Raw genomic sequence first — 46790 nt, 5'->3', positions numbered from 1 at the left:
ATGTCATGAGAACCTGAAACAAGTTCAGGCTGACATATAAAGGGAATCACTTTTTAAACAGCTTCTTTTTAGTTTAAGTCGCTATAATTAGTTTTCTAACTTCTTAGAATAACGTTTCCAAAGTGTTGTTTGGTGCGTTTCTAAACTAATAGATCTGCCATCAATAAACGCTTCAGAAATAATATTTGTTCGCATATCTAACGCATCACCTTCCGATATAAATAAGGTCGCGCTTTTTCCGCTTTCAAGCGATCCATAATTAGTATCAATACCTAATATTTTGGCTGTGTTTAAGGTAATTAACTGTAGAGCTTGTTCTTTTGTTAGTCCATATGCAACAGTGGTTCCGGCATAAAACGGTAAATTTCTGGTGTTCATACGTTCCATTGATCCGTTAGTTTCAAGTGCAATGGTTAAACCTGCATCGGTTAAAAGTTTAGCCATTTTATATGGTAAATCGTAATCGTTGTCATCTAAATCAGGTAAAGAATGTGTGCGCATTAAAACTACAGGAATATTGTTGTCTTTTAACAACTTTGTAGTTTTATAAGCTTCGGCACCACCAACAATAACAATGTTTTTAAGATTGAAGGTTTTTGCGAAGTTTACGGCTTCAATAATACCTTTTTCTTCATCGGCATGAATAAATAATTTTTGCGAACCATTAAAAACACCACTTAGAGACTCAAAAGGTAAATGTGTAGGTGTTTTATCGCCACCTAAATAAGCTTTTGCATTTGTAAAATAAGTTGTTATTTGTTCAGTTTGTTTATCATAATCTTTGTTTACGCTTACATTACCACGTCTTCTTCTAAAAGTACGAGGCCAGTTTAAATGTGCGGCATCATTAACTTTTACAGCGGCATCTTCCCAGTTCCAAGCATCAAATTGAACGATAGACGATGTTCCAGATAAAAATCCGCCACGAGGTGTAATTTGACCCAAAAGTACACCGTTAGGTCGCATAGATTCTACAACTTTAGATTCGGCATTGTAAGCAATTAAACTTCTAACGTTTGGATTCCAAAGTCCCATTTCAGCATCGTCGTCTGATGCTCTAACGGCATCAATTTCAACCAAACCTAAAGTGGTATTAGGCGCAATAAACCCAGGGTAAACGTGTTTTCCTTTGGCATTAATAACCTCACCTTTTCTAGCAATTTTGGTTAAGGCGCTTCCAATGTAGGTTATTTTTCCGCCTTCAAACATAATTAAGGCATTTTCTATAACCTCGCCGTTACCAATATGTGCAGTGGCACCTTCAATGGTAATGGCTTTAGTTTGTTCTGGTGCTGGTGTTTGCTGCGCAAAACTTATAAGGCAACACAGCGTATATAATAATGTTATTGTTTTTTTCATTTTGTTTATGTTTTAGGATTAACTTTTAGTGGCTATGTGCTTCAGCTAATTCGTTATCCATAGAATCGCAATGTAATAAGGTTTTTGTTTTCTTTTTTATAGGCTGTGTTTTGTTGCCTTTGCTTTTCGATTGAAGCATTAAATTGATAAGTTCGCTGCGTTCTTTTGTAACTTCAGCTTGTAGTTGCTTATCTTTTTCAATATCAAAATAAGTTTTTCCTTCAATAATGGTTTTTTCCGCTTTAGCGTAAATAGAAAGTGGATGGTTAGACCATAACACTAAATCGGCGTCTTTTCCAACTTTAATACTACCAACGCGATCGTCGATATGTAATAATTTAGCAGGATTAATGGTAACGAATTTCCAAGCTTCCTCTTCGCTCATGCCACCGTATTTTACGGTTTTTCCAGCTTCTTGATTTAAACGTCTAGACATTTCGGCATTGTCACTATTTATAGCAACCGTAACACCGGCATTGTGCATAATGCTTGCGTTGTAAGGAATGGCATCGTTTACCTCGTATTTGTAAGCCCACCAATCGCTAAAAGTAGAACCGCCAACACCGTGTTCTTTCATTTTATCGGCAACTTTGTAGCCTTCTAAAATATGGGTGAAGGTGTTTATGTTAAAATTGAACTTTTCGGCAACCTTCATTAACATGTTAATTTCGCTTTGTACGTACGAGTGACATGAAATAAAGCGTTCTTTATTTAAAATTTCGGCTAAAACATCTAATTCTATATCCTTTTTATAAGGTTTACCGCTTTTCTTTAAGGCATCGTAAGCTTTTGCTCTAGTAAAATAATCGATATAAACTTGTTCTACACCCATTCTGGTTTGAGGAAAACGATTAAAACTACCCCAGTTAGACTGTTTTACGTTTTCACCTAAGGCAAATTTTATAAATTTAGGAGTGTTGGTGTAAACTAAATTATCTGCAGATTCGCCCCATTTTAATTTAATAATAGCAGAGCGACCACCAATTGGATTTGCAGAACCATGTAAAATTTGAATAGAGGTTACACCACCTGCAAGGTTGCGGTAAATGTTTGTGTCGGTTTCATCAATTACATCTTCAATGGTAACTTCGGCAGATGAGTTTTGACCGCCTTCGTTAACAGATGCTGTTGCAATATGCGAGTGTTCATCAATAATTCCTGCGGTTAAATGCTTGCCAGTAGCATCAATAGCTTTGGCTCTTCCGGCAGATAGGTCTTTGCCTATTTTAATAATTTTACCATCTTTTATTAAAACGTCGGTGTTTTCTAGAATGCCTTCAGCTTCACTTGTCCAAACCGTGGCATTTTTAAATAATAGAGTTTCTGTTTCTGGCAAGGTTTTAAAGCCAAAAGCTTTATTTGGGTAACTAACAGGGTAAAGTGTGTTGCTTTTGTTATCGTCTTTGTCTTTGTCTTTGTCTTTTTTCTTTTTATCAGATGTGTCTTCAGAAGGACTTAAACTCGCAACAAAACTGTTTTCGGTGCCATTAGGTGAAATAGATTTTCCGGTTAAACCGTTGGTTCCTGGATTGGCAATAATGCGTATAAATTCATTTTTAATAGAATCTATAGTTGCCATAGAAATACTCACCCAGTTTTTGTTGTAAGTAATCTTAGAATCTAAGGTTTTACCATTGGAGGTGATTTTAGTTTTTGGTTTACTTAGCTCGCCAGAGATAGACATTTTATAATCTTGGTTTGCAATGGAAAACGTATAATCGCCTTTAATATCTTTTTTGTCAAGGACTTCAATAACTGTTTTATCACCTTGAACCCAGTTTTCATATAGCGTCGTTTCTTTATCGAAAATATCGCCTGAACTAATTAAAAAGTTGGCTAAGCTTCCGTTTTTAAGCGAACCTATTTCGCTTTCCTTGTTAATAAGTTTTGCAGGAACGGTTGTTAAAGCGGCAAGGGCTTTTTCTTTGGAAAGTCCAGCTTCAATAGCTTTTAAAATTTTTCCTTTTAATTCTTTAGCCGATTTTAATTTGTGCGTAGTAAAAGCAAATTCAATATTGTTTTCGGCTAAAATTTTTGGGTTGTGTGGTTTTTGGTTCCAAGCGCGCATATCTTCCAGCGATAAAGAAGCTGTAGTAAAAGGATCTTCAACATCAAAGGCATCAGGGAAATCTAAAGGTAAAATTATTTTAGCATTGGTAGCCTTAATCTCGTTAATACGTTCGTATTCGTCGCCACCACCAAACATAATGTATTGTATACCGTAAGCATCACCAACTTTATCGGCTCTTAAAATGTTGGCTCTACTACCAGCATCAAAAATTTGAATTAAACTTTTGTTTTTGTTTAAAGCCTCTAGCGATAAATCTTTGGTGTCAATATTGCCTTTAGCATACCAATCGGCATCAATATATAATTGTCTTAAAAGCGCCATACTTCCCATAATGGAATTAGGATAACTTTGTTTAGTTTTAACACTGCGACTTAATGATAAGTATTGGGCAGAATGTTCTTCCAGAATACGGTGCTCATTACCTTTGCTGTTGTTTAAAGCAATTAGGGTTCCAGTGCCACGAACAATGCCATCGTGAACATGTGTGTTAACAACGCCAAAACCAGCTTCAAGTAAATCGGTAGCAGCGTTTTCGCTGTATGCCAATGCGGAAATAGCTTCTTGCTCGGGCATAATGTGGTCGTTCCAATAATAACCAGTTCTACTTGGTTCATATTCCGTAGATCGTGACCGAGTACCTGAGCTCTGTGGTTGTTTAATACCAAAAGTGGAGTATAAATCGATAAACGAAGGGTAGATACTCTTGCCTTCTAGATCTACAACAACGGCATTTTTTGGAATATTAACCGAAGTTCCAGAATTTACAACTTTACCATCCTTAATAAGTAAGGTGCCGTTTTTAATAATTTCGGTAGGAGTAACATAAATTTTTGCATTCGTAAAAGCAGTATAATTACTGTTTTTTGTGTGTACACCATTGTTTTTTGGGAAATAATCTTGGGCGTTTATTGCTACCGATAGAAGGAGTGCAACAAACCAAAAGGATTTTTTTAGCATGTTTTGAGTTAGTTTTGGGGTTAAATTAGATAATTTAAGATTTTATTGAAAAATTCTTAACAAATTTTAACTTTTTATAGGGATTTTTCATTCAAATAATTAACCAAAAGCGCCACAACATAGCTGTAACTTTCCATGCCTTTACTCTGTTTATTAGCCTTTAAAAAGCCACTGTAAAATTGTTTAAAGTAAGGTTCAGCCGGATTTTGGTGTGCTTCCCAAAATAAGCGCGTTTCTTCGTAGTTTTTTAAAACACCTAAATTAACATCAGCAATTAAATCTTCAAAAAGGCAAATATCGCGTCTGTAAATTTCGTTTAAGCAAAACCGTAAAGCAAAACTATAACCCGTATATTTAAAATAAGCGTCTCTGTGGTTTATGGCCGCTAAACATCCAATAAAATTAGCTTCATTTTCGGCAGCATAACCTAATTGATGCGCCATTTCGTGTGTAGTTGTTGTGGGGAATTTGTAAAGAGGAATTAAGCTATTTACTTGCGCCTCGTTGGTTAACGGGTTTAAATAACCACTAAAACCCATGTAGGTTAAGGGGAAACTAAATAACGATTTTTTTGCACTTTTCGGGTAGTATTCTAAATCTGGAAATGTTTGTTTTAAAGCTTTATAACCGTTTGGAGCAAGCTCTAAAATCTCGTTTTTTGTATATGGCAAATTTACAATTAAAGTGTCGTTTTTAGTAATGTTTAAATGCGCTTTGTTCGATTTTACAATCAATTTTTCCGTTACCAAAACCAATTGTTCGGTAGTATAATCGGCGTCTAAATTCAGGTTTTCATGCAAAGGCAAACGGTAATAATTTAACCCCCAAAACATGTGAAAAGCAAAATATACAACCGAAATCGCAGCAAAAACATCAATTAACCATTGTCTTGTGTCACTAAAAACACGTTTTCGGTTAATAAAAATCCATTGAATAATGTAAACTACAGCCATCGAATACACCAAATCACCAAACGAAAAAGGCAACCATCCTAAAGTAAAACGTAACGCTTTCGAAATGTAAATGTACAAGCCATTACTGTAATATGTTTCTACAAATTCAGGAAATTTCGCCAGTAATTTCACAAGCAAAAATTGCGGAACAATAGCAAGAGCTAAAACAAGTTTTTTATTCTTAGGCATGCATCAAAAGTAATAAAAATAAGAGCCCAATGGTTGTTTAAAATTTGTTAAGGTTTCTTCCTGCTTTCCGCTATATCTTTTTCTCATACTTCAAAAAAGGATGCCGCTGCAATCAGGAGCAGCCGCCAAAGTCGGTTCCTTTTTGTTACCTTTGTTGTCCTAATAAAAAAAATACATGAATCAAGAAATAAGACAACTAGAACCACAAGAACTTTGGAATAAATTTGCCGATTTAAATGCGGTTCCAAGGCCATCAAAAAAAGAAGAACGTGTTATTGCTTTCATGAAAAATTTTGGTGAAAACCTAGGTTTAGACACTGTAATTGATGCCGTTGGAAACGTTATTATTAAAAAACCGGCCACACCAGGAATGGAAAACCGCACAACTGTGGTGATGCAATCGCATTTAGATATGGTTCATCAAAAAAACAACGATACCGTTTTCGATTTCGATACTCAAGGTATAGAAATGTATGTTGATGGCGATTGGGTTCGCGCTAAAGGCACAACCCTTGGAGCCGATAATGGTTTAGGCGTAGCAACTATAATGGCTGTTTTAGAAAGTAAAACCATTGAGCACCCAGCTATCGAAGCTCTTTTTACAATTGATGAAGAAACCGGAATGACAGGGGCAAAGGGTTTAAAAGGAGGATTGCTTACTGGTGGCATTTTACTAAATTTAGATACCGAAGAAGACGACGAAATTGGAGTAGGTTGCGCTGGTGGAATCGACGTTACGGCAACCAGAATTTATAACGAGGAAGAAACTCCTGAGTTTAAAATTGGTTATAAAATTCAAGTAAAAGGTTTACAGGGCGGACATTCAGGAATGCAAATTCACGAAGGTTTAGGTAATGCCAATAAAATAATGAATCGTTTGTTGTTCGATGGATTCGAACATTACGGACTCCGAATTTCAGAAATCGATGGTGGTAGTTTACGTAACGCCATCCCAAGAGAAAGTACCGCTATAGTTGCTATCGATGCGGTTAAGGAAGATCATTTTAAAATGCAAATAGCAGAACTTGGTGTTGCTATTAAAAACGAGTTTAAAACTACAGAGCCAGATTTAGAAATTTTAGTTGAGCCATTTGAAATACCAGAAAAAATAATGGATTTAGGTATTCAAGAAGGCGTAACACGAGCACTTTATGCTGCCCATAACGGTGTTTATCGCATGAGTGCAGATATTCCAGATTTAGTAGAAACCTCAAATAATATTGCTCGGGTAATTATTAAAAATGGAAACATAAAAATTAGTTGTTTAACGCGTTCATCTTTAGAAAGTGGAAAAGACGATTTAGCAAATACATTGCGTGCAACATTCGAGCTTACAGGATGCGAAGTTGCCTTTTCTGGAGATTATCCTGGTTGGGCACCAAATATGGATTCTAAAATATTAAAAGTTTTAGCACCACTTTATGAAGAACTAAATGGAGAAAAACCACATGTAGCAGCGTGTCATGCCGGTTTAGAATGTGGAATTCTTGGACAAAATTACCCAGGTATGGATATGATTAGTTTTGGACCAACAATAAAAGGTGCACATTCGCCAGATGAACGTGCTCAAATTTCGTCGGCACAAAAATATTGGAAGTTTGTTTTAGAAATTTTAAAACATATTCCAAAAGCTTAAACTTTTTATATCTGTCATTCTGAACTCGTTTCAGGATCTAATTTCCAAATAAATAAATAGTTTTTAATAATCTGAAATATTCCTGATAACCGTCGAGAATATTTCAGATTTGTTTGTTTTTATATGCTTCTTCTGTTTATAATCCAAAATGATTAATTGGGCCATTGCCTTTCCCTAATAGTTTATCTTTTCCGTTATAAATGGCTTTGTTTACATATTCGCAGCCTTTGTTAACTGCGGTAACTAAAGCATGGCCTAAACATAAATATGTTGCAATACTTGAAGATAGGCTACAACCAGTACCATGTGTGTTTTTGGTGTTTACTTTTGTGTTTATAAATTCGTGTATGGTTTGGGTTTTCCAATCAAATAAAACGTCCTTCATTTGGTTGCTGTTATTGTTTAAATGACCGCCTTTTAATAAAACGGAAGTTTTGTACTGGTTGGCAAGTTTTTCCGCGGAAGCGTTAAAATTATCTGTAAAAATTTTAGTTTCCATTAGCAGTTCTGCTTCAGGAATATTAGGTGTAATTAAATTTACTTTTGGTAAAAAAGCTTTTAAGGTTTCAATGGCATTATCGGTGATTAATTTATCGCCAGATGTGGCAACCATAACTGGGTCTAAAACAGTGTTTTTAACCTGATACTGTGTTAGTTTTTTTTCAATAATTTGTATGACTTCAGAAGAATGGATCATGCCAATTTTTACAGATCCAAATGAAATATCACTTAAAACAGCATCTAATTGTTGTGCAATATGAGCCACAGGAATGGCATGAATATCGAAAACACCTAGCGTATTTTGCGCCGTTGTAGCAGTAATAACACTAGCGGCAAAAGCACCGCAAGCACTTATGCTTTTTATATCGGCTTGAATGCCAGCGCCGCCACCAGAATCGCTTCCGGCAATGGTTAAAACACTATTGTAATTTGTTAGATTTTCCATTTTTCTTTGTTGTAAGCACTATCCCAAAATAACCATTCTAATTTAGAGGCTTTAATAAAGGCTTTGTTCATTTTTTCTAAAACGTTTGGCGATGCAGATTCGGCATATTTGTTGGTTATTGCAATGGCTTTTTTTACCGATTTCTCGAAATCTTCGCCGCTATATGTGTTTATCCAGTCTTTATACGGATTGTTGCTGTTATTGTCTTGTTTGCTTAAAATATAATCGCCAATTTGTTTGTAAATAGTAAAGCAGGGTAGAACGGCTGCCAAAGCTTCTTCTAACGAACAAGTATGTGTTAATCTAGATAAATAACTAATGTATAATTCGCATGAAGGCGAGGTTTCTTCGGTTAATTTTTCGTTCTTTAAAAATTGTTGATGAAGCGCATTTTCAACATAAATAATGCCTGTAGCCGAGTCTAAGAAAAATTGTGTGTCGTCGTCGTTACTGCATTTTGTACCAACAGCAGCCAGTATTTTTTTGTATTCAGATAAATAAAGTGCATCTTGATTTATGTAGAAAACAAACACATCGTTTGGCAAGGTTCCATTAATTAACTCAGTTATAAAAGCATGTGTTTTTATGCTACTTAAAATATTTTCGGTTTTTTTATTTATAACGCTGTACCAATTTTTCATAGTAATTGTTTTAAATATTTTGCTGCATTCTCGGGGTTTTTAGCTTTAGAAATTGCTGAAACTACCGCAATGCCATTAGCGCCATTTTTTATAATTTCAGATACGTTTTTTTCATCTACACCACCAATACATACAATAGGGTTATTACTAATTTTTCGGATGTTTTTTAAACCAGAAATACCCATAGGTTTATCCAAATCTTTCGTTTTGGTATTAGTGCTAAAAATGGGCGAAATACCGATGTAATTAATATTTAAGCGGTTAGATGCTTCGGCTTGTTGAATGTTGCTAACCGATAATCCTATTATTTTATTTTCACCTAATAATTTTCGAGCTATATTAACTGGCATATCATTTTGTCCTAAATGAACGCCGTCGGCATTAATGGCTAAGGCAATATCAACACGATCGTTAATTATTAAAGGCACATTGTATGTTTCGCATATAGATTTTGCCTGTTGCGCCCGATGATAAAACAATTTTGTGTGTAGTTGCTTTTCTCGTAGTTGAACAATGGTGGTTCCGCCTTTTAATGAGGCTTCTAGAATTTTGAAAAACAATGTGTCGTCCTTAATTCTATCATCTGTTACGAACATTAAACGATAGTCGATAGCATTCATAGGTGTTATTTTAATTGATGTAAAACATCTAAGAAATGGATTTGAAAACTACCAGGGCCTTCCGCAGATTTTTCGGCTAAATTACCTGCTTTTCCCATAATTTGCATGCCAACAGTGGCAGCTACATGGTAGTTAGGTTCAACAGCAATGCAAGCACCAATAATACTTGTTGCTGTGCAACCCATTCCTGTTACTTTTGGCATGAGGGCACTGCCATCGGTAACTTCGTCAATAGTGTTTCCAGTAACAATATAATCGGTAGCACCGCTAATAACGATAGTGTTGTTTAATTCTTTTGATAGTTTTTCAGCTGCAACTACAGCCGTGTCCGAACTTACGGTGCTGTCTACTCCTTTCGTGCTGTTTGTGAGTTGTGCTAATGCCATAATTTCTGAAGCATTTCCTCGAATAATATCTGGTGTGGCTTCGTTTATAATTCGTTGCGCGGTTTCCGATCTATATTTTGAAGCACCCACACCAACCGGATCGAAAACAAAAGGTTTGTTTAAAGTCTTGGCTTTTTTTGCAGCAAGTAGCATGGCATCAATCCATTTTTCACTTAAAGTACCCATATTAATAACTAAGGAAGATGATATGGACACGATATCTTCAACTTCTTCTATAGCATGAGCCATAACGGGTGATGCACCAACAGCAAGTAAGGCGTTGGCTGTATTATTCATGACGACGTAATTGGTAATATTGTGCACCAATGGCGATGTGTTTTTAATGCTGTTTAGTATGTTTTTAAATGCGTTTGTTTTAGACATAATTTTTAGTTTTTGTTAATAAAAAAAGCCACTTTCACAGCAATGAAAGTGGCTTGTATATTGATATACATCAAATGTGTGTTACAATCCTCGTTTCCCTACGCTGTTGTTAAACATATCAGGTTCATAGGGTATAATCTCAGCCAATTTGTGGCACCCCTAACAATTCAGTAATTTATTTTATAAACTATTTGAAACGAATTTAGTTGAAATTAATTACACCGCAAAACGAATATCTATTCATTTTTTAGCGAAGTTAAGGTTTACGACGAGGCCAAAACGAATCATGAAATACAGGATAAAAGTTAGTTTGGTATGAGCTATTTTTATATCTGTTTATTCTTTATAAGAATAAGTATAGTATTATAATGCAAAACTGTAATAAATAAGTTTAATGTGTAAAAATTACACATTAAACTTATTTATTACACACTTTTTATACAGTATGTTTTATTCATTATAAAGGTGTGTTTTGTTTATTGTATTGATATATAGTTGTTTGTGTTTTTTTTGTGTGCTAGTATTTTTTATGGCATGTTTCTTTCTTTACTCAAAGGGTAAACAAATCAATAATATTTAAATTTTAAAAATCATGAAAAAATTAATTTTAACAGTAGCTATTTTAACTAGTGGAATTTCAACTTTTGCAATCTCTAATAATGTATTACCAACAGAATTAATTTCTGTAGTAAATGAAGAGTTTAAAGAAATTGCTTTAGAGAAATTACCAGCTGCTATAACTAGTGCTATTCAAAAAGATTTTTCAACAGCAACAATAGCTAAAGCTTACATGAATGAGAGTGAGCAATATAAATTGGAACTTACAATGGACGATGAAACTTCTATAGTCTATGCAGATAAAGAAGGCAATTGGCTAGAAGAGAGTGCAGTTAAAAAATAAAATTAATTAATCCATAATTTCGATTTATTAAAGGGATGTTTTCATTAGCATCTCTTTTTTTATGTTTTTTTTAAAGGGTAAACCAAAGTTAAGGCCTTATTTTTGTTTTAATTATTTTATTTTATGAAGCATATTTTATTAATTGAAGATGACGTTGCTTTTTCTGAAATGTTAAAGCATTTTCTTGAACGCCATAAGTATAAAGTCGATTTATGTTATAATATAAATAATGCTTCGAAGCTTTTAAATACGAAGAAATATAATTTAATTTTTACAGATTTAAGGTTACCTGATGGGGATGGTATTTCTTTGTTAAAACAAGTGAAACAAACGGATTTTAAAATTCCTGTTGTTTTGATGACTAGCTATGCTGAAGTTTCTACGGCTGTTCAAGCGATGAAGCAAGGTGCTTTCGATTATATATCAAAACCATTTAACCCTTCTGAAGTTTTAGAGGTTATATCAAATGCTTTAGAGGTCAAAGCTATTAATAAAGAAAGTAGTAGTAATGAACATAAATTGAAAGATAAGGCTTCTGCAAAAAGATATATAACAGGTATTAGTTCTGCTTCAAAAACATTAAATGAATATGTAGATTTAGTAGCACCAACAGATATGTCAGTTTTGGTTACAGGAGAGAGTGGTACTGGTAAAGAAGTCGTTGCTAAAAGTATACATTTAAAAAGTGCTAGAAAAAACAATCCTTTTGTTGCAGTAGACTGTGGAGCCATACCTAAAGAAATTGCTTCAAGCGAATTTTTTGGACATAAAAAAGGCTCATTTACAGGAGCTATAAATGATAAAACCGGTCATTTTGAATCAGCTAATAGCGGAACATTGTTTTTAGATGAAGTGGGAAATTTATCTTACGAAAATCAAATACAATTATTAAGAGCTTTGCAGGAAAGAAAAGTAAAGCCTATAGGTAGTAGCGATGAAATTCATGTCGATATTAGATTAATAACTGCAACTAATGAAGATCTGCTTTTGGCTGTAGAAAAAGGTGATTTTCGAGAAGATTTATATCATAGATTAAATGAATTTTCAATAAAAGTACCTAGTTTAAAAGAGAGGAAAGATGATTTAATTCTTTACGCTGATTTCTTTTTAGATAAGGCAAATAACCAGTTAAACAAAACTATTACTGGTTTTTCAAAGGATGTCTTAGATACTTTTCAAAACTATCATTGGCCAGGTAACTTAAGAGAGCTTTCAAATGTTATAAAAAGAGCTACACTATTATCGCAAACCGACCTTATAACAGAACGCGATTTACCAATTGAACTCTTTAAATTACAAAAACAAATAATTGTAGAAAATAAATTTTCAACAAAAGAAAATGAAAAAGACTTAATAATAAGTGCTTTACAAGAAGTTAATAATAACAAAACTCAAGCAGCAAAACTTTTAAATATTACAAGAAAGACTCTTTATAATAAACTTAAGGAATATAATTTAAATTAATTTTTTTAATTCAATTATAAAATTATTTAAAACCTTTTCTAGATTATTAAAAGTATGGTCATTAATTTTTGTAGCAGTTTCAAGATATTCAAGAATAGGAACAACTTCCTTAACGTTTAGCTGCTTCATCATGGTTAACATTTTATGACTTATGTTATTAATTTTTTTTATGTCATTATTGATTTTTGCTGCATTTAATTTTAATCTGCTTTCTTCAGTCTCATAAAGTACTATTTTTAAGGTTTTATTTAAAGCAATAGAATTATTGTTTAAAAAAGATTGTAATGAAGTTAAGCTGAAAGTATTGCATTCATTATTGAAGTTATCGTGTTTTTCTAATTTAATATTAAAATATATTCTAAGGATATTTTGTATTTTATAGATGCTTAACGGTTTAATTATAACTTCAGAAAAACCGATGTCTAAATAGTCTTTAATAGTCAAGTTTGTTCGTCCTGTCATAGCTATTAGTGGTTGGCCACGGTAGGAATGGTGTTTTTTTAAAATTTCTATAAAGCGAACCCCATTCATTTTAGGTAATTGTATATCGGTTAAAACTAGGTCATACGAAATTGTTTCAACGGCAATAAGAGCTTTTTGTGCATTATTAAAAATAAAAACTTCAATACCAAGTTGTTTAAAATAGTCTCTTAATAGTTCTCTTAAAGCAGTATCATCTTCAATAATAATAGCTCTTATTTTTGTGTTCGAGCAATTAGCATCATTAATTTTAACCGATACAGGGATTTTTAAAGTAAAGGTACTGCCTTTGTCTATTATACTATTTAATGTTAAGCTTCCTTTTAAAAGTTCTGCTAACTTTTTAGAAATAGTTAAGCCTAAACCAAAACCATTTTTATGACTTTCGTTTTGATTATTACCTTGTGTAAATGCTTTAAAAATATGTTCCTGTTGTGCTTTACTAATTCCAGAGCCCGTATCTGTTACACTAATTTGTAATGTAAATTTGCCGTTGTTATTTTGTAATTTACTTTCAAGAGTAATTCCCCCTAAATAAGTAAATTTAAAAGCGTTTGTAACTAAATTATTTAGTATTTGTTTTATTCTAAATGGGTCGCTAATAATTGTATACTTTTCGCAGTTATTAAGTTTTACAGAGAAATTTATAAGATTCTTATTATTAGGCTTTGTGTTTTCTATAACTTCATCGACTAGTTGTTTTATATTAAATGGTACAGACTGTATAGTGATATTTTTATGTTCAATTTTTTTAAACTCTAAAAGATCGTCTACCAATTGCCTCATGTAATTCGATGCATTACGGATGTGTTTTATATAATGATTTTCTTTAGTTGAGTAATTTGAATTTTGTAATAATTCACTATAACCAGTAATGGTACTTAGAGGGGTTCGTAAATCATGACTAACCATAGATATTAATTGTTCTCTACTTTTTAACAATGATGATGTTTTTTGATTTGCCAACTCTAATTGTTTACGATACCGTTGACTTTTCCAAAAATCATTTAAAAAAATAATTGAAAATAAAATAATTATAATAAAACTAATTCCTGCGGCATAAACTATTATGTTTTGACTTTGTTGTAATGTTCTTTCTCTTTCTTTTTTTATGCTATTTGTGTAAAAAATAATACCGTTTTCTAGAGTTTTTAATAATTTATTAAGTTTCTGCGAAATTTGTAAGTCGTTTTCAATAAGATCACGTTCTTTTTTTTGTAAAGATTGGCGCTGGTAGTTGCTTTCTTGCTGTGCTTCTTTTAAAACATTTTTAGAAATAGATAAGATTGAATCAATCTGTTTTTGATCGATACTGTTTAAGTCGTCTTGTGGGTTATACTTATTTAAAATCCTCACATATTCTTTTAGATTCTCTTGAGTTTTTTTATCTAGATTATTAGGGTTTTCAACAAAATCTGTTATTGCTATTTTACCCAAAAGTGGGTCTATAGAGCTAAGTTTATCTATTGCCTTATTAATAGATGTGTTGGAGTTGTCATGTAGTTTTAAGTTTTTTAAGTCGGTTATATTGGTTAGTTTTTTTGCGATAATTAATTTTACGCTATCTAAAATAAACCCTTGGCTCTCATTATCTATCATAGTGTTTAATGAGTCAATTTTTAAAAGAAGATTATTGTTTTCTTTTAAATATTCGTCAAACTTTTTATTCGATTTCAATTGAATTGCTGCTCTAGCTAGACTTTCATTTTCGTAAATGGTTGCTATAATATTACCAATCTTTAAAATTTTGGTTTGATCTTCAATATCTTGACCTTGTAATTGGTTAAATGTCTTAATCTCAGATAATACTAAAATCCCGGATATAGAAGCCAAAACGCCAAGTATTAAGTAACCAACTAAGACTTTAAATGTAATTTTTATTTTAGGTAAGAGCATTTAAACAGTATTTGTAAAATATACGTGTTTAAAGATGATTTAGTTGAGAAGAAATTAATATATAATATAAGAGTATACACAATTAGTATATATTTATAAATTAAGTTTTAATTATAATGTTAGACATAAATAGTTAAAATGTTTAATTCATAATCGAACGTATAGTTATATTCTGTAAATACTGTAAAGTCTTGAATTAAAATATTTGGGCAACAGCTATTGGTATCTGTAATGGTTGTTGAATATGAAGTTTCTAATTCCGACAGATTATCAATAGTAATAGATTCGTTGTTTAAAGTATTTAAACTTATGCTTATTGTATTATTATAATCTTCATTAATGGTTGAAACTATGTAGAAATAAATAGCGTCATTCTCAGTATTTTTAATTGTAATATTATTATCTGTTATATTGTTTTCGGTTACATAATTATTTCCTGTTTCAGAATCTATTATTTTTATGTAATACGAAGAAGCTTCGCAAGTTACAGCAGCACAGTCTATATTATCGTCACTACTTTTACAACTTATTGAAATAGTTAACAGAGTAAATAATACTAATAGTTTTTTCATCTTGTTTTTTTACTTAGATGATATTTGCTTAAAAAGGTTGCGTTGAATATTAAAAAATCCCGAAAACAGTTGTTCTCGAGATTTTTTTATGTTGGCCTGAACTTGTTTCAGGTTCTTTTTATTTTGAATTTAGATTCTGAAACGAGTTCAGAATGACAGTATAATGTGTTACTCTTCAACCAAAACCCAATCGCCTTTAGCTAATAAAGGTTCAGCTTGTTTGTACTTAACGGTTTTGCTTTCACCATTCATAACGTGTTTAATAGTAACACGATCGTTACGACCAATTTTTGGTTTATCGCGAACAACAGTTTCAACCACTTGTTGCTGTTGGCTGGCTCCAGCGCCTACAGATCGGCTTTGTGCTGCACGTTCGTCAAGATTAGGAATTTCTTCTTTACGTGTTTGTACTTTTTCAGCTTTTCTAGTTCTAGCTTCTTGAATGTTTTCTTGAGTTTCGCTTGGTAATTCACCTTTAAATAAAAATGAAATAACATCTTTGTTAACCTCATCAATCATGGCTTTAAACAATTCGAAAGCTTCAAATTTGTAAATTAAAAGCGGATCTTTTTGTTCGTGAACAGCTAATTGAACCGATTGTTTAAGCTCGTCCATTTTACGTAAATGCGTTTTCCAGGCATCGTCAATAATGGCAAGTGTAATATTCTTTTCAAAATCGGTAATTAATTGCTTTCCTTTGGTTTGGTAAGCTTTTTCTAAATCGGTAACAACGTTTAAGCTTTTAACACCATCGGTAAATGGTACTACAATACGTTTGTATTTATCTCTTTGATTTTCGTATACATTTTCAATAACTGGGTAAGCAATTTCTGCATTGCGCTCCATTTTCTCACGGTAGTTTTCGAAAGCGGCTTTGTAAATTTTTGATGTAATATCTTGTGCAGAAAGTTTACCAAATTCAGCTTCAGAAATAGGAGAACTCATCGAGAAGTAACGAATTAATTCAAACTCAAAGTTTTTAAAATCGTTAGCGCCTTTGTTTGTTTCGGCAATGTTTTCCGAAGTATCGAAAATCATATTTGCTAAATCTACACGTAAACGTTCACCATTTAAAGCGTTGTAGCGGCGTTTGTAAACCACTTCACGTTGGGCGTTCATTACATCGTCATATTCTAATAAACGTTTACGTACGCCAAAGTTATTTTCTTCAACTTTTTTCTGCGCACGCTCAATAGATTTCGATATCATGGAATGCTGAATAACTTCGCCCTCTTTTAAGCCCATTCTATCCATCATTTTAGCGATACGTTCGCTACCAAATAAACGCATTAAGTTATCTTCTAACGATACGTAAAATTGTGAGCTACCAACATCTCCTTGGCGACCGGCACGACCACGTAATTGTCTGTCTACACGACGCGAATCGTGGCGTTCTGTACCAATAATGGCCAAACCACCAGCGGCTTTAACTTCGTCGCTTAATTTAATATCGGTACCACGACCAGCCATGTTAGTTGCAATAGTTACTTGCCCACTTTTACCAGCTTGATCTACAATTTCGGCTTCTTTTTTATGTTGTTTTGCATTTAATACATTATGCGGAATTTTGCGAATACTAAGCATTTTACCTAGTAATTCCGAAATTTCTACCGATGTTGTACCAATTAACACCGGACGTCCAGCTTGCGATAATTTGGTAACTTCCTCGATTACGGCATTGTATTTTTCGCGTTTGGTTTTGTAAACTAAATCGTCGCGATCGTCTCTAGCAATAGGTTTGTTGGTTGGGATTTCTACCACATCAAGTTTATAAATTTCCCAGAATTCTCCAGCTTCGGTAACTGCTGTACCTGTCATACCAGAAAGTTTGCGGTACATTCTAAAGTAATTTTGAAGTGTTACTGTTGCAAAAGTTTGAGTAGCATCTTCAATTTTTACATTTTCTTTAGCTTCAATAGCTTGGTGTAAACCATCGGAGTAACGACGGCCATCCATAATACGGCCTGTTTGCTCGTCTACAATCATAACTTTATTATCCATAACCACATATTGTGTATCTTTTTCAAATAAAGCATATGCTTTTAAAAGCTGATTTAAAGAATGGATGCGTTCTGATTTTATTCCAAAATCTTTGTAAAGCTCTTCCTTAAGTTCGGCTTCTTCTTCTTTTGGTAGGTTTTTTTCTTCAATTTTAGCAATTTCAATTCCTATTTCTGGAAGAATAAAAAAGTTAGGATCATCTTTACCAGAAATATATTCTACACCTTTATCGGTTAATTCAATTTGATTGTTTTTTTCTTCTATTACATAGTACAACTCTGCATCCACTTTTGGCATTTCGCGGTTGTTGTCTTGCATGTAAAAGTTTTCGGTTTTTTGTAGCAATTGCCTAACACCTTCTTCACTTAAAAATTTAATAAGTGCTTTGTTTTTAGGCATACCGCGATACACACGAAGTAATTGAAAACCGCCTTCTTTGGTGTCTCCAGAAGTAATTAGTTTTTTAGCTTCAGCTAAAACTCCGGTTAAATATTTACGTTGTACGCTTACAATATCGTCTACTTTTGGTTTTAGCTCGGTAAATTCGTGGCGGTCGCCTTGCGGAATTGGACCCGATATAATTAATGGTGTACGCGCATCATCAACTAGAACAGAGTCAACCTCATCGACAATGGCATAGTTATGTGGTCGTTGCACTAAATCTTCTGGTGAGTGCGACATGTTATCGCGGAGGTAATCGAAACCAAATTCGTTATTTGTACCATAAGTAATATCGGCTTGGTAGGCTTTACGGCGAGCAGCAGAATTAGGTTGGTGATAATCGATACAATCTACTGTTAGGCCATGGAACTCAAAAATTGGAGCCATCCACGCGCTATCACGTTTTGCTAAGTAGTCGTTAACCGTTACCAAGTGTACACCTTTACCTGCAAGTGCGTTAAGGTAAACTGGTAACGTGGCTACCAATGTTTTACCTTCACCTGTTTGCATTTCGGCAATTTTACCTTGGTGCATGGCAATACCACCAATAAGTTGAACGTCATAATGAATCATGTCCCAAGTAATTGGCTTTCCAGCGGCATCCCAGGAGTTGGCCCAAGTCGCCGTATCGCCTTCTAGTGTTACATAATCTTTGTCTGCAGAAAGCGTTCTGTCAAACTCATTCGCTGTTACCTTTAAAGCAGTATTATTAGTAAAGCGCTTCGCGGTTTCTTTAACTACAGCAAAGGCTTCTGGAAGAATGTCGTTTAGCACCTCTTCCGATTGTTTGTAGGCCTCATCTTTAAGTTTATCAACCTGCTCGTAAATATCTTCGCGAGCATCAATATCGTCGGTATTTTCGGCTTCGTTTAAAAGGGAGTTAATTTGCTCGTTAGTAGCTTTAGTAGCCTCGGCAATTTTAGCTTTAAACTCGGCAGTTTTTGCGCGAAGTTCGTCGTGCGATAAGGCTTCTAAAGCACTCTCAAAGGTTTTTACCTTTTTTACTATAGGCATAATGGCTTTAACATCTTGTTTCGATTTATCGCCAACAAATACCTTTAATACAGAATCTAAAAAACTCATGTGTATATATTTTAAAGTTTCACCAATTACTTGGGAAACATGGGGTTTTATTTTACTATGTTCTTTGTATCTAGAACAGCATTCAAAGATACAGTATGTTATTATTTTATGTAACTAAAAGCATAAAAAAAAGCCTCAAAACGAGACTTTTTAACTATATTTTAAGCTTTTATTTAATATTCATCTTCATTCCAAAGATAATCTTCATCGGTTGGGTAATCAGACCAGATTTCTTCAATAGAATCATACGAATCGCCTTCGTCTTCAATAGATTGTAAGTTTTCAACTACCTCTAAAGGAGCACCTGTTCTAATAGCGTAATCTATTAATTCGTCTTTAGTCGCTGGCCAAGGCGCATCACTTAAATAAGATGCTAATTCTAATGTCCAATACATGTTGTGTTCGTTTTAATTTTTCTGCAAAAATAAATTTTTAGTTTAAACAGGCAAGAAAAAAGTGAATTATTTTAATTTAAATAAAAAAACGTTCAATTTTACTGACTATCAACAGTTTTAAACTGGTTTAAACCATAAATATTTAATGCATCTCTGGGCATAAAATATAAATTTAAACCAATGTTTCAATAATTTTATGAACGTTTAAAGCTAATTTATTTTTAGCGCTACCCAAAAAGGGTCGGGCTTTACGCTACAAGTTTTGGCTCGATGCGCGCCTCGCCAAAAGCTATTCGCTGCAATCCCTAGCGCAATGGCGTGTTCTAAAAAAGGTTTAAGTTATCGTTTAATGCTTTTCCGGAATCCACTTAACTTCATCAGCTTGCAAGTCGTAAGTCAACTTTCGTGCCAATACAAAAAGGTAGTCAGAAAGGCGGTTTAAGTATTTAAGCACATTGTCTTCAAAAGGCTCAATTTCAAAAAGTGCGGTAGCTAAACGCTCGGCTCTACGGCAAACACAGCGCGCAATATGACAGAATGACACGGTTTGATGTCCGCCTGGTAAAACAAAGTGCGTCATAGCAGGTAAGGTTTTGTTCATGGCATCCATTTCGTGTTCCAAAAGCTCAATATCTTCATTTAATATTTTTTCAATATTTAAACGCGCTTTACCATTTTTTAAAGTTGCCTTTTCTGGATCGGTTGCTAAAATAGCGCCAATGGTAAATAGTTTGTTTTGTATTTTAATAATAACAGCTTGGTAGTGTTTATTTATATTTTGGTCACGCACTAGTCCTAAATGCGAATTAAGCTCATCTACAGTTCCGTAGCTTTCAATACGGATATGGTTTTTTGGTACACGTGAACCCCCAAAAAGTGCCGTTGTTCCATTATCTCCTGTTTTGGTGTAAATTTTCATAATATAAATATAGATTTTTAAAAATCAATTAATAGTTTTGAGTAGCTATTATAAAAACAGAGCGTTATATATGCTCTAAATTCTTTTCAATTTTCAAAAGTAACATTAATGAAATTTATTCAAAAAACTTCCCTCACTCTTTCTTTCTTTTTAATGGTTTTAATAGTAAATGGGCAGTCTTACATCGGTTTTCTGTCCGATAATTACAGTGGTGTAAATAGTGTTATTAGCAACCCCGCTAATATAGCCGATTCACGTTTTGTTGCAGATGTAAATTTATTTGGGTCAAGTACTTTAGTTGGTAATGATTATTACGGAGTAGATCTGTTAAAAGTAACCTCGAGTGGTTACGATATAAGTGTTGATGCCTCAACATCTGCTTCGGTAAATAATAACGCTTTTGTTAATGAAGATATTATGGGGCCGTCTTTTTTAATAAGCTTTAATAAAAATCATGGTATAGCTTTGTTTTCTCGGGTTCGTTCGGTTGTAAACGTAAATGATGTTAATGGAGAAAATATTGAAGCTATAGATAACAATGACTCTGATGATTTTATGATTAATGAGGATGAATTTAGCGTTTTTGGTCAAGCTTGGGCCGAATTTGGACTAAGTTACGGATTGGTTTTAATGAATAAAGCGCAGCATTTTCTTAAAGCAGGAGCATCATTTAAATATTTAAAAGGCCTTGGTAGTGGTTATGTTTATGGAAATAATGTAAGCTTTAATTATGATGCCGACGGAACCGATGTAGGCGGTGGCGAAACTGCTGCAAGTTTTTCGTCTACCGGACAAATTACCTACGGGCGTTTTGCTAATATTGATAATGGAGATGTAGATTATGAAATACCTGACGCTACTGGTTTTGGTGTTGATGTTGGTTTTGTTTACGAATGGCGTCCTGAATATAAAAATTACGATCAGGATAATTTAGAAGATAAAGATTATAATTTTAAAGATAAGAATAAGTATTATTTAAAAATTGGACTTTCAATTACCGATTTAGGCTCAATAAATTACAACGAAGGCTTAGAGGAAACATTCGATATTACAAATTCTAACGTTAGTGAATTAGAATTGGATGAAGCAGATGATATTGGAAGTTTTTTGAATAATTTTTATACCCTAACAGCATCGAGTAACTCGTATACCACACAGTTGCCAATGGCGTTACACTTTAGTGCCGATTTAAATTTACATGAAGGATTGGTTTATTTAAACTTTAATTCGGATTTGGCATTAACCAAAAAAGGAAAAGAAAAAACAAGTTCTGCTGTAAATTTACTTGCTCTTACACCTCGCTATGAAACCAAATGGTTTAGTTGTTTTTTACCTGTAAGTGTTGTGGAATATGAGCAATTTCAAATGGGGCTTGGTTTTAGATATGGTCCTTTGTATTTAGGGTCGGGAAGTATTCTTTCTTCTCTTGCAGCCGCGAATACAAAAACAACTGATTTTTATGCTGGACTAAAAGTGCCGTTTCTTCATAGAAGAACAGAAGATAGCGATAATGATGGTATTAAAGATAAAGATGATAAATGCCCTAATTATGCTGGACCAATTGAAAATGGTGGCTGCCCATGGACCGATAGAGATGTAGATGGTGTTCCAGATCATTTAGATAAATGTCCTAATGAGTCTGGAGCGGTTGATAATCATGGTTGTCCTAAACCTTAAAGCTAACTTTTCTAATCGTTTTTTGTGTTTTGTTTTGCATCATTAAATCTTATTTCTTTATCAATTTCGGTTTTAAAAGCTTTAACCCAGCCGTTTTCAAATATATTTATAATGGTAGGGAATATGCCAGCATTTACATTGCTTAAATCGCCTTCTAGAGGGACTTTAGTAGCAAGTGTTTTTGTGTTTTTATTTTTTAATATAAATTTAAATAAGCCAACAAAACCTTCCCAAATGGTACTTAATATACCGTCGTCTTTACCAATAAGTTTAGAGTCTTTTAACATAGGTTTTATGTAGCCTTTTAGGTAGCTATCGGCAATAGCGATTTCGCCATAAACATCAATGTTACCATATTCAAAATCGATACCGCCATAATGGCGAGTAAAATCGTTAATAGAAGTTACACTTGCGTTGGTAAGTTCAAAATCTATGTCTAAATCGGGAACTGTTTTAATTAGGTTAATAGTACCATTAATATTAAAATTACCATTACCAATACTAACACCAGAACCAGATATAGGCGAAGGTAGTTTGTTGCTGTTTTCCACTACGTTTCTTAAGTTTTCTGCATAAAATTCAACATTATCCATGTATAAATCTAAACTAGGTTCTGTAGTTATTTGAGCAATACCTACTTTGCCCTTATGCACTTCGAAGTGGTTTATTTCTAGTGGCACTAAATCTGTAATAGCTGTTGTCCAGTCGTCAAGTTCGGCTTGTTCACCATTAACTGTCGTTTCTTGATCTTCTAAAATGTAAGTAACCTGCGGATTGTACATTATTATTTCACTAACAATACTTCCTTTAAAAAGCGATTTCCACTCTAAGGAAATGTCACTTTTTGGGAAGTTTAAAAAAGGCACTTGCGTTTTTGCATTTACCTTATTTAGGTATAAATCTTTTATGGTGTAAGCGCCACGGTCTAGGGAAATGTCAATATCATCTACATGGCCATAATATCCTGGTATATTAGCTAAAGTTTTGTTTACATAATTTTTTACTATAAATGGTAAAAGTAAACGTGCTGTGATAAGAATAATTAGTATGGCTAATGGAAGTTTGAATTTTTTCTTTTTGTAAAATTTACGGTTGTTTTTTAAGCTATTCTTTTTCATGCTTAATAATATTACACTTTTTAGTTAATTTTTGAGTTAACAAACTCATAAAAAAGTAAATGTATTATATGCGAATAGTAAAATGTTCTTTCGCTTGTTCTTTTCTAAAAAACACAAATCCCCAGAAAAAAGTATCTATTGTAACCGTGATTTTTGGGTGTTTTTTTACGGTTTCCCAAGCTTCGGTCATTTCTTGGCTCCAATAAATATCGTCAAAAATAAAAACTGAATCGTTATGGGCTGTTTCTAATAAGGTTTCAAAATAATTTAAAGTAGCTTCCTTTTGGTGATTGCCATCAAAATAAACTAAATCGTACGGTATGGATGTTTGCTTATTTATTGTCTCGCTAAAATTTCCAGTAACTATTTTGATGTTTTTATTGTTTAAAAGGCTCGATGTGAAATTAGAAATATTTGGACAGCCTTCTAAGGACGTTATAGTTGCATTTGGGTTACCAAGACTCATGGCATGTGTACTTAAACCTAAAGAAGTGCCTATTTCTAAAATGTTATTAGGTTTAAAATATTTGCAAACTCGAAATAATAATTTAGTTCTTTTGAAGCTTGAGCCGGCATGTTTTGCCATTTTAGATATTTGTCGGTCTTGCTTTTTAAAGGTATGTGAACCTGCTCCAAAATCGGTTACTTTTATAGATTTTTTATTGAATAATAGCGCTTTTCTGTAGTTTTTAATGGTTTTATAATGGCTGTGTTTTGTTTTGCTATAAAAGCATTGTGTTACCAAATTATAGACAAAAGGAGAGTGCACACCATGTTGATTGGTAGACCTTAGTAGAAATTTTATGTATTGTTTTACTTGATGCATTAAAACTTTAACCTTCTAATTTTTCGCTTAATTCAAACCAACGTTCTTCTTTTGCTTCAATAGCATTTATAATATCTTGTAATTCTTCAGAAAGGGCGTTAATTTGATCTTGTGTTAAATCGGGGTTTAAGAATTTATCTTCAAGTTGTTTTTTATCGTAAGCTAACGATTTTAATTTGCTTTCTATATTATTTAATTCCTTTTGCTCGTTATAGCTTAATTTTGAAGCTTCGTTTTGTTTTAACGTTTTATTATCTTTTTTATCGTCTTTTATTGCAGGAATTTCTGGTTGGCTATCTTCGTAAACACGATAATCTGTATAGTTTCCAGGGAAATCTTCAATTTTACCATCACCTTTGAAAACAAAAAGATGATCTATAATTTTATCCATGAAGTAGCGGTCGTGAGATACAACGATAATACAACCTGGAAAATCTAGTAAAAATTCTTCTAAAACATTTAAAGTAACAATATCTAAATCGTTTGTAGGTTCATCGAGAATTAAAAAATTAGGATTTTGAATTAAAACGGTACATAAATATAAGCGTTTACGCTCGCCACCACTTAGTTTTTCAACAAAATCGTATTGTTTTTTTCTACTGAATAAAAAGCGTTCTAAAAGTTGTTGTGCGCTAATTTGTCTGCCTTTTTTTAAAGGAATAAAATCGCCGAATTCTTTTATTACATCAATAACTTTTTGTTCTGGTTTTATAGTAATGCCATTTTGGGTGTAATAGCCAAATTTTACAGTTTCGCCTTTTACTACTTTACCAGAATCGGGTTGCGCTGTTTGGGTTAAAATGTTTAAGAATGTGGTTTTTCCTGTACCATTTTTACCAATTATACCAACACGTTCGCCTTTTTTAAAGGTATATTCAAATTTATCAAGAATGCGTTTATCTTTAAATGCTTTGGAGACATTATGGAATTCTAGAATTTTACTACCTAAACGCTCCATGTTTAATTCTAACTGAATTTGATGATCGTTACGGCGCTGGTGTGCACGATGTTTTATATCGGTAAAATCATCTATTCTAGATTTCGATTTTGTAGTTCGTGCCTTTGGTTGTCTGCGCATCCATTCAAGTTCTTTTTTAAAGAGTTGTTTGGCTTTTCCTGTTTCTACGGCTTCGCGTTCAATGCGTTCGTCTCGTTTTTCTAGATAATACGAATAGTTACCTTTGTAGGTGTATAATTGGCCTTCATCTAGTTCAATAATTTCATTACAAACGCGTTCTAAAAAGTAGCGGTCGTGCGTTACCATAAAAAGCGTAATATTTTCTTTGGCAAAAAAACTTTCAAGCCATTCAATCATTTCTAAATCTAAATGGTTGGTTGGCTCGTCTAGAATAAGTAAGTCTGGTTTATTAATTAAAGCATTGGCTAATGCAAGCCGTTTTTTTTGCCCGCCAGATAGCGTGCTTATTTTTTGTTCTAAATTATCAAGTTTAAGCTTAAAAAGTATTTGTTTGTAAAGCGTTTCGAAATCCCAAGCATGGTGACGTTCCATAGCTTCAAAAGCACTCTGGTAAGCTTCAGTTTCTTCAGGATTTAACAGCGCTTTTTCGTAATTAGCAATAACTTTTAATATGGGGTTATCGCTTACAAAAATGGTTTCTTCAATAGTTAAATTTTTATCAAATTTTGGGTCTTGTGATAAAAAAGAAACCTTAATATCTTTACGGTAAATAACATTTCCTTTATCCGGCATGTCTTCACCGGAAAGAATTTTTAATATGGATGTTTTTCCTGTGCCATTTTTGGCTACAAAAGCAATTTTTTGATCTTTATGTACGCTAAACGAAATATCTTCGAACAAGGTTAACTCGCCATAAGATTTTCCTATGTTTTCTACTGTTAAGTAATTCAAGGTATAAATTTTTTACAAATAACGCATAAAAAACCAAAAAAGCAGTTATATGTTTTATTGTTCATACCTAAAACTTATATTTGTCATAAATCCATCGACTATAATGAATAAATATTTTGTATTTGTTTACTTAATTTTTTGTGTTTTATTTTCATCTTGTATTACTAATAAAGATTTGGTTTATTTACAAGAAAAAGAAGGTTTAACAGCTGAAGATTTGGGGTTGATCGAACAACCTAAGCCATATAGAGTTCAAGTTAATGATATGTTAAGTATAAGGGTTAAAGCACTCGATCAAGAATTGGTTGGTATGTTTAATCCTGTAGGAGAATCTGGTAGTGGTAGTCAAGCAGGTGGTTTGTATTTTAATGGATTTACTGTAGATATGCACGGAAATATTGAGTTTCCTATTTTAGGGAAAATTAACGTTTTAGGTTATACAATTGCAGAAATTAAAGAAAAAGTAGAGACAGAACTATTAAAGCAATATTTTAAAGAAACTGCCGAAATTTTTGTTACTGTTAAATTGGCAGGGTTAAAATATACTACTATTGGCGAAGTGGGAACCGGTGTACATGTATTACTACAAGACAGAGTTAATGTTATTGAAGCTTTAGCAAATGCTGGTGATATTAATGTGACTGGTGATAGAAAAGATGTACTGATTATTAGGCAATATCCAGAAGGGCAACGTATTCATCATATTGATTTAACAGATATAAAAGCTATGCAATCCCCGTATTATTATATACAGCCTAACGATATTATTTTGGTTAAGCAACTTAAAAGAAAAGCTTTGGGTGCTGGACAAACAGCAATGCAAAATTTGGCAACTGTATCTTCAATTGTTTCACTTATTGTCTCGACCTATTTTTTAACAAGAAACCTTTAATTTTAAATTATGGAAGAAGAGTTTGAAGGATTGGAATCGTCTGGAGGTGGGTTGTCGTTCGATATTAAAGCGTTTATTAGTCGTGTTTTAAGCTACTGGAAATTGTTTGTACTATTTATTGGGATTGGTGTTTTTATTGTATATCAACAAAACATTAGAACACAGCAATCCTACCGATTAAGTACTCAAATTTCGGTAGAGGATGAGTCGAACCCTTTATTTACATCAAATACTAGTTTAACCTTTAACTGGGGAGGTGTTTCAGGTAAAGTACAAACCATATTAAATTCGCTAAAATCGAGATCTTTACATGAAAAAGTTGTAGAGAATTTAGAGTTTTATTTATCATATTTAAAACAATCAAGATTTAGAAAAGATGATGTTTATACTTATGCGCCATTTAAGTTCGATTTAACACCAAATACTTATCAGGTTTTAAATATACCCATTCGAATTATATTTTTAGGTGATGATTTACTTGAAGTTTATGTTAATTTTGAAACAAACACAGCCCGAACTCAAAATTATAGTGATAAAACTAAAGAAACCATAAGCGTAAATTTGGGTGAATTTAAGAAACAATTTCGTTTAAATGATGTAATTGATTTGCCTTTTTTAAACGGAGTAATTACCCTTCGGGATAAGCGAAAGGTGGCACCCGGTGATGAATTTTATATACAATTTAATGATTTTGATGGTGTTGTTGGTCGATACCGAAATAAACTTAATATAAACAATCCTAAAAATTCTGCCATATTAAATTTAAATATGGTTGATGTTAATAAAGCGAAAATTGTTGATTATTTAAATGAAACTGTCCAAGTTTTAAGTGAAGAACAGTTAGATAGAAAAAACCAATTTGTAACCAATACTATTAATTTTATTGATGCACAATTAGATCGAGTAAAAAATCAGTTAACCTTAAATGCAGATTCACTTAATAAATACAAAGAAGAAAATAAAATTTTTAATTTAACCGATGAAGGTGCAATAATTAACAATAAAATAAACGCATTAGAGGAAGCAAAAGAAAATCAAAACGAAAAACTAGCATATTACAATAGTTTAAAAACCTATTTAGAAACAAGTGATTCGTTTACTGAAATTCCTGCACCAGCGGTTTCAGGTATAGATGATGGTCATATTCTAGGGAATATCGGAGAGATAAATAAACTTTCAGTTCAGAAATCAAAATATAGTTCAACTGTTAGGAGTGATGCCACTATATTTGAAGATTTAAACCGGCAAATTGATGGGTTAAAAAATGTAATTTTTGAAAATATAAATTCCGTAACTAAAGAGACTAAAAGAGAGATTGGAGTTATAGAATCTAAAATAGCAATTGAAGAGGCGAAAATTCGAAAATTACCAAAGGCACAACAACAATTATTCGACATTCAAAGACAATATTCGCTTAGCGAAAGAACCTATAACATGTTTTTGTCTAAACGAGGTGAAGCCGATATTATTAAATCAGCAAGTGTTTCAGATGTTTTGGTAATTGACACAGCCAAAGATACTGGAGCGGTTCCTATTGATTTAAAATTGAGTTCCCGTTATTTATTTGCAGTCATAGGAGGAATTTTACCGCTGTTAATAATAGCATTTTTAATCACTTTTTTCGATAACAAAATTCATAATCCTCAGGTACTCGAAAATCTATCGAATATTCCATTGCTTGGTGTAGTGGGGAAAAACACGCTTGATAATAATTTAGCGGTGCAACGTAAACCAAAATCTACAATAGCAGAAGCGTTTAGGTCATTACGATCCAGTTTACAATACTTTTATAAAAGTAAAAGTTTACAAGGAACCAAAACAGTAATGGTTACATCCTCTGTTAGTGGTGAGGGTAAAACATTTTGTTCCATAAATATTGCTACTGTTTTTGCAATGAGTGGTAAGAAAACAGTGTTGGTTGGGTTAGATTTACGAAAACCAAAAATATTCGGGGATTTTGAAATAGAAAACGAAGTTGGCGTTGTTAATTATTTAATTGGGCAAAAAACATTCAACGAAGTAGTGCAAAAAACTATGGTTGATAATCTAGATGTTATAACTTCGGGGCCTATACCCCCAAATCCATCAGAATTGTTAATGAGTGAGTGTATGGATAATTTAATGGGTACACTAAAAGAAAAGTACGATTACGTTGTGTTAGATACGCCTCCTGTTGGCCTTGTAGCAGATGCGCTAGAACTTACAGAGTATGTCGATGCTTCTATTTATGTTGTAAGACAAGATTATACCCAAAAAGGTATGATTAATTTAGTTAACGATAAATATAACAAAGGAGAAATTAAAAATCTAAGTTTTGTATATAACGGTTACAATCAAAAAGGAAAATATGGCTACGGCTATGGTTATGGCTATGGTTATGGAAGATATGCTAACGGCTATCATGAAAACGATAAGAAGAGAAGTTTTCTTGAAAAATTAAAAATATTATTTATTAAATAGTTTTTTAATGGAAACTCGTATATATAAAAAAGAAAATAGCCTTAGTTTTTTTAAACTATTAAAAGGTAGTGCTACAGATATATATAAATCACGGTTTTTAGCGCGACAGTTAGCCGAACGTGATATAAAAGCCCAGTACAGGCAATCGTATTTGGGTATTATTTGGGCCTTTATTATGCCTATAACTACAGCCATTGTTTGGATATTTTTAAGTAGTTCTGGAACTGTGCAGTTATCTGACACTGGTATAAGTTACCCCGTTTATGTGTTTTCTGGTACACTAATCTGGTCTATCTTTAAGGATGCTTTAGTTATGCCTACTACTAGTACAAGCAGTGCTCGCGGTATTTTAAGCAAAATTAACTTTCCAAAAGAGGCCCTAATTTTATCTGGTATATATAAAATGCTATTTAATACTTTGTTTAAAGTAGGTTTACTTTTTATATTAATGATTATTTATAAGGTTGGATTTAGCTTTAGTTTATTACTTTTCCCATTGGGGTTATTGGTACTTGTTTTTATTGGGGTCGCTATTGGTTTAATTATTACTCCGTTTAGCATGCTATATAAAGATATAGGTAAAATAATAAATTTGGGTTTATCGTTTTTTATGTATGTAACTCCCGTAGTTTATGCCATGCCAGATAAAGGACTCATGAAAACTTTAATGGAATTAAATCCGCTTACTTATGTCATAGGTATAACTCGCGATATGCTTTTTGGAGGTAGTTTTGCTTATTTAACACCTTATTTTGCTATTGTTTTAATGTGTTTGCCCATTCTTGTTTTGGGGTTGGTATGGTACCGTTTATCTATACCTGTTATTGTAGAACGATTAAGTGCTTAGTATGGAAAACGATGAGGTATTAGTAAAAGTAGAGGGGCTTAGTAAAAAGTTTTGTAAGGACTTAAAAACAAGCCTTTGGTATGGTGTAAAAGACTTAATAAGTGGCGTAAAAGGCAATAAAAATGAAAGGACATTACGACCCAAAGAGTTTTGGGCAGTAAAAGATGTTAATTTTGAGCTTCGACGTGGGGAATGTTTAGGTTTAATTGGACATAACGGTGCAGGAAAAAGTACGCTTTTAAAAATATTAAACGGTTTAATAAACCCAGATGCAGGACAAGTTACTATAAGGGGACGTGTTGGTGCGTTAATTGAACTGGGAGCTGGTTTTAACCCCATTTTAAGTGGTCGAGAAAACATTTATAATAATGGTGCCGTTTTAGGATTTACACGTAATGAAATTGATAATAAACTAGAAGATATTATTGATTTTGCAGAAATTCGAGAATTTATAGATATGCCGGTGCAAAATTATAGTTCTGGAATGAAAGTACGTTTGGGCTTTGCCATTGCAGCGCAAATGGAACCTGATGTGCTTATTATTGATGAGGTTTTAGCGGTTGGCGATTTAGCATTTAGAATGAAATGCTATAATCATTTAATGAATGTTATAAGCAAAAATGTTGCTATTATTTTAGTTTCTCATAGCGTGGTGGATATTATGAGATTATGTAATAGTGTTATGGTAATGGAGAGTGGCAAACCTATATATTTAGGGAGTAATGAAAAAGGAGTAAGTTTGTATAATAATTTAGCAAAAAAGGAGAATTTATATAATCCTAACTTTAATGTATTTATTAGAGAAAACGAAATAGAAAACGATTTTAATACTGAAGATGATATTACTTTCGATATAAAGATATTTTCAAATTTTAAAATTGAGAGTGCAAAATTAATATTTCACCTTGAATTTTCAAGTATTAGATTAGCATCTATTTCGTCAAATTATAATCAATTTGAATTAAACTTAGAACAAGGAGAAAATAATTTTGAATTTACATTAGAAAAAACACCTCTTCTTGTTGGAGGATATATGGGCAAATTTGATTTGTATGGAAAAACATTGAAGGATTATTATGGAACGTCTAATACAACAACATTTAATATAATAGGGCCAAAAGTGAATTATGAGGGTTTAGGTCGGTCTCAAATAATTGCTTTAAATCATAATTGGAAAAAGAAAAACTAATGAAGATAGCTTTGTGTTCAGTACCTAAATCAGGTACTTATCTAATTTCAAATTTTTTAATTGAACTAGGATTTATTAATTCCAAAATTCATTTAAATGATAATGAGTATTCAGATTATAATAAAGCAAGTACGGTTAATGAGGCAAGAAAAACTCCTGAAAAGTTTAAAGTTGAAAGCGATTTTTATAACACTATTAATAAAATAAAAGAGAATCAATTCGCAGTTGGACACTTTTCAACTTTTAATAAAAAACACCTGTCAGATTTTAAAACTATTTTCATATACAGGGATTTAAAAAAATGTTGTGCATCATTTGCTTTTTGGACAGCTAAAACAACAAGATGGATTAATTTTGAAAATAATAGTGATTGGAGAAAAAGTATTGGTAATAAAACGTTTGTTTCAGAATTTTTAGAAGAGCATGGTAAGTCACTTTTTTCATTATTTAATAAAACAGTTCCTTGGATAGATGAGCAAGGAATTTTAAAGGTTAAGTTTGAGAATTTAATTGGAGAGAATGGCAGGGAAACTCAAATAAGTGAGTATGAAAGAATAATAGAATATTTAAGTATTAAAATTAGCAAATTAGAATTGGAGTCTAAAATTTCTAATACTTTAAATAAAGAAAGTTTAACAAAGGTTAGTTCCAATGTTGATTATGATTTTTATTTAAATAAAGTATTTATGAAAAATTTTAATTATTTAGGACTTAATAAACTTAACAAAAAACTTGGATACGATAAGTTTGAAGATAAATTTTTGGAATTAAAAAATAAAATTTTTAATTCCAAAAATTTATCTTTTTATGATAAGTATTGGATTTTAAACAAAAAAAATAAAAATTCATGGAGCTACGGAATAACAATTGTAGATAATCTTATAGATAATTATGAATTTAAAACTGTTTTAGATGCAGGTTGTGGAAGTGGTGATGTTGTTAGATATTTATTGTCAAAAGGATATATAGCGAAAGGCATAGAGTTGTCTGAAAGTGTTTTGAGAGATTATGCTCAAGATTTATTAAATAAAGGAATTGTATCTCAAGGAAGCCTGAAAAAAATACCTTATGAAGATAACACATTTGATGTGATTTTTTCAAGTGAAGTATTGGAGCATATACCAGAAGAAGATATATCAGATGTAGTTAATGAATTATATAGAGTTTCAAAAAATTATGTTTTTTTGACTATTAGTTTAAGGCCGAGTAGTAATTTTAATAAGTATCATATTACCTTGAAAGATAGAAATTGGTGGGAAAACAAATTTTTTCTAGCAGGTTTTATAAAAGATAATGCGGTTGTAGAAAAATTACAATCGATAAAATTAGGAGCGTCTAACAAAGAAATTTTAGAGATAGGACCTACCAAGTCTCACATTCATGAAATGGATTGGTTTATAGAAAATCCCCCACTTAGCTTTGATGGTGAATTAGAACCATGGTATTTTATTTTCAAAAAAAATGAAAAGTAAAACGCTTATTATAACATCTGGGAGCAGTCAATTAATTACTCAAATATCGGTTTTAAGAAATATTAAATCAGATTTCAGTAGGGTTTATTTATTGTATATTGGGGTGTTTAGTGAAAGTTTAGAGGTGTTTTTTAAGCAAATGTCAAAAGAATTCAGCTTTATTTACATTGGTCAGATCCATTTTAACATCAACCCAATAATGCTTTCTAAAAAAGAATTCATTCCTTACTTTTTCACAGGAAACTTCAAAAGACTTTTTAATTTGATTGATAAAAACTTTTCATTACTTAAAGATTACAAAAATTTTGATTTGGTATTAATACCTGTAAGAGTGAAAATGATGGTAGATACTGTTCTATTAAGCTATTTAAAACCTAAAAAAACAATTTTTATAGCAGACGGAGTCGTTGATATTTTACCAAAAAGAAATTTGAAAGGATGGTATTATTACTATTTAAAAAATACAATAACAAGTTTTCCAATAAGAACTCATATTTATTCGCCTTATTTTTTAAAAAGGGATATTCAAAAAATTGGAATTTATCAAGAAGTTGAAATAGATGAAATTCTTATTGAAACCAATAAAATAGAATTATCTAAAAGGTTTGAACAAATGTATTTGAGAGATTCAATATCTCATGTTATTCTATCTCAACATTATCATTTACACGAAGGAATAGAATTTGAAAATGATATATCTTATTACAAACGAATAATAAAATATGCATTACAAAATTGTGAGAATTCAAAGGTTTTGTTTAAGCCACATCCAAGAGATGTTAAGAGTAAAATTGAAAATTTACAACTTATAGATGATAGTAAATTACTTGTTGTTAAAGATGAATATAAATCATTACCAATAGAGCTGTTTGGAAAGCAGTTTAAAGAAATGCGGACTGTTTTTTTAACAGGTAATTCTAGTGCGCCTTTATATTTCAATAAATCAAATAGTATTATTTCTGTATGTTCAGAAAAATATTTGCATAAAGGTCTAAACAATAGAATAAAAGAATTTGCTAAGAACTACACAGTTGGATATTTAAATCTTTGATTTTATAATGAGAATCCTCTTTATAACCCACGAAACCTCAAGAACTGGTGCTCCCATGGTGTTACTACATTTTTTACGTTGGTTAAAAGTTAAAAAACCAGAAGTAGTTATTGATGTTTTGGACTTAGCAGGAGGTAGTTTAGAACCCGACTTTAAAAATAACTGTAATGTTTTTTACAGTTATACCGAGTTAATAAAATCTAAGCCATTAACATTATGGCAGCGTGTGTTGTTAAAATTAAATCTTTTAAAAAAAATAAATCATAAGGAAGAATTGTTGCAACAACTCGCTGCTAGTAATTACACAGCATTGTATGCTAATACCATTCTATCTATTCCTTTGGCTTCTGCAATTATTAATATATCTCCTAAAACGAAGTTTATTGCTCATATTCACGAATTAAATGCTATTATAAAAATGGTGTTGCCCAATTTTGAAGACTATTTACTTAAGATTAACCAGTTTATTGTACCTTCAAAATTGGTAAAATCAAATTTAATAGAAAATTGGTCGGTCCCTGAGAATTACATAGAAGTGGTTTATGAATGTACGGTAGTTGAGAATACTAAGCAAACAAATAAAGCAGAACATATATTTACAGTAGGTGCTTCAGGGTATGTGCATTGGCGCAAAGGGCATGATGTGTTTTTACAGTTAGCAAGATACATTTCTTCAAATTATCCTAACTGTGGTATAAACTTTGTTTGGATAGGTAAACTTCCTGTAAAGGAACAAATAATATTAGAAGCTGATATTCAAAAATTAGGACTTCAAACTACTATTAATTTTATTGGCGAAGTTGCAAATCCAACAAGTTATTATAATAATTTTGATGTGTTTGTAATGACTTCCAGAGAGGATCCATTTCCTTTAGTTTGCATTGAAGTAGGTATGCTAGGAAAGCCTATTGTAAGCTTTGAAAAAGCAGTGGGTACTAACGAGGTTATAAGTGAAGCAGGTGGCTTTATTGTACCTTATTTAGATGTTGAAGCAATGGCAGATAAAATTATAATGTATTATAATAATATCGAGTTATTGAAAAGTCATGGAGAATTAAATAAAAACGCTTTTTCTAAATTTACTCCAGAAATTATTTGTCCACAGTTATTTGAAATTATAACCTCGCAAAACATGGCATGAATTCTAAAGTTTCCATAATCATACCTAATTACAATCACGCTAAGTTTTTACAGCAGCGATTAGATAGCGTATTCAATCAAACGTATCAAAACTTTGAAGTCATATTGTTGGATGATTGTAGTACAGATAATAGCCAATCTATACTACAAGAATATGCTAATGCCCCAAAAGTAAGCCATTGTCTATTTAATCAGGTTAATTCTGGAAGCCCATTTAAACAATGGAAAAAAGGACTTGATTTGGCTCAAGGGGATTTTATTTGGATTGCAGAAAGTGACGATTATTGTGAATTGAATTTTTTAGAATGTTCTGTAAAAAGATTATTAGAGGGAACAGATATATGTTTTGCGCAAAGTTATGATATTGATGATCATGGTAAAAATAGAAAAAGTAGAGTGTTGTACACAGAACAATTTCAACCTAATATTTGCGAGCAGGATTTTAATATGGAAGGTAATGTGTTTAATATAAACTACTTGATGGTTAAAAACGTAATACCTAATGCCAGTGCAGTGGTTTTTAAACGAGACATAGTGAAAGGTAAATTCTTTGATGATGTACTACTAAAAATGCGAATGTGTGGAGATTGGTTATTATGGATTCAACTATGTGCTGGTAATTATATAGCTTTTATAAGTGAGCCACTTAATTATTTTCGTTATCACGACTCAACTAGTAGAATTCATTACAATTTAGATAAACGTAAATTACGTCTTCAAGAAGAAGCAACATTAAGAAGTTTAGTGTTTAAAAGGTTAGGTATTCGAAATAAACAACAAGAAGCGTCATTATACAAGAACTGGTTTAACATACATGGGTTTCTTGAAGTGTTTACAAAAGCTTTTTATCGAATAAATATGGCTCAGACCTCTAGAAAAACTATATTTTTGAATTTCATATTTCAAAAATTTAAAAGTATTTAATATTTTGAACATCGCCATATTTTCTCCTAGCCAAAACCCATATTCAGAAACCTTTATTCAGGCGCATAAAAATGAGTTAAAGGGTCGGGTTTTTTATTATTACGGAAGAGGGAGTCAAATTAAATTAGAAGGTTATGCTCGCCTTATGCCCATATGGCGTTATAAATATTTAATGATTTATGCTAAAATTTTTAGAAAACCAAGTGGTTTTTTATGGCAAGAACAACTATTGTATAGTTTAAAACTTAATAATATCAACACTATTTTAGTTGAATATGGAACCCACGCATATCATTTAAAGGAGCTTTTGGCAAAATCAAGGTTGCCTGTAGTGGTTCATTTTCATGGTTATGATGCCAGCGTTAGAAGAGTTATTAAATCGTGTAACTATTATAAAGATGTTTTTGAAAATGCAAAAAAAATAATTGCAGTTTCTAGAATTATGGAAACAACATTATTGAGCTTGGGGTGCCCAAAAGATAAATTAATTTATAATGTATATGGACCACAAAAGATATTTGAAACTATTACCCCTCAATTTTCTAAAAAACAATTTGTTGCCATAGGACGTTTTACCAATAAAAAAGCACCCTATTATACGATACTTGCTTTTAAAGAAGTTTTAAAGATTCATCCAGATGCTCAGTTGTTAATGGCTGGTGATGGTTTATTATTGAATACTTGTAAAAATTTAGTTCAACATTATCAACTTAGTAAGCAAGTGAAGTTTTTAGGTGTAATTACTGCGGAAATGTATAGTGATTTATTAAAAGAATCCTTAGCCTTTGTGCAACACTCTATTACTGCAGAAGATGGTGATATGGAAGGAACGCCTTTGTCTGTTTTGGAAGCTAGTGCAGCCGGACTTCCCGTTATAGCTACAAATCATGCAGGCATACCCGATGTTATTGTAAATAACGAAACTGGTTTATTGGGTGATGAGCACAATGTTATTGGTATGACAGAGAATATGTTGCAGCTTTTAAATAATTTGGAATTAGCTAAACAACTAGGAATAGCAGGGAAAGCACGTATTAAAACGCATTTTAGTTTAGAGAGGCATATAAATAATTTGAATGCTGTTTTAGACCCTAAAACAATTTAAGATATATATTTTAGTTAAGTAATTAATAAAAAATGTTCAAGATAAATTTATTTCGGTTTCTAAATTAAGTACTTTATTTCTGACAAATGAATTAAAATAATTAGATGATGTTATTTTCTATATTAATAGCGAATTACAATAATGGTTCTTTTTTTAAAGATTGTTATGCAAGTGTAATTGTGCAAACCTATGAAAACTGGGAAGTAATAATTGTAGATGATGCTTCCACTGATAATTCCATAGAGTTGATAAAAGAAATAATAGGCAATGATACTCGTTTTAAATTTTTCGCAAACAAAGAAAATAAAGGTTGTGGCTACACTAAACATAAATGTGTTTCTTTAGCAGAAGGAGATATTTGTGGTTTTTTAGATCCTGACGATGCATTGTTTCCTAATGCCATTTCAGAAATGATACAAATTCATAAAGAACATAATGATGTTAGTATTGTAACATCTAAATATGAATTGGTTGATTTAAAGATGAACACTATTGAAGAAGGAAATCATGGCAGTGCCATATCTTTTGGTAAGTCTTATTTAACTAGCGGATCAGGTGCGATGACGCATTTTGCAACCTTTAAAAAAGAAAAATATGATTTAACATTAGGTATAGACGCTAAGATGAAAAGAGCTGTAGATCAAGATTTATATTTTAAAATGGAAGAAGTTGGAACAGTTGTTTTTCTGAATGAAGTTTTATATCGCTATAGAATACATGACCATAGTATTTCAGCCAACGAAAATAAATTTAAGGCACATTATTGGCATTTTTATGCCATGATAAATGCTTATAAGCGAAGAAAAGAAAATCAAATTGAAATTGATAATTTCACAAAACAAGAAATAAAAATATTAAAATCTAATTATTATATGTCTCGATTTGCAAGAGCTAAAAAAAATAACAAACATTGTGTAAAGCGTTATTTTTTGTTAAAAGCTATTGTTACATTTCCTAGTTATAATTTGAAACATAAATTAAAATCTCTTTTTTAAGAGAAAATAAATAATCTAGCAATATCATAAATATTTATAAATAAGAAATGTTTTACATATAGATATCAATAAGTTGGGATACAGAATAATAACAATGACAAGAAGAAAGAAATTAAAGTTTTCTCTAAAAAAAATATCATAATAAATATAATTTTGATGTTGTATTCAAATCTAAAAATTACATCTAAAATTTAGAAAACAAATATTTAAATAGTATTATTATGAAAATACAGTTACCATTTAATTATTTAATTAAGATAAATAGAAATTATAAATCAAATAAAATAATAGTGCCAATAGGATATGATTGTCATCCTGCATATCTGTTAAACATGATGACATTGCGCAAAGAAAGTTTACCATTTGATTGGTTATTGACAAGTCCGCTATTAGCATTAGACTATGTTTATGCAAATATTAAAGATGATTTTAAGTTTTTTTTAAGGGATTTAAAGCGAAATAAAGAAGGTAAAGTGTTTGCTGGAAAATATCCTGAATCTACTTTTTATCATTATAACGATTTAATAACCGCTACACCGCTTAAGAACAAAATAAAAAAACGTTGCGATCAACTTATTAAATTGTATTATAATAAACCCATTTGTTTTTTATTTGTAATTCCAATTGTTTCATTAAACTCAGCGCAAAATGTGAAAGAATATAGTGTGTCAATTGAGCACTTTTTGACACTATTAAAACAGACCGATGAATTGTTAATTTACATACGATTTGAAAATTCTTTAAATGAAAACAAAGTATTTTATAGTATGTTAATTGAGGAAATTAGTACTTTTAAAAAACTTACAACAGCAACATTGTTGTTAGAATCAAATCAATTTGGTTTGTGGGGGAATGTAAGGGAATATTCTAAATTACTGAATGATTTAGGAATTAAGCGAAAACAAATTTTTCCTAAAATTGATATTAAAAAGCCTAAAAAAACTTAAAATAGTATTTAAATTATAGTTACAAATGCTTGCTATTATGGCATTATCCGGATATAATTTTAAGCATAAATTAAAGTCACTTTTTTAAAAGAAAAATAGAAAAGTTACAAACACATAATTCATCATAAATGAGAAATCTTTTATACACGGTTATTAATAATTTTGGTTACAGAATAATAAATAAAAAGAATGAAAATACGCGATTAAAATTGCCTCTTAGAAAATATCAAATAAAAGAGAATTTTAATATACTTTTCCAATCTAAATATTACATTCAAAATTTAGAAGATAAATTTAAAAATCTCACTATAGTTAATCATAAAGAGGGATTTTTAGTTGGGTTTTTAGACCTTAATATTTATGTGGAAAGTGAAGAAGAATTTCATATTCTTAATGAAATATTTGTTAGGAATGATTATGATTTTATTACAGACTCTAAATCTATTCTCATAGATATTGGAGCCAATATTGGTATAACGTCACTTTTCTTTTCAAGATTAGATTTTGTTGATAAAATTTATGCGTTCGAACCTGTAAAGGATACTTTTGAGCAAGCGCAATATAATTTTAGATTAAATGATAAAATTCAGAAAATAACAACAATAAAAAATATAGGTTTGGGTAAAAATAGCCGTAAAGAACTGTTTTTATTTGATAAAAATTGCAAAGGAAATACAGGCCTTCGAGGAAAATCTAGCCCAAGTTATCAAAATAATATAAGTGCTAAAGAAAGAGAAGTTCAAATAGAATCAGCAACTTTTGAAATAGGTAGTATTATATCAGAGCATAGTAACAGAAAAGTGATTGTAAAAATGGATTGTGAAGGCGGGGAATATGAAATTTTAGAAGATCTTTATCAGTCAGGAATGATAAATAAAATTGATGTTTTACTGCTAGAGTGGCACGATAAAGGCTCTAAAATTATAGAAGACATGTTAATTAATTCTGGTTTTGATTATTTTTCAAGACATTACGATGCTTTAACGGGAATGATTTATGCCTTTAAAAATAATAAATCAGAAAATAAAAATCTATCTTAAAATTATAGCTCGTGCCATTTTCATTATCCATAATAATTCCAGTTTACAATGCAGAACGTTTTATAACAAAAGCCGTTGAATCTGCATGTGAACAACCGGAAGTAACCGAAATTGTAGTGATTGATGATGGTAGTACCGATGCTACTCAGGAGATAGTTAATCAATTGCAAGATGCAGATATAAGAATTAAATTATACCATCATCCCAACAAAGTTAATAAAGGGCGATCTGCAAGTAGAAATTTAGGAATACAAAAGGCTTCAGGTAAATTTATAGCTTTTTTGGATGCTGATGATTATTTTTTACCAAATCGATTTGCAAATGATTTTAAGTTATTTCAGGAAAATCAAAATTGCGATGGTGTTTATAATGCGGTAGGATTTCATTTTTATAGACCAGCAACCGAATTAGAATTAAACACACATCAACTTTATACCGTAACTCAAAAAGTAGCTCCTGAAGCATTGTTTAAAAATTTATTATACGGGAAATGCGGCCATTTTCATATTGATGGACTTACAGTTAAAAAAAGTGTTTTTGAACGCACAGGATTATTTGATGAATCATTAATTGTTGCCGAAGACACTGATATATTTTGGAAAATGGCCATTAAAAGCCGTTTAGAAACAGGAATTATAAATAAGCCGCTAGCCATACGAGGTGTACACGAGGAAAATATTTTTGTTAATGAAGGCTTATATAAAGTTTACAATATAAAAATGCACGAAGGCATAGCCATTTGGTGCAGTAAAAATCAAGTTAGTAGTGCTGTTGTAGATGATGTTTTGAAATGGATATGGATGCTAAAACACAAACAACAAAATAAATTATACCAAGATATTGCAGCTTGGGCACGATTTTTTTTCTCCCAACCTCAATTGTTATTTACCATGTTTAGTATTAAATATTTCCCTGTAATTAGGTATAGACAAATGCTTTTTCCATTTTTGTATAGACGATAATAAAATTGTAATTTTCTTAGACTACAATGACAAACTCAAAAAGTAATGTAACTGCAATTATTCCCTGTTATAATGATGGGCAATACATTATGCAGGCATTACAATCTTTATACAATCAAACATTGTTACCAGAGCAGATTATTATTGTTGATGATGGCTCTAATGCAGCAACTAGAAATGTTTTAAAACAAATTGAGCATCCTGGAGTGCATATTGTTTATCAGGAAAATAAAGGAGTAAGTCATGCTCGAAATACAGCCATCAGTCTAGCCAAAACAGACTATATTTTAAACTTAGATGCCGATGATTATTATGAACCCACTTTTATTGAAAAGGCGGTTGAGGTTCTAAATGATAATAAGCAACTTGTTGCAGTAAGTAGTTATTGCAGAACCTTTAAGAAGGATAAAACAATTGATATTATAGAACCTTTGGGAGGGGATTTGAAAGATTTTATAGTAATTAATAACGCAAGAGCTAGCTCTATGTTTCGAAAAATATGTTGGGAAGCTGTTGGAGGGTTTGATGAAAAAATGGTAGGTGGTTATGAAGATTGGGAGTTTTGGATTGCTGTTTTAAAACTAGGAGGAACTATTCATATCATAAAAGAAGTCTTGTCTCATTATAGGGTGAAGAAGTTTTCAAGAGACCAAAAGGCGTTACAAAATCATGATTTAGAGTTAAGGCAATATATCTATTTAAAACATAAAGAAGTTTATGAAAAGCATCTTGATTTTTATGTTTTTCAATTATTAAGACAAAATTCACTTTTAAGAAATAGCATATACAAAGTGAAAAATTCAAAAGAATATAACATAGGGTCATTGTTTTTTGCGCCTTTACGTTACTTAAAAAATAAAGTTGTAAAAAGATGAGTGTTTTGGTGTCTATAATCGTTCCCTGTTATAATCAAGCTCATTATTTAAGTGAAGCCTTGCAATCTGTTTCGGACCAAACCTATACTAATTGGGAATGTATTGTTGTAAATGATGGAAGTCCTGATAATACAGAACAAATAACCAAACAATGGCTAGAGAAGGATGCTCGATTTAAATATGTATATCAAGAAAATGGTGGTTTATCTTCGGCAAGAAATTTTGGTATAAAAAACAGTTTAGGAGTATTTATTTTACCTTTAGATGCCGATGATATTTTACATCCAGATTATCTAAAAAAAACAGTTCCTGTATTAAATAAAAATAGTGATTTAGGAATTGTATCTTGCTATCGATATTTTTTTGTAGGAAATAAATTAAATATTATAAAGGAATGTAAAGCATCGGGCTCAAATTATGTAGATATATTGTTTGAAAATAAATTAGTGTGCTCTTCAATATATAGGAGAACTTGTTGGGATGAGGTAGGAGGTTACGATGAAACCATGAAAAAAGGGTTTGAAGATTGGGAATTTTGGTTGAATGTTACCAAAAGAGGCTGGAAATTTCAAATTGTTGAAGCATTTTTATTTTATTATAGAAAGGCTAAAAAATCAATGTTGGTAGATACTGTTAACATACACTCTGAAGCTAGTATGGAGTATATTTTTCGCAAGCACAAAGAACTTTATACAAAACATTTTGATAATACTGCCAAAGTGCTTTTTTATTATATAAAAACCCATCGTTTGGGAAAAATGAAAATCAAGAATTCATTGGAATATAAAATAGGAAAAGGGGTCATGAAGCCTTTTAGAATAGTTTATAAATTATTGTCACAAGCAAATAAAAAAGAATGATTTCAGTTGTTATTAGAAATAAAAATCAAGCAGATGCTTTGCAGTTTTTGTTGAAAAATTTAACAGAACGCTACGCCGATGATGTTGATGAAATTATAGTGCTAGACAACCTATCTACCGATGCAAGTTTATCCATAGCAACCCAATATCATGCTCGTATTGTCACTATAGAACAGTATAGTTTTGGAGGAAGTGCTAATATATGTGCCAAAGCAGCTAAAAACCCCATAGTAGTTATTTTTAGTGCGCATTCGTATCCTGTAAGTCACGATTTTTTCAAATTGATTAAGGCAAAGTTTCAAGAAAACCCTAATTTGGCAGGACTACGATGCCTGCATCAACCTAACGATTATAAAAATTATATCAATAACATTTCGGCAAAACAAGATCCCAATAAATCAGGATTGATATTTTCGGGTTCTGCCTTTAGTAGAACTGTGTGGGAGCAACATCCTTTTAGGGAAGATGTACCAACTTTTGAGGATAAAGAATGGACAGTAAGGGTTTTAAATGCAGGTTACGATATTGATTTTGTGCCAGCCATTTTTGCATACAACATCAAGCGAACCAAAAAGCAATTGTTTTTTAGGTTTAAAAATGATGTGTTAGGCAATTACCAACTGTGGCATCAAGATGTTAGTTTTTTTCAAGCCTTAAAAGGATTATTAGGAAGTTTAAGTAACAATATCAAGCATTTTTTAGTAGAAGTAAAGTATGCGTTTTTACGTTTTTTCTATTTGATAAAATTTATTATGAATAAGCCGAAGCAATTTTAAGAATGGTAAAAAGAATTAAAAATAATAATTTTGATTTTTTGCGTTTTTTGTTTGCAATTTTTGTTGTCATTTCACATGCTTATGCCTTATCAGGAGGTGACGAAGAAAACACAGGGATTAATAAATTGTCCAATGGGCAATTATCTTTTTCTCAAATAGGATTAAGTGGTTTTTTTATTATTAGTGGGTATTTTATTTTTCAAAGTTTACAAAGAAGTAAAAGCCTTTTAATATATTATAAAAAACGATTTTTAAGAATTTTTCCGGCACTTGTTGTCGTTTTATGTCTTTCATTAATTTTAGTAGCATTTGTCTATACTGGCGAGATTTCTTTTTTAAAAAGTAAAGAAGTATATACCTATGTACCTTATAATTTAAGTTTGTATGGATTTCAATCGAGTATACAAGGTGTTTTTGATACCAATACATATCGTTCCATAAACGGTTCCCTTTGGACTATTAGATACGAGTTTAGCTTATACATTGCTCTGTCTTTTCTTTTTTTTATTAGAAACAAAAAATGGATTATTTCGTATGTATTAATCTTAACTTTTTTCGTTTTTTACATACTATATAATTTTTATCTACCTAAGTTTGCCGGTGCTAGTTTTATGAATTTATTAGGTTTACATATACTCAATTTAGGAACTTTCTTCATTGCAGGCAGTGTGTTAGCATCCTTGCAATTAGAAACATTTAAAAATAAAAAGACATTTTTGTTTGTTACTGTAAGTATCTTTCTTTGTTCGCTTTATTTTAATTATTATGATTTAGTAAAACATATAGTTTTGCCTTTTTTAATATTATTAATAGGGTTTGTTCCTTTTATAGGCTTGAAAGACTTTTCTAAATTAGGAGATGCCTCCTATGGTATTTATATTTATAGTTTTCCTATCCAGCAAGCCTTGATGTGGTTTTTTAAAATGAATACTTATACATTAATGCTATATTCCATTTTTTTATCAATTGGGTTTGGTTTTTTATCTTGGCATTTAATTGAAAAACAGGCATTGAAATTAAAACAAAACGTTTAAAATAAGTTGATGAGCCCATTAGTATCCATAATAGTTCCATGTTATAATCAAGCGCAGTATTTGGATGATGCATTGCAGTCAGTAATGAATCAAAGTTATCAAGACTGGGAATGTATTATTGTTGATGATGGTAGCCCTGATAATACAGAACAAATAGCTAAAGAATGGTTGGCAAAAGACATTCGTTTTAAATACATTAATAAAAAAAACGGAGGGATATGTAGTGCACGTAATTTAGGAATTACAAAAGCAGATGGAGAATTTATATTGCCTTTAGATGCCGATGATAAAATTGGTAGTGATTATTTGAAATTAACTATTAACGAATTTCTAAAAGACCCAACCCTTAAAGTAGTGTATACTAAGGCAGAAAAATTTGGTTCTGAATCTGGAGTTTGGAATTTACCCGTATTTGATATTTCTAAATTAGGTTTATATAACATGATTTTTTGCTCAGCGCTTTATAGAAAAACGGAATGGGAACGTGTAGGAGGTTATGATCTAAATATGGTATTAGGTCTTGAAGACTGGGAATTTTGGATTGCAGTATTAAAAAATGGAGGCCATGTATCTCAATTAGATTACGTAGGTTTTTATTATAGAATAAAAGAAAAATCAAGACATACAAATTTGGATGTTTCAGACAAAAAGGATTTATACAACTATTTAAGTATTAAACATGCTGATTTTTATGTAAAGCACCAAGGTTCTTTCATTACTTTAAAATCTGAAATAGAGGCGCTAAAAAAAATGAAACTATTAAAAGGTAGAAAAAAGGTATTAAACTTATTTTGTAAAACCTTTTTTGGTTTTTATATTTTTAAACATAATTAGAAATTTTAAATGGTAGATAGCACCGTTAGTATTTTCATGCTTACCTATAATCAAGAACAATTTATAGCTCGAAGTATAGAAAGTGTTTTGATGCAAAAAACAGATTTTGATTATCAATTAGTTATTGGAGAGGATTGCAGTACTGATGCCACGCGAACCATATGTGAAAGGTATGCTTTATCACATCCTACAAAAATAAAGTTATTACCTCCTTTAGACAAAAATATTGGATTGATAGCCAATTATATGCGGACTATTAAAGCTTGTCGGGGAAAATATATAGCTATTTGTGATGGTGACGATTATTGGATTGATGAATTTAAACTACAAAAACAAGTCGATTTTCTTGAAGCAAATCCAGATTTTGCTATTGTTGGCACCAATTATCACAAACTATTTAAGGACAATACCTTAGTTGAAGAAAAAAAAGAACATAGCAAAACTTATTTCGAGTTTAACGATTTAATTTTTAAAAATGTATTACCGTCGGTAACAACTCTATTTAGGAATATACCAAAGCAAGAACCTTTACCAAATTGGATTTTAAAATATCCTTATGGCGATTGGCCAACCTATTTGTGGGTTTTAAAAAATGGAGGGAAAATTCATTTTTTAAATGATTTTACTGCTGTTTACAGAATGGAAATTGGAGTGTCTGCAAAACTTAGAAAAACATTAAGCGATATTGAAACTGTTAATCTTAAAATTTTAGAAGATATAGCTTCGGATGATACTTTTTTGCATAAAAAGGCTATTATTAACAAAAGTATAAACGATAAAAAGAAACAATTGGTAAGTTTATACAATCGCGAAAAAAAATACTTTAAAGCCTTTGCGTTATTTTTGAAAACCATATTTAAACAAGAAAACAAACTTGGGTTTGTTAAATTTTATGTTTATTCGGTTTTAAAATCGGTAAAGTTAATTTAAATGAAGCATACAGTAACCGAAAACATATCAATGGTGTTAACCAACAGAAATAGAGATTTACGCATTGTAAAACAATGTTTAACATCTTTAAAAAAGCAAAGCAAACAGAGCTTTGTGTGTACTTTGGTCGATTATGGTTCGGATGCCAATTATTTAAAAGATTTAAAAAAATTACTGCAAGATTTTCCTAAAATTAATTTTGTGTCCTGTGAAGTTTCAGGGCAATTATGGAACAAGTGTCGCGCTATAAACATTGCTTTAAAAGCTTGCGAGACACCATATTTTATGGTTGGAGATATCGATTTAATGTTTCATCCAGATTTTATTAAAACGGCAAATACACTTGCAAAACTCAATGAAGTTCATTATTTTCTATACGGTTTTTTATCGGAAGAAGAATCTGAATTAAATAAAGAGTTTATTGATTATAAAGTAGATTTTCCTGGTAATAATGAGGTTACAGGAAACACTATGTTTCCAACCGATGTATTAAAAAAGCTAAATGGTTACGATGAGTTTTATCATGGTTGGGGAGCCGAAGATACCGATGTTCATATCCGAATGAAAAATCAAGGGTTGTCGGTTAATTTTTATGATAAAGAGATTTTAGTGAAGCATCAATGGCATCCTAAAGCCTACAGAAGTAAATTAAGTAAACATCCGTTTCATTCC

General features: G+C 31.5%; 39 protein-coding genes and 1 riboswitch (1 of these 40 only partly in view). Of the genes, 24 read left to right on the top strand and 15 right to left on the bottom strand.

What is annotated here, in order from left to right; all coding sequences use genetic code 11:
- Positions 1 to 87: 87 nt before the first annotated feature.
- The 3 genes from PW52_RS09555 to PW52_RS09545 form a co-directional block, all read right to left on the bottom strand.
- The gene (locus PW52_RS09555) at positions 88 to 1359 is read right to left on the bottom strand and encodes an amidohydrolase family protein (RefSeq protein WP_044632683.1); all 1272 of its coding nucleotides are present in this window, start codon (positions 1357 to 1359) and stop codon (positions 88 to 90) included.
- 25 nt (positions 1360 to 1384) lie between these two features.
- Complete coding sequence (locus tag PW52_RS09550) at positions 1385 to 4387, bottom strand: amidohydrolase family protein (RefSeq protein ID WP_044632682.1); 3003 nt, start codon at positions 4385 to 4387, stop codon at positions 1385 to 1387.
- Positions 4388 to 4461: 74 nt separating this feature from the next.
- The gene (locus PW52_RS09545; protein ID WP_044632681.1) at positions 4462 to 5529 is read right to left on the bottom strand and encodes a DUF3810 domain-containing protein; all 1068 of its coding nucleotides are present in this window, start codon (positions 5527 to 5529) and stop codon (positions 4462 to 4464) included.
- Positions 5530 to 5704: 175 nt separating this feature from the next.
- On the opposite strand from PW52_RS09545, the gene PW52_RS09540 reads away from it, so the two are divergent.
- Positions 5705 to 7165, top strand: a complete 1461-nt coding sequence (locus PW52_RS09540) for an aminoacyl-histidine dipeptidase (RefSeq protein ID WP_044632680.1) — start codon at positions 5705 to 5707, stop codon at positions 7163 to 7165.
- Positions 7166 to 7301: 136 nt separating this feature from the next.
- On the opposite strand, the gene thiD is transcribed toward PW52_RS09540, so the two are convergent.
- The 4 genes from thiD to thiM are packed head-to-tail and all read right to left on the bottom strand — an operon-like array spanning position 7302 to position 10142.
- Positions 7302 to 8111, bottom strand: coding sequence for a bifunctional hydroxymethylpyrimidine kinase/phosphomethylpyrimidine kinase (gene thiD, locus PW52_RS09535; protein ID WP_044632679.1), 810 nt, complete (start codon positions 8109 to 8111; stop codon positions 7302 to 7304).
- Entirely contained in the window at positions 8099 to 8752 is a 654-nt protein-coding gene (gene tenA / locus PW52_RS09530) for a thiaminase II (RefSeq protein WP_044632678.1), read from the bottom strand. Before tenA ends, thiD begins: the two co-directional genes overlap by 13 nt.
- A complete protein-coding gene (thiE, locus tag PW52_RS09525) occupies positions 8749 to 9372 on the bottom strand; it encodes a thiamine phosphate synthase (RefSeq protein WP_044632677.1) in 624 nt (207 codons plus the stop codon). The genes tenA and thiE overlap by 4 nt, the downstream gene beginning before the upstream one ends.
- Positions 9373 to 9377: 5 nt before the next feature.
- Positions 9378 to 10142, bottom strand: a complete 765-nt coding sequence (gene thiM / locus PW52_RS09520) for a hydroxyethylthiazole kinase (protein ID WP_044632676.1) — start codon at positions 10140 to 10142, stop codon at positions 9378 to 9380.
- Between the two features lie 78 nt (positions 10143 to 10220).
- Positions 10221 to 10313: riboswitch (TPP riboswitch) on the bottom strand.
- A gap of 421 nt (positions 10314 to 10734) precedes the next feature.
- Between thiM and PW52_RS09515 the strand changes: the two genes are divergently transcribed.
- Both PW52_RS09515 and PW52_RS09510 read left to right on the top strand, forming a co-directional pair.
- On the top strand, positions 10735 to 11043 hold the full coding sequence (locus PW52_RS09515) for a hypothetical protein (RefSeq protein ID WP_044632675.1): 309 nt from the start codon (positions 10735 to 10737) through the stop codon (positions 11041 to 11043).
- A 123-nt stretch (positions 11044 to 11166) separates the two neighbouring features.
- Positions 11167 to 12507: a sigma-54-dependent transcriptional regulator gene (locus PW52_RS09510; RefSeq protein WP_044632674.1), complete on the top strand. Its 1341-nt coding sequence runs from the start codon at positions 11167 to 11169 to the stop codon at positions 12505 to 12507.
- On the opposite strand, the gene PW52_RS09505 is transcribed toward PW52_RS09510, so the two are convergent.
- From PW52_RS09505 to PW52_RS09485, 5 genes are all read right to left on the bottom strand, one after another.
- Positions 12499 to 14883, bottom strand: a complete 2385-nt coding sequence (locus PW52_RS09505) for a hybrid sensor histidine kinase/response regulator (protein WP_052823448.1) — start codon at positions 14881 to 14883, stop codon at positions 12499 to 12501. The genes PW52_RS09510 and PW52_RS09505 overlap by 9 nt on opposite strands.
- Before the next feature lie 119 nt (positions 14884 to 15002).
- Positions 15003 to 15455, bottom strand: coding sequence for a hypothetical protein (locus tag PW52_RS09500; RefSeq protein ID WP_044632673.1), 453 nt, complete (start codon positions 15453 to 15455; stop codon positions 15003 to 15005).
- A gap of 168 nt (positions 15456 to 15623) precedes the next feature.
- Positions 15624 to 18980 carry a preprotein translocase subunit SecA gene (gene secA / locus PW52_RS09495; protein WP_044632672.1) on the bottom strand — a complete coding sequence of 1119 codons (3357 nt, stop codon included), beginning with the start codon at positions 18978 to 18980 and terminating at the stop codon, positions 15624 to 15626.
- A gap of 173 nt (positions 18981 to 19153) precedes the next feature.
- Positions 19154 to 19375, bottom strand: coding sequence for a DUF2795 domain-containing protein (locus PW52_RS09490; protein ID WP_019387375.1), 222 nt, complete (start codon positions 19373 to 19375; stop codon positions 19154 to 19156).
- A 346-nt stretch (positions 19376 to 19721) separates the two neighbouring features.
- Entirely contained in the window at positions 19722 to 20294 is a 573-nt protein-coding gene (locus PW52_RS09485) for a cob(I)yrinic acid a,c-diamide adenosyltransferase (protein ID WP_044632671.1), read from the bottom strand.
- A 108-nt stretch (positions 20295 to 20402) separates the two neighbouring features.
- On the opposite strand from PW52_RS09485, the gene PW52_RS09480 reads away from it, so the two are divergent.
- A complete protein-coding gene (locus PW52_RS09480; RefSeq protein WP_117584370.1) occupies positions 20403 to 21971 on the top strand; it encodes a DUF5723 family protein in 1569 nt (522 codons plus the stop codon).
- An 11-nt stretch (positions 21972 to 21982) separates the two neighbouring features.
- Here PW52_RS09480 and PW52_RS09475 read toward each other — a convergent pair whose 3' ends face one another.
- The 3 genes from PW52_RS09475 to PW52_RS09465 form a co-directional block, all read right to left on the bottom strand.
- Positions 21983 to 23089, bottom strand: a complete 1107-nt coding sequence (locus tag PW52_RS09475) for a DUF748 domain-containing protein (protein WP_044632670.1) — start codon at positions 23087 to 23089, stop codon at positions 21983 to 21985.
- A 64-nt stretch (positions 23090 to 23153) separates the two neighbouring features.
- The gene (locus PW52_RS09470) at positions 23154 to 23915 is read right to left on the bottom strand and encodes an O-methyltransferase (RefSeq protein WP_044632669.1); all 762 of its coding nucleotides are present in this window, start codon (positions 23913 to 23915) and stop codon (positions 23154 to 23156) included.
- Positions 23916 to 23922: 7 nt separating this feature from the next.
- Positions 23923 to 25785, bottom strand: coding sequence for an ABC-F family ATP-binding cassette domain-containing protein (locus PW52_RS09465; RefSeq protein ID WP_044632668.1), 1863 nt, complete (start codon positions 25783 to 25785; stop codon positions 23923 to 23925).
- A 103-nt stretch (positions 25786 to 25888) separates the two neighbouring features.
- On the opposite strand from PW52_RS09465, the gene PW52_RS09460 reads away from it, so the two are divergent.
- From PW52_RS09460 to PW52_RS09365, 20 genes are all read left to right on the top strand, one after another.
- Positions 25889 to 26677, top strand: a complete 789-nt coding sequence (locus PW52_RS09460) for a polysaccharide biosynthesis/export family protein (protein WP_044632667.1) — start codon at positions 25889 to 25891, stop codon at positions 26675 to 26677.
- 9 nt (positions 26678 to 26686) lie between these two features.
- Positions 26687 to 29137 carry an exopolysaccharide transport family protein gene (locus tag PW52_RS09455; RefSeq protein WP_044632666.1) on the top strand — a complete coding sequence of 817 codons (2451 nt, stop codon included), beginning with the start codon at positions 26687 to 26689 and terminating at the stop codon, positions 29135 to 29137.
- 7 nt (positions 29138 to 29144) lie between these two features.
- Entirely contained in the window at positions 29145 to 29984 is an 840-nt protein-coding gene (locus PW52_RS09450; protein ID WP_044632665.1) for an ABC transporter permease, read from the top strand.
- Position 29985: 1 nt separating this feature from the next.
- On the top strand, positions 29986 to 31173 hold the full coding sequence (locus tag PW52_RS09445; RefSeq protein WP_082050882.1) for an ABC transporter ATP-binding protein: 1188 nt from the start codon (positions 29986 to 29988) through the stop codon (positions 31171 to 31173).
- Positions 31155 to 32645, top strand: a complete 1491-nt coding sequence (locus PW52_RS09440; RefSeq protein WP_044632664.1) for a class I SAM-dependent methyltransferase — start codon at positions 31155 to 31157, stop codon at positions 32643 to 32645. The genes PW52_RS09445 and PW52_RS09440 overlap by 19 nt, the downstream gene beginning before the upstream one ends.
- Positions 32635 to 33696, top strand: a complete 1062-nt coding sequence (locus PW52_RS09435; RefSeq protein WP_044632663.1) for a polysialyltransferase family glycosyltransferase — start codon at positions 32635 to 32637, stop codon at positions 33694 to 33696. The genes PW52_RS09440 and PW52_RS09435 overlap by 11 nt, the downstream gene beginning before the upstream one ends.
- Before the next feature lie 7 nt (positions 33697 to 33703).
- On the top strand, positions 33704 to 34837 hold the full coding sequence (locus tag PW52_RS17145; RefSeq protein ID WP_082050881.1) for a glycosyltransferase: 1134 nt from the start codon (positions 33704 to 33706) through the stop codon (positions 34835 to 34837).
- Positions 34834 to 35760 (top strand): glycosyltransferase family 2 protein, encoded by a 927-nt coding sequence (locus tag PW52_RS09425; RefSeq protein WP_052823445.1) that lies wholly within the window; start codon positions 34834 to 34836, stop codon positions 35758 to 35760. Before PW52_RS17145 ends, PW52_RS09425 begins: the two co-directional genes overlap by 4 nt.
- A gap of 4 nt (positions 35761 to 35764) precedes the next feature.
- Entirely contained in the window at positions 35765 to 36865 is a 1101-nt protein-coding gene (locus PW52_RS09420; RefSeq protein ID WP_052823444.1) for a glycosyltransferase, read from the top strand.
- Between the two features lie 104 nt (positions 36866 to 36969).
- Positions 36970 to 37860, top strand: a complete 891-nt coding sequence (locus tag PW52_RS17140) for a glycosyltransferase family 2 protein (RefSeq protein WP_052823443.1) — start codon at positions 36970 to 36972, stop codon at positions 37858 to 37860.
- A gap of 221 nt (positions 37861 to 38081) precedes the next feature.
- On the top strand, positions 38082 to 38807 hold the full coding sequence (locus tag PW52_RS09410) for a DUF1796 family putative cysteine peptidase (protein ID WP_082050880.1): 726 nt from the start codon (positions 38082 to 38084) through the stop codon (positions 38805 to 38807).
- Positions 38808 to 38935: 128 nt separating this feature from the next.
- A complete protein-coding gene (locus tag PW52_RS09405; protein WP_044632660.1) occupies positions 38936 to 39847 on the top strand; it encodes an FkbM family methyltransferase in 912 nt (303 codons plus the stop codon).
- Between the two features lie 11 nt (positions 39848 to 39858).
- Positions 39859 to 40809, top strand: coding sequence for a glycosyltransferase family 2 protein (locus tag PW52_RS09400; RefSeq protein ID WP_052823442.1), 951 nt, complete (start codon positions 39859 to 39861; stop codon positions 40807 to 40809).
- Positions 40810 to 40835: 26 nt separating this feature from the next.
- Entirely contained in the window at positions 40836 to 41684 is an 849-nt protein-coding gene (locus PW52_RS09395; RefSeq protein ID WP_044632659.1) for a glycosyltransferase family 2 protein, read from the top strand.
- Entirely contained in the window at positions 41681 to 42544 is an 864-nt protein-coding gene (locus PW52_RS09390) for a glycosyltransferase family 2 protein (protein ID WP_044632658.1), read from the top strand. Before PW52_RS09395 ends, PW52_RS09390 begins: the two co-directional genes overlap by 4 nt.
- Positions 42541 to 43320: a glycosyltransferase gene (locus PW52_RS09385; protein WP_044632657.1), complete on the top strand. Its 780-nt coding sequence runs from the start codon at positions 42541 to 42543 to the stop codon at positions 43318 to 43320. Before PW52_RS09390 ends, PW52_RS09385 begins: the two co-directional genes overlap by 4 nt.
- A gap of 2 nt (positions 43321 to 43322) precedes the next feature.
- Positions 43323 to 44354, top strand: coding sequence for an acyltransferase family protein (locus tag PW52_RS09380; RefSeq protein WP_044632656.1), 1032 nt, complete (start codon positions 43323 to 43325; stop codon positions 44352 to 44354).
- 9 nt (positions 44355 to 44363) lie between these two features.
- Positions 44364 to 45188: a glycosyltransferase family 2 protein gene (locus tag PW52_RS09375; RefSeq protein WP_044632655.1), complete on the top strand. Its 825-nt coding sequence runs from the start codon at positions 44364 to 44366 to the stop codon at positions 45186 to 45188.
- Positions 45189 to 45197: 9 nt separating this feature from the next.
- Entirely contained in the window at positions 45198 to 46118 is a 921-nt protein-coding gene (locus PW52_RS09370) for a glycosyltransferase (RefSeq protein ID WP_044632654.1), read from the top strand.
- On the top strand, positions 46119 to 46790 hold the 5' portion of the coding sequence (locus PW52_RS09365) for a glycosyltransferase family 2 protein (protein WP_044632653.1). 426 nt of this gene lie beyond the right edge of the window; only the first 672 of its 1098 coding nucleotides appear in the window; its start codon is at positions 46119 to 46121; its stop codon lies off the right edge, out of view.

The organism is Neotamlana sedimentorum, from assembly GCF_000943565.1.
Lineage (GTDB): Bacteria > Bacteroidota > Bacteroidia > Flavobacteriales > Flavobacteriaceae > Neotamlana > Neotamlana sedimentorum.
This window is presented reverse-complemented; position numbering and strand designations above follow the sequence as displayed.

Coding starts and splice junctions, on each gene's coding strand:
- tenA (WP_044632678.1), bottom strand. CDS start 8,752: ATGAAAAATTGGTACAGCGTTATAAATAAAAAAACCGAAAATATTTTA.
- PW52_RS09505 (WP_052823448.1), bottom strand. CDS start 14,883: ATGCTCTTACCTAAAATAAAAATTACATTTAAAGTCTTAGTTGGTTAC.
- PW52_RS09475 (WP_044632670.1), bottom strand. CDS start 23,089: ATGAAAAAGAATAGCTTAAAAAACAACCGTAAATTTTACAAAAAGAAA.
- PW52_RS09450 (WP_044632665.1), top strand. CDS start 29,145: ATGGAAACTCGTATATATAAAAAAGAAAATAGCCTTAGTTTTTTTAAA.
- PW52_RS09385 (WP_044632657.1), top strand. CDS start 42,541: ATGATTTCAGTTGTTATTAGAAATAAAAATCAAGCAGATGCTTTGCAG.
- PW52_RS09550 (WP_044632682.1), bottom strand. CDS start 4,387: ATGCTAAAAAAATCCTTTTGGTTTGTTGCACTCCTTCTATCGGTAGCA.
- PW52_RS09370 (WP_044632654.1), top strand. CDS start 45,198: ATGGTAGATAGCACCGTTAGTATTTTCATGCTTACCTATAATCAAGAA.
- PW52_RS09555 (WP_044632683.1), bottom strand. CDS start 1,359: ATGAAAAAAACAATAACATTATTATATACGCTGTGTTGCCTTATAAGT.
- secA (WP_044632672.1), bottom strand. CDS start 18,980: ATGAGTTTTTTAGATTCTGTATTAAAGGTATTTGTTGGCGATAAATCG.
- thiD (WP_044632679.1), bottom strand. CDS start 8,111: ATGGAAAATCTAACAAATTACAATAGTGTTTTAACCATTGCCGGAAGC.
- PW52_RS17145 (WP_082050881.1), top strand. CDS start 33,704: ATGAGAATCCTCTTTATAACCCACGAAACCTCAAGAACTGGTGCTCCC.
- PW52_RS09485 (WP_044632671.1), bottom strand. CDS start 20,294: ATGAAAATTTACACCAAAACAGGAGATAATGGAACAACGGCACTTTTT.
- PW52_RS09515 (WP_044632675.1), top strand. CDS start 10,735: ATGAAAAAATTAATTTTAACAGTAGCTATTTTAACTAGTGGAATTTCA.
- PW52_RS09405 (WP_044632660.1), top strand. CDS start 38,936: ATGAGAAATCTTTTATACACGGTTATTAATAATTTTGGTTACAGAATA.
- PW52_RS09445 (WP_082050882.1), top strand. CDS start 29,986: ATGGAAAACGATGAGGTATTAGTAAAAGTAGAGGGGCTTAGTAAAAAG.
- thiE (WP_044632677.1), bottom strand. CDS start 9,372: ATGAATGCTATCGACTATCGTTTAATGTTCGTAACAGATGATAGAATT.
- PW52_RS09425 (WP_052823445.1), top strand. CDS start 34,834: ATGAATTCTAAAGTTTCCATAATCATACCTAATTACAATCACGCTAAG.
- PW52_RS09390 (WP_044632658.1), top strand. CDS start 41,681: ATGAGTGTTTTGGTGTCTATAATCGTTCCCTGTTATAATCAAGCTCAT.
- PW52_RS09480 (WP_117584370.1), top strand. CDS start 20,403: ATGAAATTTATTCAAAAAACTTCCCTCACTCTTTCTTTCTTTTTAATG.
- PW52_RS09500 (WP_044632673.1), bottom strand. CDS start 15,455: ATGAAAAAACTATTAGTATTATTTACTCTGTTAACTATTTCAATAAGT.
- PW52_RS09435 (WP_044632663.1), top strand. CDS start 32,635: ATGAAAAGTAAAACGCTTATTATAACATCTGGGAGCAGTCAATTAATT.
- PW52_RS09460 (WP_044632667.1), top strand. CDS start 25,889: ATGAATAAATATTTTGTATTTGTTTACTTAATTTTTTGTGTTTTATTT.
- PW52_RS09455 (WP_044632666.1), top strand. CDS start 26,687: ATGGAAGAAGAGTTTGAAGGATTGGAATCGTCTGGAGGTGGGTTGTCG.
- PW52_RS09545 (WP_044632681.1), bottom strand. CDS start 5,529: ATGCCTAAGAATAAAAAACTTGTTTTAGCTCTTGCTATTGTTCCGCAA.
- PW52_RS09490 (WP_019387375.1), bottom strand. CDS start 19,375: ATGTATTGGACATTAGAATTAGCATCTTATTTAAGTGATGCGCCTTGG.
- PW52_RS09395 (WP_044632659.1), top strand. CDS start 40,836: ATGACAAACTCAAAAAGTAATGTAACTGCAATTATTCCCTGTTATAAT.
- PW52_RS09510 (WP_044632674.1), top strand. CDS start 11,167: ATGAAGCATATTTTATTAATTGAAGATGACGTTGCTTTTTCTGAAATG.
- PW52_RS09540 (WP_044632680.1), top strand. CDS start 5,705: ATGAATCAAGAAATAAGACAACTAGAACCACAAGAACTTTGGAATAAA.
- PW52_RS17140 (WP_052823443.1), top strand. CDS start 36,970: ATGATGTTATTTTCTATATTAATAGCGAATTACAATAATGGTTCTTTT.
- PW52_RS09375 (WP_044632655.1), top strand. CDS start 44,364: ATGAGCCCATTAGTATCCATAATAGTTCCATGTTATAATCAAGCGCAG.
- PW52_RS09410 (WP_082050880.1), top strand. CDS start 38,082: ATGAAAATACAGTTACCATTTAATTATTTAATTAAGATAAATAGAAAT.
- PW52_RS09380 (WP_044632656.1), top strand. CDS start 43,323: ATGGTAAAAAGAATTAAAAATAATAATTTTGATTTTTTGCGTTTTTTG.
- thiM (WP_044632676.1), bottom strand. CDS start 10,142: ATGTCTAAAACAAACGCATTTAAAAACATACTAAACAGCATTAAAAAC.
- PW52_RS09470 (WP_044632669.1), bottom strand. CDS start 23,915: ATGCATCAAGTAAAACAATACATAAAATTTCTACTAAGGTCTACCAAT.